Source organism: Marinobacter sp. H13 (genome assembly GCF_059072335.1).
The window spans coordinates 1,817,995-1,875,665 of sequence record NZ_JCACRU010000001.1 but is presented as its reverse complement, the minus strand read 5'-3'; the positions used below and the strand labels follow the sequence as shown (position 1 = coordinate 1,875,665).

At 58.0% G+C, this 57,671-nt stretch carries 51 protein-coding genes (2 of these 51 only partly in view); 41 read left to right on the top strand and 10 right to left on the bottom strand.

The genetic code is table 11. From position 1 onward, the window contains the following. A protein-coding gene (gene mutM / locus AC5JQH_RS08755) for a bifunctional DNA-formamidopyrimidine glycosylase/DNA-(apurinic or apyrimidinic site) lyase (protein WP_482930931.1) crosses the window boundary here: on the bottom strand, positions 1 to 213 show its start. The gene continues 600 nt to the left of window position 1, outside the view; only the first 213 of its 813 coding nucleotides appear in the window; its start codon is at positions 211 to 213; its stop codon lies off the left edge, out of view. Positions 214 to 353: 140 nt separating this feature from the next. Here mutM and AC5JQH_RS08750 point away from each other — a divergent pair, with 140 nt between their 5' ends. Then, positions 354 to 1,532 (top strand): DesA family fatty acid desaturase, encoded by a 1,179-nt coding sequence (locus tag AC5JQH_RS08750; protein ID WP_104270916.1) that lies wholly within the window; start codon positions 354 to 356, stop codon positions 1,530 to 1,532. Between the two features lie 77 nt (positions 1,533 to 1,609). Here the strand turns inward: AC5JQH_RS08750 and rsmD are convergent, their stop codons facing one another. Further along, positions 1,610 to 2,260: a 16S rRNA (guanine(966)-N(2))-methyltransferase RsmD gene (gene rsmD, locus AC5JQH_RS08745; protein WP_008175679.1), complete on the bottom strand. Its 651-nt coding sequence runs from the start codon at positions 2,258 to 2,260 to the stop codon at positions 1,610 to 1,612. Between the two features lie 161 nt (positions 2,261 to 2,421). Here rsmD and ftsY point away from each other — a divergent pair, with 161 nt between their 5' ends. The 8 genes from ftsY (at position 2,422) to AC5JQH_RS08705 (ending at position 10,579) form a co-directional block, all read left to right on the top strand. Then, positions 2,422 to 3,612, top strand: coding sequence for a signal recognition particle-docking protein FtsY (gene ftsY, locus AC5JQH_RS08740; protein ID WP_008175681.1), 1,191 nt, complete (start codon positions 2,422 to 2,424; stop codon positions 3,610 to 3,612). Positions 3,613 to 3,641: 29 nt separating this feature from the next. Beyond that, positions 3,642 to 4,334 (top strand): cell division ATP-binding protein FtsE, encoded by a 693-nt coding sequence (ftsE, locus tag AC5JQH_RS08735; protein ID WP_008175683.1) that lies wholly within the window; start codon positions 3,642 to 3,644, stop codon positions 4,332 to 4,334. Next, positions 4,324 to 5,331, top strand: a complete 1,008-nt coding sequence (ftsX, locus tag AC5JQH_RS08730) for a permease-like cell division protein FtsX (RefSeq protein ID WP_008175686.1) — start codon at positions 4,324 to 4,326, stop codon at positions 5,329 to 5,331. Before ftsE ends, ftsX begins: the two co-directional genes overlap by 11 nt. 191 nt (positions 5,332 to 5,522) lie before the next feature. Beyond that, positions 5,523 to 6,383, top strand: coding sequence for an RNA polymerase sigma factor RpoH (gene rpoH / locus AC5JQH_RS08725; protein ID WP_008175688.1), 861 nt, complete (start codon positions 5,523 to 5,525; stop codon positions 6,381 to 6,383). A 236-nt stretch (positions 6,384 to 6,619) separates the two neighbouring features. After that, positions 6,620 to 7,531: an NAD(P)-dependent oxidoreductase gene (locus AC5JQH_RS08720; protein WP_493805496.1), complete on the top strand. Its 912-nt coding sequence runs from the start codon at positions 6,620 to 6,622 to the stop codon at positions 7,529 to 7,531. Positions 7,532 to 7,538: 7 nt separating this feature from the next. Further along, complete coding sequence (gene hyi, locus AC5JQH_RS08715) at positions 7,539 to 8,318, top strand: hydroxypyruvate isomerase (protein ID WP_008175692.1); 780 nt, start codon at positions 7,539 to 7,541, stop codon at positions 8,316 to 8,318. A 103-nt stretch (positions 8,319 to 8,421) separates the two neighbouring features. Then, entirely contained in the window at positions 8,422 to 9,102 is a 681-nt protein-coding gene (locus AC5JQH_RS08710) for a winged helix-turn-helix domain-containing protein (RefSeq protein WP_008175694.1), read from the top strand. Continuing rightward, positions 9,089 to 10,579: a HAMP domain-containing sensor histidine kinase gene (locus AC5JQH_RS08705; protein ID WP_053113260.1), complete on the top strand. Its 1,491-nt coding sequence runs from the start codon at positions 9,089 to 9,091 to the stop codon at positions 10,577 to 10,579. The genes AC5JQH_RS08710 and AC5JQH_RS08705 overlap by 14 nt, the downstream gene beginning before the upstream one ends. Here AC5JQH_RS08705 and AC5JQH_RS08700 read toward each other — a convergent pair. Continuing rightward, entirely contained in the window at positions 10,573 to 10,854 is a 282-nt protein-coding gene (locus AC5JQH_RS08700; RefSeq protein ID WP_008175698.1) for a hypothetical protein, read from the bottom strand. The genes AC5JQH_RS08705 and AC5JQH_RS08700 overlap by 7 nt on opposite strands. Before the next feature lie 303 nt (positions 10,855 to 11,157). Between AC5JQH_RS08700 and greB the strand changes: the two genes are divergently transcribed. Together greB and AC5JQH_RS08690 are read left to right on the top strand one after the other, a co-directional pair. After that, positions 11,158 to 11,673: a transcription elongation factor GreB gene (gene greB / locus AC5JQH_RS08695; RefSeq protein WP_482902125.1), complete on the top strand. Its 516-nt coding sequence runs from the start codon at positions 11,158 to 11,160 to the stop codon at positions 11,671 to 11,673. A gap of 111 nt (positions 11,674 to 11,784) precedes the next feature. Then, positions 11,785 to 12,234, top strand: a complete 450-nt coding sequence (locus AC5JQH_RS08690) for a hypothetical protein (RefSeq protein ID WP_493805495.1) — start codon at positions 11,785 to 11,787, stop codon at positions 12,232 to 12,234. A 9-nt stretch (positions 12,235 to 12,243) separates the two neighbouring features. Here AC5JQH_RS08690 and AC5JQH_RS08685 read toward each other — a convergent pair whose 3' ends face one another. Together AC5JQH_RS08685 and AC5JQH_RS08680 are read right to left on the bottom strand one after the other, a co-directional pair. Continuing rightward, entirely contained in the window at positions 12,244 to 12,561 is a 318-nt protein-coding gene (locus tag AC5JQH_RS08685) for a site-specific integrase (RefSeq protein WP_008175705.1), read from the bottom strand. 133 nt (positions 12,562 to 12,694) lie between these two features. Beyond that, on the bottom strand, positions 12,695 to 12,955 hold the full coding sequence (locus AC5JQH_RS08680; RefSeq protein WP_008175707.1) for an acyl-CoA-binding protein: 261 nt from the start codon (positions 12,953 to 12,955) through the stop codon (positions 12,695 to 12,697). A 278-nt stretch (positions 12,956 to 13,233) separates the two neighbouring features. Here AC5JQH_RS08680 and tssB point away from each other — a divergent pair, with 278 nt between their 5' ends. The 29 genes from tssB to AC5JQH_RS08535 all read left to right on the top strand — a co-directional run bounded on the left by tssB (position 13,234) and on the right by AC5JQH_RS08535 (position 50,389). Further along, positions 13,234 to 13,731 (top strand): type VI secretion system contractile sheath small subunit, encoded by a 498-nt coding sequence (gene tssB / locus AC5JQH_RS08675; RefSeq protein ID WP_008175709.1) that lies wholly within the window; start codon positions 13,234 to 13,236, stop codon positions 13,729 to 13,731. 56 nt (positions 13,732 to 13,787) lie between these two features. Continuing rightward, on the top strand, positions 13,788 to 15,269 hold the full coding sequence (tssC, locus tag AC5JQH_RS08670; protein WP_008175710.1) for a type VI secretion system contractile sheath large subunit: 1,482 nt from the start codon (positions 13,788 to 13,790) through the stop codon (positions 15,267 to 15,269). 3 nt (positions 15,270 to 15,272) lie between these two features. Further along, positions 15,273 to 15,713 (top strand): type VI secretion system baseplate subunit TssE, encoded by a 441-nt coding sequence (tssE, locus tag AC5JQH_RS08665; RefSeq protein WP_482902126.1) that lies wholly within the window; start codon positions 15,273 to 15,275, stop codon positions 15,711 to 15,713. 146 nt (positions 15,714 to 15,859) lie between these two features. Beyond that, positions 15,860 to 17,632, top strand: a complete 1,773-nt coding sequence (tssF, locus tag AC5JQH_RS08660; RefSeq protein WP_493791897.1) for a type VI secretion system baseplate subunit TssF — start codon at positions 15,860 to 15,862, stop codon at positions 17,630 to 17,632. Next, positions 17,596 to 18,612 carry a type VI secretion system baseplate subunit TssG gene (tssG, locus tag AC5JQH_RS08655; protein WP_008175716.1) on the top strand — a complete coding sequence of 339 codons (1,017 nt, stop codon included), beginning with the start codon at positions 17,596 to 17,598 and terminating at the stop codon, positions 18,610 to 18,612. The genes tssF and tssG overlap by 37 nt, the downstream gene beginning before the upstream one ends. 20 nt (positions 18,613 to 18,632) lie before the next feature. Continuing rightward, positions 18,633 to 19,949, top strand: coding sequence for a type VI secretion system-associated FHA domain protein TagH (gene tagH / locus AC5JQH_RS08650; RefSeq protein ID WP_008175718.1), 1,317 nt, complete (start codon positions 18,633 to 18,635; stop codon positions 19,947 to 19,949). After that, positions 19,946 to 20,479 (top strand): type VI secretion system lipoprotein TssJ, encoded by a 534-nt coding sequence (gene tssJ / locus AC5JQH_RS08645; protein WP_008175720.1) that lies wholly within the window; start codon positions 19,946 to 19,948, stop codon positions 20,477 to 20,479. Before tagH ends, tssJ begins: the two co-directional genes overlap by 4 nt. Then, positions 20,479 to 21,813 (top strand): type VI secretion system baseplate subunit TssK, encoded by a 1,335-nt coding sequence (gene tssK / locus AC5JQH_RS08640; RefSeq protein WP_053113255.1) that lies wholly within the window; start codon positions 20,479 to 20,481, stop codon positions 21,811 to 21,813. Before tssJ ends, tssK begins: the two co-directional genes overlap by 1 nt. Before the next feature lie 3 nt (positions 21,814 to 21,816). Continuing rightward, positions 21,817 to 22,644 carry a type IVB secretion system protein IcmH/DotU gene (gene icmH, locus AC5JQH_RS08635; RefSeq protein ID WP_008175723.1) on the top strand — a complete coding sequence of 276 codons (828 nt, stop codon included), beginning with the start codon at positions 21,817 to 21,819 and terminating at the stop codon, positions 22,642 to 22,644. Positions 22,645 to 22,654: 10 nt separating this feature from the next. Beyond that, the gene (tssH, locus tag AC5JQH_RS08630; protein WP_008175725.1) at positions 22,655 to 25,288 is read left to right on the top strand and encodes a type VI secretion system ATPase TssH; all 2,634 of its coding nucleotides are present in this window, start codon (positions 22,655 to 22,657) and stop codon (positions 25,286 to 25,288) included. A gap of 178 nt (positions 25,289 to 25,466) precedes the next feature. After that, the gene (locus tag AC5JQH_RS08625; protein ID WP_008175727.1) at positions 25,467 to 27,038 is read left to right on the top strand and encodes a sigma-54-dependent Fis family transcriptional regulator; all 1,572 of its coding nucleotides are present in this window, start codon (positions 25,467 to 25,469) and stop codon (positions 27,036 to 27,038) included. Beyond that, a complete protein-coding gene (gene vasI, locus AC5JQH_RS08620) occupies positions 27,035 to 27,682 on the top strand; it encodes a type VI secretion system-associated protein VasI (protein WP_008175730.1) in 648 nt (215 codons plus the stop codon). The genes AC5JQH_RS08625 and vasI overlap by 4 nt, the downstream gene beginning before the upstream one ends. A gap of 34 nt (positions 27,683 to 27,716) precedes the next feature. Beyond that, positions 27,717 to 29,153, top strand: a complete 1,437-nt coding sequence (tssA, locus tag AC5JQH_RS08615; RefSeq protein ID WP_288367158.1) for a type VI secretion system protein TssA — start codon at positions 27,717 to 27,719, stop codon at positions 29,151 to 29,153. A gap of 32 nt (positions 29,154 to 29,185) precedes the next feature. Then, complete coding sequence (gene tssM, locus AC5JQH_RS08610; RefSeq protein ID WP_493805494.1) at positions 29,186 to 32,779, top strand: type VI secretion system membrane subunit TssM; 3,594 nt, start codon at positions 29,186 to 29,188, stop codon at positions 32,777 to 32,779. A gap of 117 nt (positions 32,780 to 32,896) precedes the next feature. After that, positions 32,897 to 34,975, top strand: a complete 2,079-nt coding sequence (locus tag AC5JQH_RS08605; protein WP_493805493.1) for a type VI secretion system Vgr family protein — start codon at positions 32,897 to 32,899, stop codon at positions 34,973 to 34,975. After that, on the top strand, positions 34,975 to 35,841 hold the full coding sequence (locus AC5JQH_RS08600) for a DUF4123 domain-containing protein (protein WP_493805492.1): 867 nt from the start codon (positions 34,975 to 34,977) through the stop codon (positions 35,839 to 35,841). Before AC5JQH_RS08605 ends, AC5JQH_RS08600 begins: the two co-directional genes overlap by 1 nt. Beyond that, positions 35,834 to 38,701 carry a toxin VasX gene (locus AC5JQH_RS08595; RefSeq protein WP_493805491.1) on the top strand — a complete coding sequence of 956 codons (2,868 nt, stop codon included), beginning with the start codon at positions 35,834 to 35,836 and terminating at the stop codon, positions 38,699 to 38,701. The genes AC5JQH_RS08600 and AC5JQH_RS08595 overlap by 8 nt, the downstream gene beginning before the upstream one ends. Beyond that, complete coding sequence (locus tag AC5JQH_RS08590) at positions 38,676 to 39,551, top strand: hypothetical protein (protein WP_008175742.1); 876 nt, start codon at positions 38,676 to 38,678, stop codon at positions 39,549 to 39,551. Before AC5JQH_RS08595 ends, AC5JQH_RS08590 begins: the two co-directional genes overlap by 26 nt. A 20-nt stretch (positions 39,552 to 39,571) precedes the next feature. Continuing rightward, positions 39,572 to 40,021, top strand: coding sequence for a DUF4124 domain-containing protein (locus AC5JQH_RS08585; RefSeq protein ID WP_227497864.1), 450 nt, complete (start codon positions 39,572 to 39,574; stop codon positions 40,019 to 40,021). Between the two features lie 77 nt (positions 40,022 to 40,098). Further along, positions 40,099 to 40,953 (top strand): DNA ligase, encoded by an 855-nt coding sequence (locus AC5JQH_RS08580; RefSeq protein ID WP_053113248.1) that lies wholly within the window; start codon positions 40,099 to 40,101, stop codon positions 40,951 to 40,953. 115 nt (positions 40,954 to 41,068) lie between these two features. Beyond that, on the top strand, positions 41,069 to 41,326 hold the full coding sequence (locus AC5JQH_RS08575; RefSeq protein ID WP_008175748.1) for an HP1242/YdcH family protein: 258 nt from the start codon (positions 41,069 to 41,071) through the stop codon (positions 41,324 to 41,326). Positions 41,327 to 41,426: 100 nt separating this feature from the next. Then, positions 41,427 to 42,692 carry a glycerophosphodiester phosphodiesterase family protein gene (locus AC5JQH_RS08570; protein ID WP_008175750.1) on the top strand — a complete coding sequence of 422 codons (1,266 nt, stop codon included), beginning with the start codon at positions 41,427 to 41,429 and terminating at the stop codon, positions 42,690 to 42,692. Between the two features lie 164 nt (positions 42,693 to 42,856). Further along, a complete protein-coding gene (locus tag AC5JQH_RS08565) occupies positions 42,857 to 43,912 on the top strand; it encodes a type IV toxin-antitoxin system AbiEi family antitoxin (RefSeq protein ID WP_039882122.1) in 1,056 nt (351 codons plus the stop codon). Then, positions 43,878 to 44,765 (top strand): nucleotidyl transferase AbiEii/AbiGii toxin family protein, encoded by an 888-nt coding sequence (locus AC5JQH_RS08560; protein WP_493805490.1) that lies wholly within the window; start codon positions 43,878 to 43,880, stop codon positions 44,763 to 44,765. The genes AC5JQH_RS08565 and AC5JQH_RS08560 overlap by 35 nt, the downstream gene beginning before the upstream one ends. 341 nt (positions 44,766 to 45,106) lie before the next feature. Then, complete coding sequence (locus AC5JQH_RS08555; RefSeq protein WP_008175757.1) at positions 45,107 to 45,460, top strand: hypothetical protein; 354 nt, start codon at positions 45,107 to 45,109, stop codon at positions 45,458 to 45,460. Between the two features lie 179 nt (positions 45,461 to 45,639). After that, positions 45,640 to 46,941, top strand: coding sequence for an IS1380 family transposase (locus AC5JQH_RS08550; protein ID WP_493805489.1), 1,302 nt, complete (start codon positions 45,640 to 45,642; stop codon positions 46,939 to 46,941). 411 nt (positions 46,942 to 47,352) lie between these two features. Further along, positions 47,353 to 48,894, top strand: a complete 1,542-nt coding sequence (gene istA, locus AC5JQH_RS08545; RefSeq protein ID WP_092033748.1) for an IS21 family transposase — start codon at positions 47,353 to 47,355, stop codon at positions 48,892 to 48,894. Between the two features lie 9 nt (positions 48,895 to 48,903). After that, positions 48,904 to 49,644, top strand: coding sequence for an IS21-like element helper ATPase IstB (istB, locus tag AC5JQH_RS08540; RefSeq protein ID WP_053113077.1), 741 nt, complete (start codon positions 48,904 to 48,906; stop codon positions 49,642 to 49,644). Positions 49,645 to 49,810: 166 nt separating this feature from the next. Further along, positions 49,811 to 50,389 (top strand): porin family protein, encoded by a 579-nt coding sequence (locus AC5JQH_RS08535; protein WP_008175760.1) that lies wholly within the window; start codon positions 49,811 to 49,813, stop codon positions 50,387 to 50,389. A 38-nt stretch (positions 50,390 to 50,427) separates the two neighbouring features. Here AC5JQH_RS08535 and cysK read toward each other — a convergent pair whose 3' ends face one another. From cysK to AC5JQH_RS08520, 3 genes are all read right to left on the bottom strand, one after another. Then, positions 50,428 to 51,399 (bottom strand): cysteine synthase A, encoded by a 972-nt coding sequence (gene cysK / locus AC5JQH_RS08530; protein WP_008175762.1) that lies wholly within the window; start codon positions 51,397 to 51,399, stop codon positions 50,428 to 50,430. 43 nt (positions 51,400 to 51,442) lie between these two features. Then, positions 51,443 to 54,358 carry a transporter substrate-binding domain-containing diguanylate cyclase gene (locus AC5JQH_RS08525; protein ID WP_493805488.1) on the bottom strand — a complete coding sequence of 972 codons (2,916 nt, stop codon included), beginning with the start codon at positions 54,356 to 54,358 and terminating at the stop codon, positions 51,443 to 51,445. A 67-nt stretch (positions 54,359 to 54,425) separates the two neighbouring features. Then, positions 54,426 to 54,869, bottom strand: a complete 444-nt coding sequence (locus AC5JQH_RS08520; RefSeq protein ID WP_491712999.1) for a methylglyoxal synthase — start codon at positions 54,867 to 54,869, stop codon at positions 54,426 to 54,428. Between the two features lie 83 nt (positions 54,870 to 54,952). Here AC5JQH_RS08520 and AC5JQH_RS08515 point away from each other — a divergent pair, with 83 nt between their 5' ends. Beyond that, positions 54,953 to 55,744: an ATP-binding protein gene (locus tag AC5JQH_RS08515; protein ID WP_008175767.1), complete on the top strand. Its 792-nt coding sequence runs from the start codon at positions 54,953 to 54,955 to the stop codon at positions 55,742 to 55,744. On the opposite strand, the gene AC5JQH_RS08510 is transcribed toward AC5JQH_RS08515, so the two are convergent. Next, positions 55,745 to 57,052, bottom strand: coding sequence for a DUF3422 family protein (locus tag AC5JQH_RS08510; RefSeq protein ID WP_288367531.1), 1,308 nt, complete (start codon positions 57,050 to 57,052; stop codon positions 55,745 to 55,747). 18 nt (positions 57,053 to 57,070) lie between these two features. Continuing rightward, positions 57,071 to 57,671: the 3' end of an ATP-binding protein gene (locus tag AC5JQH_RS08505; protein WP_008175771.1), read on the bottom strand. 1,430 nt of this gene lie beyond the right edge of the window; the window shows 601 of its 2,031 coding nt (coding positions 1,431-2,031); its start codon lies beyond the right edge, outside the window; the stop codon is at positions 57,071 to 57,073.

Genomic DNA, 57,671 nt, shown 5'->3' with positions numbered 1-57,671 from the left:
AACAATCACCGTGCCCCGGTCCATATTCAGGAACAAATACTTGGCCCGGCGGTCTACACTTTTAATCACCTGACCTTCCAGTTTCTCGCCCAGATCGGCCGGAACAGGCCAGCGCAGACTGCCGTTGCGGACTGTCACTCGGGTTATTGTCTCGCCTTCGCAGTGGGGTGCTATACCCCGTCGGGTCGTTTCTACTTCGGGCAGTTCAGGCACGGGCGGGAATCTCCGGTGGAAAACGACTAAGTGTAATCAGTAACAATTTTGCATCCAAATGCTGTTGTTGTGGCTTACAGCTGTACGCTAAAGTGTGAAGGTTGGCCTCGCGCCAAAGATATTGATTTTGAGGATTTGCTATGTGGTTTAATGGTCTTCTTGACCTGTCGGTGATGCAGGTCATTCTGGTCACCCTCGGAATGACACACGTCACGATTGTCAGTGTAACGCTCTACCTGCATCGCCATTCGGCGCATAACTCGCTGGACCTGCATCCGGCCTTGAAACACTTCTTCCGGTTCTGGCTCTGGTTAACCACTGCGCAGAACACCAAGGAATGGACCGCCATCCATCGTAAACACCACGCCAAGTGCGAAACCGAGGAAGATCCCCACAGCCCGGTCGTCTTGGGTATTCGCAAGGTACTGTTCCAGGGCGCCGAACTCTATGCGGAATCGGCGACGCCCGAAACGCTCGAGCGCTATGGCCAGCGGACACCGGAAGACTGGGTGGAGCGCAATGTTTACAGCCGCTACAAGATGCTCGGCATCGCGTTGATGGCGGTAATCAACCTGGCCCTGTTTGGCGTTCACGGTATCTGGATCTGGGCGGTGCAGATGATGTGGATTCCAGTCTGGGCTGCCGGAGTGGTCAACGGTATCGGCCACTGGATGGGTTACCGGAACTACGAATGTGCCGATAACGCCCGCAATATCAGCCCACTGGGTTTTCTGATTGGCGGTGAAGAGTTGCACAACAACCACCATACCTATCCCAACTCCTCCAAGCTGTCTCGCCGCTGGTTCGAGGTGGATATCGGCTGGGGCTACATCCGCCTGTTCCAGTTGTTCGGACTGGCCAAGCCCAAGGGTTATCGACCCATTGCCCACCATGTGCCGGGTAAACTGGAGGTGGATGTGGAAACGGTTCAGGCCATAGCCAATAACCGGTTCGATATCATGCGCCAGTACCGTAAACGTGTCATGGAGCCGGTCCTGCGCCAGCAGAAGTCGCTGATGGACGATGAGATCCGTCCCCGTTACCGGAAGCTCAAGCAACTGCTCTCCCGTGAGATCACACTGATTCAGCCGAAGGAGAAGGAAACCCTCGAGTCTGTGCTGGAGCGCAATGCGGTGCTGCGCCAGATCTATGAGAAGAGCCACGAGCTGCAGGCGCTCTGGCGTCAGCGTGGGCTCAAACCCCAGGACAAGCTGAACGCGCTGATGGAGTGGTGCCGTGAGGCGGAAGCCAGCGGTATCCGCTATCTGGAAGAGTTCGCCGAGCACCTCCGGGCCTACTCGCTGCGCCCTTCGGCCTGATGCCGGGTTGAGAATCGACGTAAACCTGCTTCGGCGGGGAATCCGGGGCCAGATGAAAGCGTTCATCTGGCCCTTTTTTATTCTGGCCCGGAAACAACCCGGAACAGGGAGTAGGTGACCTGTCCCGCACTCTTTTGCCTGTGCAGCTGCCAGGAAACGGGCACAGAAGGCGTTGGCAGCTCGCTCTCGTGTTCCATGTAAACCCAGCCGCCGGGTTTGATCCACGCCTGTTGTTCCAGCAACGGAAACAGCTTTTCGAGCCAGCCCTGGCGAAACGGCGGATCCATGAACACGATATCGAATGGCGGCCGGTTTCTCTGGGCCAGATAGCTTTCGACGTCCGAACACACCACTTCGCCGTTGTCGGATTTCAACAACCGGAGGTTGTCCCGCAGTGCTTTGGCCAGAGCTGGCGTGTGGTCCACGAGGGTGGCCTGCCCGGCACCCCGGGAAAGAGCCTCTAGCCCAAGCGCGCCGGAGCCGGCGAACAAATCGAGGCAGTCACTGCCGGCAAGGTGGAAGGCAAGCCAGTTGAACAGGGTTTCCCGGGTGCGCGCGGGGGTGGGTCGAACGCCACCGGCGTCCGGAAAGCGCAGTTTCCGGCTGCGCCAGTCGCCGCCAATGATTCGCAGCTCACCTGTGCCGCTGCCTTTGCCAGCCGGAGCCGCCTCGCGACCGGCTGGGGATCTCGTCTGGTGAGACCTGCTTGCGGATTGTCTGCGCGCCATAGCCGCCGCTCCACGGAAATATTCGGTTCAGGATATGTGCCTGCATCTTACCGGAAACGTTTACGGTCGCGATAATCGGAGCGACCCTCACTTCACCGGGACAGTCTGCTAGAATACCGGCTTTCTTTGTCCCGCCCATTCAGACTGATGGATTGATTTTTATGACGGCAGAGTGGATTTCAATCGGCCTCCTGGCCCTTCTTGTGCTCGTATTTGTCCTGGATATCGTCGGCAACCGTAGCCGGGCACCACGCCCCAAGCCGGTGCCGCAGCGCAAGCCCGAGGTTTCCAAAGGGCCGGCACCAGAGCCGGAAGAGGGCGAGATTGAAGCGCCTGCCGCAGAGCCACAACCAGAGCCGGTGGCTGAGCCGGAACCGACCCCAGAGCCCGAGCCCGCGGAAGAACCGCAGAAAGCACCGGAACCGGAGCCTCAGGTCAGCGTTTTCGAGCGCATCAAAAAGGGGTTGGGCAAAACCCGGGCAAGCCTGACCGGTGGCTTGTCCGACATGTTCTCGCTTGGCAAGAAAATCGATGAGGAACTGCTGGAGGAAATCGAGACTACGCTGCTGATGGCAGACGTCGGCGTAACCGCCACTTCTGAAATCATCGACTCACTCACCGACAAACTTGAGCGCAATCAGCTCAAAGACGGCGAGGCCCTGCGTAAGGCTCTGAGGGATGAACTGCATGGTCTGCTGAAGGATGTCACCAAGCCACTGCAGATCGACTCCGGCAAGACGCCTTACGTGATTCTCATGGTGGGCGTAAATGGGGTGGGCAAGACCACCACCATCGGCAAGCTCACCAAGAAATTCCAGAACGAAGGAAAATCGGTCATGCTGGCAGCCGGCGATACCTTCCGTGCCGCTGCGGTTGAGCAGCTGCAGGTCTGGGGCGAGCGCAACAAGGTTCCGGTGGTGGCGCAACACACCGGCGCTGACAGTGCCTCGGTGATTTTCGATGCCATCCAGTCGGCCAAGTCCCGTGGTGTTGATGTGGTGATTGCCGATACTGCCGGCCGCCTGCAGAACAAGGACAACCTGATGCAGGAGCTGGAAAAGGTGGTCCGGGTTATGAAAAAGCTGGACGAATCCGCACCCCACGAGGTCATGCTGGTGCTGGATGCAGGCACCGGCCAGAACGCCCTGAGCCAGGCGCAGGTGTTCCAGCAGGCCGTCGGCGTCAGTGGCATTACGTTAACGAAACTGGACGGCACGGCCAAAGGCGGTATCGTGTTTGCCATCGCCCGTCAGTTGCAGTTGCCCATCCGGTTTATTGGTGTCGGCGAGCAGGTGGACGACCTGCGCAGTTTTGATGCCGAAACCTTTGTGGACGCCCTGTTTGACGAATAGCCCGGAATCCAGCCGCGCGGAAGCCGCCCATGATTGAGTTTCGCCAGGTCACCAAGCGTTACGACAGTGATCACACCGCTCTGCGACAGGTCAATTTTGGCCTGGAACGCGGCGAGCTGGCGTTCCTGACCGGCCATTCCGGCGCCGGCAAGAGTACCCTTCTGAAGCTGATCATGGTGATGGAGCGCCCCAGTGCCGGTGAAGTGGTGGTTGGGGGGCAGGTTCTGAACCGTTTGCCCCGACGCCAGATTCCCTACATTCGTCGTCACATTGGCGTGGTCTTCCAGAACCACCAACTGTTGTTTGATCGCACGGTGTTCGACAACGTCGCCATGCCACTGGAAGTCATGGGCGCCTCCCCCAGAGATACGGGTCGCCGCGTGCGCGCGGCCCTGGACAAGGTGGGTTTGCTGCAGAAGGAAAAAATGAACCCGATGCAGCTCTCTGGCGGGGAGCAGCAGCGCGTGGGTATTGCCCGGGCGGTGGTGAACAAACCCCCGGTGCTGCTGGCGGATGAGCCCACGGGTAACCTGGACCCGGCTCTGTCTGCGGACATCATGAATCTGTTCGGGCAGTTCAGCCAGGTGGGTGTGACCGTGTTGATCGCAACCCACGACATCGCCCTGATCAACGAGATGGGGCGTCGAACGCTGAAGCTGGATCATGGCCGTCTGGTGGCCGGCGGCACGCCAGTTCTCGGGGGAGGTGTCCATGGCCGCTGATCCCCGCAAGAAAGCACAGCCTACCCGCGGCGCCAACCAGGCTCGCGCGCCCTGGCGTGAGCAGGCAGAAAGTTATTTCATCCATCACCGCAAGGTCGCCAGGGACAGTGCCAACCGCCTTTTGCATACACCGGTGGCGAGTCTGATGACGTGGACGGTCATGGGGGTTGCCCTGGCGCTGCCAGTGGCATTGCTGTTGCTGCTGACCAGTCTTCAGGGAGTCAGCGCAGGCTGGGAGAGCAGCGCCCGGGTGACCGCCTATATCGAGTTGGATGTGCCTCTCGAACGAGCCCGAGTGCTGGGTAACGAGATTTCCGGAGACGGCCGGGTGGCAGGTGTTGAGCTGGTGGATCGCGACCAGGCGCTTGCGGAGTTCCGCGCTTCATCGGGCCTGGAAGATGCTCTGGACTATCTCGAGGATAATCCGCTGCCACATACCCTGCTGATTACCCCGGAAGAGGGCGCCCGGTCCACTGAGGGTGTTGAGGGGTTGGTGCGGTTTATCGAGGGCATGGAAGGCATAGAGCGGGTTCAGGTAGACCTGGGCTGGTTGCAGCGGCTGAACGCCATGACGGATCTTCTTGCCCGTGCTGTCTGGGCGTTGGCGATCCTGCTTGCGGCGGCGGTTGTGCTGGTGATCGGCAATACCGTACGGCTTTCAATCGAGAGCCGTCGGGACGAGATTCTGGTTGCGAAGCTGGTGGGCGGAACAGACAGCTTCGTTCGCAGGCCCTTTCTGTACACCGGCGCCTGGTTCGGGCTCGGTGGTGGGATTGTTGCCCTGATATTACTGCAATTGTCACTTTGGTGGCTCAGCGGGCCCATAGAGCGGCTGGCAGGCCTGTACAGGAGCGACTTTTCCCTGGATGGGCTGCACATTGATGGCGCCCTGGCGTTGATAATTGTTTCGATGCTGCTAGGCTGGCTAGGCGCTTGGGTGGCCGTGAAGCGTCATCTGGATGACATGGAGCCGGGTGATATTGCCGGAGGAGCATGATCCGAATAACGGGAAAACCGTATTGAAGAGACAGCTTCTATTGGCGTAAGTTGTTAGATAGTAAAGCCACGGTGAATTTCCCAGATAGTTGTTTTATAACGTTTTACTGGGAATTTCGGGAACTTTCAGGGTTCTTGGCGGTCTAAAGGGTAATTGATATATTTAGGGCCGTTGGGTTCGGAGGTTAGAGCATGGGTACGAGTTTACAACTGGTTGACAGACTGGTTCCGGGTCAGAATCTCGAGTCTTATATTCAGGCTGCGAGCCGCATCCCGGTGCTCACAGTTGACGAAGAGCGGGAGCTGGCTGAACGGCTCCATTACGAGGGCGATGTGGAAGCCGCCCGTCAGCTGGTTATGTCCCACCTGCGCTTCGTGATTCACATTGCCCGGAGCTATTCCGGCTATGGCCTCGCTCAGGCGGATTTGATCCAGGAAGGCAACGTTGGCCTGATGAAGGCGGTCAAGCGCTTCAATCCTGAGTACGGTGTGCGGCTGGTGTCTTTTGCGGTGCACTGGATCAAGGCAGAGATTCACGAGTTTATCCTGCGTAACTGGCGGATTGTTAAAGTGGCCACCACCAAGGCCCAGCGTAAGCTGTTCTTTAACCTTCGCAGCCAGAAGAAGAAGCTTGCGTGGCTCAGCCATGATGAGCTGAACGCTGTTGCCGAGGATCTGGGTGTCGAGCCCAGGGTTGTCCGCGAAATGGAAGGCCGGCTGGCGTCTCAGGATACCGCCTTTGACGGTCCTCAGGACGACGATGACGACAACGCCTATCAGGCGCCTGCGTACTATCTGGAAGACGCTCGCAGCAACCCGGCGACCCAGCTTGAGAACGCGGATTGGTCGGACGATTCCAATGGCCGGCTGATGCAGGCTCTGGGGCAATTGGATGAGCGCAGCCAGGATATTCTCCGGGAGCGCTGGTTGTCTGAAAGCAAGTCGACCCTGCACGAGCTGGCCGACAGGTACGGCGTCTCGGCCGAGCGTATCCGGCAGCTGGAGAAAAATGCGATGAAGAAGATTCGCATGCAGATGTCAGAGGTGGCCTGAGTTATTGGCTAGCCACTGAATACTTGAGTCGTAAAAACGCCACCACCGGTTCCGGTTGGTGGCGTTTTTGTTTGTATAATCGGAAACTTGACCTGGGTGCAGAAGCGATTGGGTGGGCCTTTCCAAAACACGCTGTGAATACATCCATGTACGCTCGGCTCCGCTATCCATGGCTCCGCACGGTTCTGGAAAGGCCCACCCAATCCCTTCTCCAACCTTCGTACAAGGCCTGAAAAATGACTCATAAACACCTTCATATCGCATTCCTTGGCATCGGCCTGATGGGCGCGCCCATGACCCGTAACCTCCTGAACGCGGGTTTTCCAATGACTCTGTGGAACCGCACGTCCAGCAAGTGCGAGCCGTTTGCCTCTGAGGCGGTGATCGCCGAATCCCCGGCGGAAGCGGTTGCCAATGCCGATGTGGTGATCACCATGCTGGAGAACAGCGATGTGGTGGAGCAGGTGCTGGTCGCCCAGGGCGCGATTGATGCCCTGAAGCCGGGCGCGCTGGTGATTGATATGAGTTCAATTCAATCTTCCGTGGCCCGGCGGCATGGCGAGTTGGTTGCAGAGCAGGGCGCTGGGTATGTGGATGCGCCGGTGTCCGGGGGGACTGTGGGCGCGGCTGAAGCCCGCCTGAGTATCATGGCGGGTGGCTCGGAAGCGGATGTGGATCGCGCCCGGCCGGTGTTCGAGGCGCTCGGCAAGTGCACGCGGATTGGTCCTGTTGGCGCGGGGCAACTGGCGAAGCTGGCCAATCAGGCTATTGTTGGTATCACCATTGGTGCTGTGTCCGAGGCGCTTTTGCTGGCGGCGAAAGGCGGTGCCGATCCTGCCGCTGTGCGGGAAGCGTTGCTGGGCGGGTTTGCCGGTAGCCGGATTCTGGAGCTCCATGGCCAGCGGATGATCGACCGGGAATTTGCACCCGGCGCGCCGGCTCGGATCCAGCTAAAGGACATGCGGATGATTTTGGATGAGGCCCGTGCGGAAGGGTTGACCCTGCCCCTGGCTCAACAGACGCACAATGAATACCTGTCGCTGGTGGCCAATGGCCACAGTGATGTCGACCACAGTGGCCTGTTGCTGGAGCTGGAGCATCTGAACGGTGCCCTGCTTGGCTCCCTTGGCCGCGGACCGAAGGAGTAAACACGCCATGCCCCGTTTTGCTGCCAATCTGTCCATGCTGTTCACGGAAGTGGACTTTCCCGAGCGCTTTGCCATGGCCCGGGCCGCGGGTTTTGAGGGCGTGGAATACCTGTTCCCCTATGCCTACCCCAAAGAGCGACTCGGCCAGATGCTGAGCGATAATCAGCTGACTCAGGTGCTGTTCAATCTGCCGCCCGGTAACTGGGACGCCGGTGAACGGGGCATCGCCTGCCTGCCGGACCGGGTTGAGGAGTTCCAGGCCGGCGTGGATCAGGCGATCGACTATGCCAAAGCCCTTGGCTGCCGGCAGCTGAACTGCCTTGCGGGGCTGAAGCCGGCGAACGTTTCCGATGACATTGCCTGGCAGACGTTGGTGAGTAATGTCGCCTGGGCAGCGGGCAGGCTGGCTGACGAGGGTATCACCCTGTGCCTGGAAGCCATTAACTCGCGCGTGGATATGCCAGGCTTCGTACTGGATACCTCCGGCAAGGTGCTCGCACTGATCGAGGAAATCGACGCGGACAACGTGCGCCTGCAGTACGACCTTTACCATATGCAAATCATGGAAGGGGATCTGGTGCGCTCCATGGAGTGTCTTTTGCCCTGGATCGGCCACATTCAGTTTGCGGACAACCCGGGGCGACATGAACCCGGCACGGGGGAGATTAACTTTTCGAATGTTTTTGCGGCCATCGATGCCATGGGATATGACGGCTGGGTAAGCGCGGAATACCGGCCTACCGGGGCAACCGGTGACAGTCTAGGCTGGTTTCCGGGGAAAGCCTGACCGTCGCCATTGGCGACACCCTCTTACAAGATCGTAACTGGCCGGGTTGCCAACTTCTTCGTACCCTTGTCGTTACTGTAATCCGCTATCGGGAGGAGAGCCGGTGAAAGCGCTGGTAATCGAAGACGATCAGGACGTTGCAAATTATCTTGTCAAAGGGCTGAAGGAATCCGACTTCGTGGTCGACCATGCAGCCGATGGCAAGGAAGGCATGATGATGGCGGCCAGCGAGGATTACGACATCATGATTGTAGATCGCATGCTGCCGGGAATGGACGGTCTGTCCATTATCAAAACCGTGCGTGCGACCGGAAACCAGGTGCCGGTTCTGATTCTCAGCGCCCTGGGTGATGTGGACGACCGCGTGGAAGGTTTGCGTGGCGGCGGCGATGACTACCTCACCAAGCCGTTTTCATTCACCGAATTGTTGGCCCGTATCGAATCCCTGGTGCGCAGAAATCGGCAGTCGGCGGAAACCGAGACCGTACTGCGGGTCGCCGATCTCGAAATGGATCTGCTTGCACGCACGGTAAAGCGGGCCGGCCAGAATATTGATGTCCAGCCGCGGGAGTTCCGTCTGCTGGAGTACCTGATGCGTAATGCCGGCCAGGTGGTCACCCGGACCATGTTGCTGGAGAAAGTCTGGGATTACCATTTCGATCCCCAGACCAACGTTATCGACGTACACATCAGCCGGCTGCGAGCCAAGATCGATAAGGAATTCGATACACCCTTACTGCAGACCATCCGGGGTGCAGGGTACATGTTACGTGAAACTGCTTAGCCAGCTCAGGACCTCGTCCTTCCAGCTAGCCCTGCTGTACATGGTGGTGTTCGCCACCTCGGTATTTCTGTTACTGGCCTTTATCTACTGGCGTACGGCGGGCTTCATGACCGCCCAGACCGACGAAACCATTGAAGCGGAAATCGCCGGTCTGGCGGAGCAGTATCGTGGCCGTGGCGTAAATGGCCTCATCACCATCATCCGTGAACGTGTTGCCCGCGACCCCAACGCCAAATCCATCTATCTGCTGACCACCGACGACTTTCTGAAGCTGGCCGGCAACATAGAGACCTGGCCGGAAGGCAGCCGTTCAGAGAGCGGCTGGATCAACTTCACCCTGAACGAATCCGTCGGCTGGACCGGGCCCGAACGCCTCGCCCGTGCCCGGATCTTTGAGGTTCAGGGTGGCTTGCGCCTGCTGGTCGGGCGGGATGTCGACGAACTCACTAACCTCAAGCGGGTAATTGAAACCGCCATCAACTGGGGTATGGGGATCACCCTTGCCCTTGCGCTGCTTGGTGGCTTCCTGATGAGCCGCAGTACGACCCGGCGTATCGAGGTTATCAACAACACATCACGTCGGATCATGAACGGCCACCTTTCCCTGCGGATACCAACCCGTGGCACCGACGATGATTTCGACCAGCTGGCGGAAAACCTCAATCAGATGCTGGACCGGATTGTGTATCTGATGGAGGGCATCCGGCACGTTTCCGACAGTATTGCCCACGATTTGCGCACGCCCCTGACCCGACTCCGCAACCAGCTTGAAAACACGCTGATGTCGGTGGATAACGACGAGGCGAGGGAGCAGGCCGGCCGCGCCGTGGCGGAGGCCGATCAGCTGCTGGCCACCTTCAACGCATTGTTGCGCATCGCCCGCCTGGAAACCCGTGGTAATACCGCCGACATGAAACCTGTGCCGCTGGATGAGTTGGTCACCGATGCCTGTGAGCTCTATGAGGCCTTGGCTGAGGATAAGGACCAGTCGTTCGAGCAGGGCCTGGAAAGCGGAGTGATGATCGAGGGCGACCGCGACCTTCTGTTCCAGATGGTCAGCAACCTGATTGATAACGCTATCAAATATACGCCGGAGCATGGCGTTATAGGCGTATCTGTTCGGCGCGAGGGTGCCGATGCGGTGTTTGAAGTCCGGGACAGTGGAATCGGTATTCCCGATGCCGAGAAAGACCAGGTCTTCCAGCGGTTTTACCGGGTAGGCAAGAGCCGTTCTTTACCGGGTAATGGTCTGGGCCTGAGCCTTGTGAGCGCTGTTGCGGAAATACATCAGGGCCGGATTGTCCTGAGCGATACGCATCCCGGAGAGGCGTCGCCGGGGCTGACCGTGGCTGTGAAGATTCCCGCCTTTACCGAAGCCCGCAAACGCATTCGCGCGGCCCAGGCGGAACAGCCGGCAGATTCAGCGGCCGGGGAAACCCGGGCCGCCTCTCAATCAACCGGCGTAAATACTCACTGACTGGCGCGAAACCGGTTGATCCTCGACAGCACCGGGGCAACCAATGCATCTCTGCGCGACTCGATTTCGTGAGTAATCCTTTCAACCTGGGAGCGGCGACGGTTCACGCGTACCTGAATGCTGTCCCATTCACCTTCCAGGTGCTTCTGCTCTACCGCCAGAAAAGCCGCAATGTTGTGGCGGTTGATCTTGCCGGTAATCCCGTACTGGTCCAGCCGGTAGCCTATGGCATCCACGCCATTAAGCGCCAAGTTCAGCAGGGTCTGAGTGTTCATATTGGTATCTCCGTGAATGGAAGCGGTAAAAATCTGTATGACGCTAACGCTATGCTCAGGACCTAGAGTGTGCAACCTAATTCCGACTTCGCGGGTCTTCATATTCCCTGACCAAAAGGTAATTCCTCGGCCACTCCGGTGTAATCCAGGCTGTGCATAATGGAAACTGTAGCTTTGGAAGCCTGCACGATTTGTTGCTTGCTTCTCCCTCCAGCACAGCGCTAGCCTTACCCCGTTTTTACGGGGTTTTTTTATGCCCTTCCCATTTCTGATTCCCATCTGGCAGAGGACGTTGCAAAACCAATGACCCAGGTTCCCGGTAATGGCGGCCCCCGCCCGCGATACATCACGCCGGAAGGCGAGCGGGCCTTGCGTGATGAATTGCAGTATCTCTGGAAGGTAAAGCGCCCGAAAGTCACCCAGGCCGTGCGTGAAGCCGCCGCCCTTGGCGATCGGTCCGAGAATGCCGAGTACATCTACGGCAAGAAGCAGTTACGGGAAATCGACCGGCGGGTGCGTTTCCTCAGCAAACGCCTGGAAGAGCTTACCGTGGTTGACCATTTGCCGGATGACCGGGACAAGGTGTTTTTTGGCGCCTGGGTGACGGTGGAAGACGAGGACGGTGATGAGCAGACCTATCGGCTGGTCGGCGCGGACGAGTTTGATCTGAACAAAGGCTACCTCAGCATCAACTCACCGCTCGCCCGGGCCCTGATCGGCAAACGCCTTGACGACGAAGTGAGCGTTCGCACGCCGGAAGGTTGGAAGTCGGTCTTTGTCGTAGGAATTCGCTACGAGGCGCCATCCGACGACAAGTGAATGATGTCACAAAATTGGCGAGTGCCCGGGCAGGTTGTGTGATTTGTCGATAAACTGATCAAAATTTGTCACAACTGGTCGCAGACAGGATCGTCTGCCGGGGTAAATGCCATGGGTATGCGTGGAGAAGCGGGGAACGTTCAGAGCAGGGTAATCACGGTGCTTGTCTTGGCTGCGGCATTTTCTGCCGGTGCGGCCTTTGCGCAGAGCGATGCGCAGGACAGTGCTTTCCAGTACGAAGAACGCTCAACCATCCACACCATCCAGCTGAATTCCATGGAGGAAGAGACGCTGGCCAATACCGTTATCGAGGGTGGCCTTGCGGCACCGGCTGCGGGTGTACCGCTCAAACCCCGGGTTGAAGACGACTTCTACCTGGAGCCCCTCGGGCTTCGACCCGGAGATAACCGCACGGACCTCGGCCGATCACAGATTCCGGTGGAGTTCCGGTTCAGCAATCCGAAATCCATTCCCGGGCAGACCCACAGCAACAACTACGTGATCCGCCCACCCGAGAACCGCACTTACGATGCGCTTAACATCAATATGAATGAGCGTTGAGACAGGCTATCAGGCTGCGGCGCAGCCGTTGTCTCCGGCGGGCGTTTTACCAAGTACATCTTCATAGAAAAATGCCAGGGCCTGACTGGCCTGATTGAAACGCGCCCGGGATACCCGCATGCGATCGTTCAGGTATTCCAGAAACAGCCGGCGGTCTTCATTGGCCAGCGCATCCGGATCTTTCATGTCGCTAAACAGCACGAACCGTGTGATCCAGTGCAGGTAGGTTTGCTCAGAGCGTTGATTGAGCTTTTGTTCGTGGATGGCGTCCTTGACCCGTGCCACCAAGCCTGGCTGGGACTGTTCCAGCGCTTCCGTGATGTCCATAAATTACTCTTCCTGGTGAATTGGTATTGTTATTTTGCGCGCATCTTATGACAGCTCATTTACGAGCGCAAAGCTTTATTCAGGAAGATTGACTCTGGTCATTTTTCGACCAGAGTCTGGGCTGGAACACCAGTTATTTCAGGGCTTCAAGCTTGTCTATGTACTTCTGCATGGCCTCATCGCTGGACATGCCCTTAGCCTTTTCCCAGGCATCAAACTTGGCGCGGCCGACAAAATCCATCATGCCCGGGCGCTTGCCGGACACATCTCCCTCGGTGGCCTGCTTATAGAGCGCATAGAACTCCAGTTTCATCTCGTTGGACGGTTTGAAGTCGCCCTCGGCAGTCTGGATGTAATTCACGGCTTCGTCGAAGCGGGTTTTCAGGTCACTCATGTTGATCTCCTTATGGTTTCGTGTTGATCCTGCTCGTTGGGCGAGTATAGCCACAGCCAACAATGCCGTCATTGACTGAATTTTCGTATGAGTGATGACAGATTGGAGATCCCGCGTATTCTGGCAAAAGCTTGCCCGGCCGCACATTCGCGAACAAAGTTGGCCAGTTTTTGCTTGAGCCTGGCAAGTGATCTGTGTAGAGTTTTGATCGTTGCGCGCCAGGAGGGTGCGTACAAGGGATTGAACAATTGCAAATGATTTGCACAGGGAGCAAGCGCATGTCTTCAAAAGACGGTTCCGTCGCGCCTAAAGAGCGCATCAATATCAAGTACGTCCCCGCCACCGGAGATCAGCAGGCAGAAACCGAGTTGCCGCTGAAGATGTTCGTGGTTGGTGATTTCAAGGGACACGCCGAAGAAACCCCCATCGAAGATCGCAAGGCCATTTCCGTCGACAAGAACAACTTCCGTTCGGTCATGAAGGAAGCCGGCCTGACCCTTTCCACCACCGTGACCAACAAGCTGGATGAGGAAGCCGACGAACTGCCGGTAAACCTGGAATTCCAGACCCTTGATGACTTCTCTCCCGACAGCGTTGCCCGTCAGGTTCCGGAGCTGAACAAGCTGATTGAACTGCGGGAAGCCCTGGTGGCCCTGAAAGGCCCATTGGGTAACGTACCGTCGTTCCGTTCCAAGCTTCAGGAACTGCTGGACAACGACGACGCCCGGGACAAGCTGCTGGCCGAACTGGAACTGGCCACAGACAGCAACGAGTAAGGGAACACCCGCTCATAATTTCCGACTGAATTCAAAACGTACTAAAAGGATGTGGTATGTCTGATACTGCTGTGCAGCAATCTGCTGCCTCCGAATCCGTCACTGAAGGCTCTCTCCTCGACCAGGTCATGGCCAACAGCCGCATGGCGCCGGCGGATGAGGGTTACGATGTTGCTCGCAAGGGCGTGGCAACGTTTATTGCCAACCTGCTGAAAAGCGACGAAAAAGGCCAGCCGGTCAACAAGGCCCTGGTGGACCAGATGGTGGTGGAGCTGGATCGAAAGATCAGCGCCCAGATGGATGAAATCCTGCACGCGCCCAAGCTGCAGGAGCTGGAATCTTCATGGCGCGGCCTGAAACTCATGGTGGACCGCACCGATTTCCGTGAGAACATCAAGGTGGATATCCTCCACGCCACCAAGACCGAGCTGCTGGAAGACTTCGAGTTCGCGCCGGACGTTACCCAGACCGGGTTCTACAAGCACATCTATTCCACGGAATATGGCCAGTTCGGTGGTGAACCGGTCGGCGCGGTTGTTGGCAACTACGCCTTTACCCCGTCCACACCCGACATGAAGTTGCTGCAGTACGTATCGTCGGTCGGAGCGATGGCCCATGCTCCGTTTCTGTCCTCAGTGGCACCGTCGTTCTTTGGCGTCGACAGCTACCAGGAACTACCCGCCATCAAGGAACTGAAGGCCGTTTTCGAAGGCCCGAAATACGCTAAATGGCGCTCCCTGCGTGAATCCGAAGACGCCCGCTATCTGGGCCTGACCTCACCGCGCTTCCTGCTGCGGGTACCTTACGATCCCACCGAAAACCCGGTGCGCAGCTTCAACTACAAGGAAGACGTATCGGCGGACCACGAGCATTACCTGTGGGGCAACACAGCCTACCTGCTGGCCACCCGCCTTACCGAAAGCTTCGCCAAGTACCGCTGGTGCCCGAACATCATCGGTCCCCAAAGCGGTGGCGCAGTCGAGGACCTGCCGGTGCACCTGTTCGAATCCTTCGGTCAACTGGAAGCCAAGATCCCGACCGAAGTGCTGATTACCGATCGTCGCGAATACGAAATGGCCGACGAAGGCTTCATTGCCCTGACCATGCGCAAGGGCAGCGATAACGCGGCCTTCTTCTCCGCCAACTCGGTGCAGAAACCCAAGCAGTTCCCCAACACCAAGGAAGGCAAGGAAGCGGAAACCAACTACAAGCTGGGTACCCAGCTGCCTTACATGATGATCGTTAACCGCCTGGCCCACTACATCAAGGTCCTGCAGCGGGAACAGATCGGCTCATGGAAAGAGCGCCAGGACCTGGAGCGGGAGCTGAACACCTGGATTCGCCAGTACGTGGCCGACCAGGAAAACCCCCCCGCCGAAGTCCGCAGCCGTCGCCCCCTGCGCGCGGCACAGGTCACCGTTTCTGACGTGGAAGGCGATCCGGGCTGGTACCAGGTGTCCCTGGCGGTTCGGCCCCACTTCAAGTACATGGGCGCCAACTTCGAACTGTCACTGGTTGGCCGACTGGACAAGGACTAATCCGTGTTCCATCACCCGGCCAGCGACGGATCGCAGGCCAGCAGCGGCAGCCTGTTCGAACGACTGGAACAGGCCGCCGCGCCGCCCGGTCAGAGCATGGGGGAGGTCACCCATGTTGTTGAATCCATCAAACGCCACCTGGTCCGCCTGCTGAACGCCCATCCGGGCAACAGCGCCAGCGTACCAGATCTGGGGTTGCTGGATTTCAACGACGCCACGCTCGGCACCCACGATCTGAGCGTCCAGATCCGTGGCGCGATCCGGCAGTGCATCGAGAAGTTCGAACCCAGGGTGAAGCGGGTGGATGTGGTTAATCTGCCCCAGGGACCCGATCCGCTGCAGTTGCGGTTTCAGGTGACCGTGTACCTGAATGTCGGCGCAAATGACGACAAAACGACCATAGATTTAGTGTTGGATGACAAACGTTACTACCAGGTGGTGTAACGAAACGGATAAGCAAACACCAAGGATGGCGAGAGACGGTGGGGATGCTTTTCTGCAGGGAAAAAAATGTCTGAGCGCAGCGAGTTGTTTTTTCCCGGAAGAAAAGTGTACCGACCGTCTCATACTCCCAAGGATGCGGTAGTTGTATGAAGTTGAATCGCTTTTACCGGGACGAATTAAGCTTTCTCAGGCTCCAGGGCCGGGAATTCGCGGATGCCCATCCGCAGTTGACCCGCTTTCTGTCGGAGCAGAGCACAGACCCGGATGTGGAACGCCTACTGGAAGGCTTCGCCTTTTTGACCGGAAAGCTCCGGGAAAAGGTCGAGGACGAGTTCCCGGAGATTACCCACTCGCTGCTGAACATGCTGTGGCCGAATTATCTGCGGCCGGTGCCCAGTTGCACCATCATGCGGTTTGATCCGCAGTTGCATGCAATCAGTGAGCGCCAGAGGGTAGACCGCCACACCGAGATCAAGAGCCGGCCCCTGGGCGATGCCAATCGCCAGACCCAGTGTCGGTTCCGCACTTGCCGGGCGGTGGATGTGTTCCCGGTGAGCGTGGCGGCGGCCCATGCCGAGCACTCACGGGAAGTGTCCTCAGTGACCGTGGACCTGGCGCTACACACCGATCAGCCCCTGTCGTCACTGGGTATGGACAGCCTGCGCTTTTATCTGGGCGGCGAGAGTCATATCGCCGAAACCCTGTTTCTCTGGCTGAACCACTATTTGGAACGCATCGATCTTGTGGTGGGCGAGGCTGTTTACCGCCTGCCGGCCTCGCTGTTGCAGCCGGTGGGATTTGGCAACGATGAGGCTCTGCTGCCGTACCCAAAGAACGCCTACCCCGGCTATCGCATTTTGCAGGAATACCTCAGCTTCCCTGAGGCCTTCCGTTTCGTGGACATCCACGGCCTGGCCCGCCGGCTACCGGCGCTGCAGGCGGATGAAATCAGCCTGCGGTTTCATTTCAGCCGGATATTGCCGCCGGATGCGAAAGTGCGGGAGGACAATTTCCAACTCTACTGCACCCCGGCGGTGAATCTGTTTACCCACGAAGGCGAGCCGGTGGATCTGAACGGCCGCCAGACCGAATACCGGATTTCACCGTCCAGCCGCTCCCCGGACCACTACGAGGTGTTCAGCATCGAGCAGGTGGAAGGCTGGCTGGAGGGTCGGTCCGGGCGCGGTGAGCCCCGCATCTACACGGCCTTCGAGAGTTTCCAGCATGAGGTGGAACGGGACCGGGGACGTACCGCCCTGTACTACCGGGTCCGGGCCCGGGACAGCGTGCGCGGGGACGGCTTTGATCATTACATGTCGTTTGTCCGGGGCGACGAGTCCGAGTGCCTGAGCCGGCAGGAAGCGGTTTCCCTGACCCTCACCTGCACCAATCACCAGTTGCCCAGCCAGCTGGCGGTAGGCGAAATCTGCATGGCGACCGAGAGCACGCCGGCGTTTGCCACCTTCAGCAACATTACCCGGCCCACCGCGACCCTGCGGCCAACCCTGGATGGCAGCCTGTTGTGGACGCTGATCTCGAATCTGTCACTCAATTACCTGTCCATGCTGGACGTGGATGCCCTGCGCACGGTGCTGCGGGTCTATGATTTCCGGGCCCTGGTGGACCGTCAGGCGGAGCGGGTGTCCCAGAAGCGTCTGGCCGGTATTACCGGTATCGAGACATCCCCGGTTGACCGGATGGTCAAGGGCCTGCCGGTGCGCGGGATCCGCTCGGTACTGAAACTGGACCAGCAGGCCTTTGCATCGGAAGGTGATCTTTACCTGTTCGGCACGGTTCTCAGCCAGTTCTTTGCTCTTTACGCCAGTATCAACGCATTTCACCAACTGGAAGTGGTGAACACCGATAATCAGGAACGGTACACATGGACGTTACAGCAAGGTCAGCAGCCGCTGATGTAGCCGAGCTGCAACCCGTTCTGGGCAATGCGCGGCGATACAGTTTTTTCCAGCTGGTGGACCTGATTCACCGGCATCACGGGGATGATCTGGAGCGAAACAGCGACGACCAACCCCGCCAGGAACGGATCCGGTTTTCTGCTTCCGCAGGGTTGGGGTTTCCCGGCAGCGATGTGGTTTCGGCGCTGTCGCCGGAGCACGAGCATGCCCCGTATCAGATGGAAGTCAGCTTTCTGGGGTTGCACGGCTCCCAGTCGCCATTGCCGGGCTATTACCTTGAAGACCTGGCCTGGGAAGCGGGGCAGAATCTGGGCATCCGGCGGCATTTTCTTGATTTTTTCAATCATCGCCTGGTCACGCTGTTCCACCGGGCATGGCGCAAGTATCGCTACTACGTTCGGTTTCAACCCGGTGCCTCGGACGGCTTTTCAGAGCTGATCTTTGCCCTGATAGGTCTGGGCGACAGCCGGTTGCGGGAGGCGACACCGGTGAACTGGTCCAAGATGCTGGCCTATTCCGGCCTGATGGCCGGTCGTAGCCGGTCGCCTGAGGTGGTGAGCGGCATCGTTGCCCATTGCTTCGATCTGGATGATGTCAGTATTGAACAGTGGGTCCTGCGCAAGGTGGCCATCGCCGATGATCAGCAGACCCGACTAGGCCAGGCTAACGCCTGTCTGGGCAGCGACACACTGGTGGGATCGGCCATTCGGGATCGCAGTGGTAAATTCGTGCTCCGGTTGCGAAATCTCAGCCGACAGCGCTTTGCGGATTTCCTGCCTAATGGCCAGGACCACCAACGCCTGGTCAAGCTCGTTGAGTTCACCACACGGGAGCAGCTGGCGTACGACCTGGAGCTTCAAATGCGTCCGAAAGACATCCGTCCCATGGAGCTGGGAGAAGATGTGCGGCTGGGCTGGAATTCCTTCGTGACCCCGGAAAAGGCCAGGCGCCGACCGGCGGTCCGGATCCAGATTCGCCGGTGAATCCGGCAGGGAAGATATTCATGGATGAACAACAGGCTGTGGGACTCAAACTGACAGTCACCAATCCGACTGTTGCTGGCGGCGGGGCAACCATCGACCACTGCTTCAGTGTTCGTGGCGGCTCTATCGGTACAGCAGCCAGTGATACCTGGCGGTTATCGTCCCACCGAACGGGTGCGGTTCCCGGCCACGCGGAGATCCGTTTTCTGGACGGCGGCTTCTGCCTGATTGATCGCAGTGGCCGGACCTACATCAATAGCGCAAGTCAGCCGGTGGGTCGGGGCCGTCGGGCACGACTGAATCATGGCGATACCATCAGTATTGGTCGCTATCAACTTCGTGCGGAGTTGGCCGAGGTTGTAAGTGAACCGCTGCTTGAGAGAGGTGAGGCAGATCAGGCCCGGCAACTGATTGATGTCGATGAAGGGCCGCTGATGCGGGCCGAGTACTTAACCAGCCAGACTGAGAACCCGGAGCCGCTGCAGAATTTTGGCGCGATAGCCGGGGAGGCAGTCAGTGATGACCCATTGGCACCCTGGAACCTACAGCCGGACCAACAGAAGTCGGATGCTGACGCGCTGATGGTCAGCGAGACCTCCTGGCGCGCCGCCGAAAGGCAGGTTTCGGATGAGTACCGTGAAAACCGCGACGTAGCGATGGGCCTGCCAGTTCGCAAAGGAGAGAAAGACAGGATGTCTGAGATTTCAGAGAGCACTGATCGCAGGGAGGCTTCCGATCAGAGCAGCAAGCACATCAGTGGTGCCCCCCTGTTGCGGGGTATGGAAGTCGGGCTGGACTTTGCCGACAGCGACGAGATGCGTCTGTTCCTGGAGGAAGTAGGGCAAACACTGAAGTCGACCGTGGAAGGCCTGTTGGCCCTGCATCAGGGAGAAGACAGCAGGCATCAGGCGCTGCGAACCCGCCTGCAACCCATCGAGGATAATCCACTGCGGTTGGGTGAGGGTTATGAGGATACGGTGCAGACCCTGTTCGCCAGCCATCGTAGCCCGGTTCACCTGTCGGCGCCGGCGGCGGTGCGGGAGAGTCTGCAGAGCCTGAATCATCACCAGCAGGCAACCCGTGAGGCCATCAGCGAGGCATTGGAGGCCATCCTGCATGCCTTTTCGCCCGAGGCCTTGCTGCGTCGTTTCCATGGTTACCGCCGGGGACTGCGCCAGAACGAGGACGAGGGACGCTGGGCATGGGATATGTACCAGCATTATTACCGAGAGTTGAAATCCAGTCGTCAGCAGGGATTCGAGCGTCTGTTCCAGGAAGTGTTCGAACAGGCTTACGACCAGAACCTGCGCCAACTACAGAGGGAGAACCCGTTGTGAAGACCTGCAAATGGAGTTTGCTGGCCATCGTATTCGTGCTTGCCGGATGCAGCACACCCTATAACGCGGTCACCAAAACCGCAAAAGTGCTTTGGGACCCGGATATCCCGGTGGGATACCCGGAGGATCTGCCCAGCCGGGTCGGTCTGACCATGGTGGCCGAACCGGATGTAAACCCGAATGAATCCCTGGCACCCACGCCCGTTGCGTTTCAGATCATCGAGATGCGCGACAGCTCACTACTGATGGCCGGGGATTTCGACCAGCTACTGAGTGACCTCGAGTCGTCACTGGGCCAGAACTATGTGGACCACAGCGATTACTCCCTGGTGCCGGGCCAGTTCAAGTTCATCGAACCCTTTGAGATTGGCGAGGACACCCGATTTATCGGCGTGATCGCCTTTTACGCCTATCCCAACCTGTCCCAGTGGAAGAAAGTGGTGAAGGTGGATCCAATCGGTGGCCGCTACAACCTGCTGGTGAACCTGCGGGAGCGGGAAGTTCAACTCAAGCATTCGGATGACACCTGATGGCGGTAACCAATCGAGTCGTCTGGAGTGATGGCCTGTTCATCAAGCCCCAACACTTCCAGCAACAGCAGCGATATCTGGAACACCAGATCAATGAACGGGCGCTCGCGATCTCCGATTATCTGTATGGCTTCAGCGACCTGGAACTGAACGCAGAGTACCTGAGTTTCGGCCGGGTTGGCCTGGTTCGGGCATCCGGCCTGTTCCCGGATGGCACCCGCTTCAGTCTGCCCCAGGACGATGTGATGCCGGAGCCGATGGAAATCACCGATGCCTCCGTGGCCAATCAGATCGTGTACCTGGCCCTGCCACTGGGCAGTGACAGCCTCGCCGAAGTGGAATGGCCGGACGCCCCGGTGGCGGGCCGGTTCCGTGCCGACTCCCTGGAAATCCGGGATCTGCATTCGGTCGACGGTGATGCCCACACCATCAATGTGGGCCGGGTTGCACCCCGCCTGATGCTGGAGCGAGACGATCGCAGTGCCTATGCGGCCCTGGCCATCGGCCGGATTCTTGAGAAGCGCCCGGACGGCAGCCTGGTGATGGACCCGAACTTCATCCCGACCATGCTGAGTGTGCGAGCGGCACCGAGGCTGCAGCGATTTGTCGGGGAAATGGCGGGCCTGATGCGGGAGCGGGCACGCACTATCGCCGAGCGTGTCGGTGCGCCCGGGCAGGGGGGCGTTGCGGATGTGGCGGATTTCATGTTGCTGCAGATGCTGAACCGGGCCCATCCCAGGTTCATGCACCTGGCCCGCCTGCGCCAGTTGCATCCTGAACGGCTGTTCGAAGCCCTGCTGGAACTGTGTGGCGAGCTGGTGACCTTCACCGATGAAGGGCGCCTGCCGAGGGAGTACCCGGCCTATGACCACGATCTGCCGGAGGATTGTTTTACCCCGCTCATGCAGGTTCTGCGGCAGTCCCTGAGCACGGTGCTGGAACCAAGAGCCCTGGCTATCCAGCTTCAGCAGCGCCAGTACGGCCTGACCGTGGCCCCGGTTCAGGATGCCCAGTTGGTCCGGGATGCGGAATTCATTCTTGCGGTCAAAGCCGACATGCCGCTGGACGATCTGCGCAAGCAGTTCACCCAGCAGTGCAAGGTGGCCTCGGTGGAGAAAATACGGGATCTCATCAGCCTGCAGCTGCCGGGAATTCCGCTCGCTGCGTTACCGGTTGCACCCCGGCAGTTGCCGTACCACGCCGGCTTCGTGTACTTCCGCCTGGACGACCAGAGCCAGGCCTGGCAAATGCTCGACAACGCCAGCGGCTTCGCATTCCACGTGGCCGGCAGTTTCCCGGGCATGGAAATGCAGTTCTGGGCAATCAGGAGCTAAATCATGGCAGATGCACAGGTAATGGACTTACCCAACGGCAGCAGGAATTCCGGCAGCAGTGCGTTCAGTGATCTGATCTTTGCCGACAGCCGGGGAGCCGCTGAGGGCAACAGGGAAGGCCAGGTCGACGAGCAGTTCCAGCTCAGAGGGTTGGAACATAACCGCCTGATTGACGCCGCCACACCATTGCTTGGCCTGGTGATCAGGATACGCAGGCTGGCGGATTATCGCGCGGTGGAACCCCTCTACCAGCAGGTGGTGGATGAGATTGCTGCCATCGACCGGGAACTGGTGGAGCAGGGTTACGACCGGCCGGTTGTTGTCGCCTATCGGTACGTCCTCTGCGCCTTCATCGATGAGGCCGTGCTGGGGACCGACTGGGGCGCCCATAGCGTCTGGTCTCAGCACTCCCTGCTGTCCCGCTTCCACAACGAGACCTGGGGTGGGGAAAAGGTTTTTGCCATTCTTGCCCGGATGGAGCAGGAACCGGCCCGTTATCGCGACATGCTGTCGTTTATCTACCTGTGCCTCTCCCTGGGTTTCGAAGGGCGGTACAAGGTGATGGAAAACGGCCGGGATGAATACGACCGGATTGTTCGTGGCCTGCACGAGCAACTGAAAGCGTTGCAGGAGGAACAGGACCCGGCGCCTCTTGCGGATGCCCGGGCGAACGTAACGCCAACCCGGAACCGGTTGCGCAGCGGCATGCCCGTCTGGGGCATTGCAGGTCTGTTTGTGGCGGCCATGGCCGGCATCTACTCCCTGTATAACATGGCACTGAACGAGCGCATCACGGACGTATTGCGCGTACTCGACCAACTACCGAAATAAGGACATCAACGTGATTCGGGTAGAACTGCCGGCGCTGATCGGGCGCCTCAACGACATGTCACGCCAGGCGCTGGAAGCCTCCGCCGCCCTGTGCATCAGCCGCCAGGGCGCGGAAATCACTCCGGCCCATTTGCTGTTCAAGCTGCTGGAAACACCGTTTTCCGACGTGCGCCAGATTCTGGAGCACACCGGCATTGATCATCAGCAACTGCAACCGCTGGTGGGCGACAGCCTGAACGGAGAGGTGCAAAGCGCTGAGCCCTATCCATCGTTCTCGCCGCTGTTGGTGGAACTGATGCAGGATGCCTGGCTGCTGGCTTCCACCGAACTGGGGCACACCGAACTGCGCTCGGGCGCGGTTTTCCTGGCCCTGCTGATGAATGCCGACCGATACCTTATGCCCCGGGTGGCACAGGCACTGGCGGACATCAACCGTGAGCAGCTGCGCAAGCAATTTGACCGGTTCACCGAGGGCTCCGCGGAGCGGCTGGAACCGAGCGAGCAGGAACCCGGGCAACCGGTGGCAAGCGCGGATCTGGACCCGCTCAAACGCTACGCTACCGACTTCACCGGACTGGCCCGGGAAGAAAAACTGGATCCGGTGGTGTGCCGTGACGCCGAGATCGACCAGATGATCGACATCCTCTGCCGCCGCCGCAAGAACAACCCTATTGTGGTGGGCGATGCCGGTGTGGGCAAAAGCGCCGTGGTGGAGGGCCTGGCTCTGCGCATCGTCAACGGCGATGTGCCTGACCGCTTGAGAAACGTTGAGCTCTGGACCCTGGACATGGGCGCCCTGCAGGCCGGCGCCTCGGTGAAGGGCGAGTTCGAGAAACGCCTCAAAGGCGTGATTGAAGCGGTCAAAGGCTCCGCTACCCCCATCATCCTGTTCATTGACGAAGCCCATACCCTGATTGGCGCCGGCAACAGCGAAGGCGGCTCCGATGCGGCCAACCTGCTCAAACCGGCCCTGGCCCGGGGCGAGCTGCGCACCATCGCCGCGACCACCTGGCGCGAGTACAAGAAATACTTCGAAAAAGACCCGGCCCTGAGCCGCCGTTTCCAGCCCGTGGCATTGGATGAACCCACACCCGGAGAAGCCGTCCACATCCTCCGTGGCCTGCGCACCGTCTATGAAAAAGCCCATCAGGTCCTGATCGCCGACAGCGCCCTGAAAGCCGCTGCCGAGATGTCTGCCCGTTACCTTGCCGGCCGTCAGCTACCGGACAAAGCCATCGACGTACTGGACACCGCCTGCGCACGGGTCAGCCTGAATCTGAGCATGCCGCCCAGACGCCTGAGCCACGTCCGCAGCGAGCTGCATCAGCTGGCCATGGAACAGAACCTGCTGAGCCGGGAACACACCCTGGGCCAGACCGTGGATGCCGACCGGGAAAGGGAACTTGAACAGCGCATTGCCGGGATCACTGCTGAATCCGCAGCCCTGGAACAACGCTGGAACGACCAGCGCGAGCTGGTGGCACGACTGGTGGAGATTCGTGAACAGTTGCTCACCGGCGAATCCCAGGCCGAAGCGGATACCTCTGAATTGACCGATGGGGATACAGAAGAACGCCCGGACCTGAAAAGCGAAGCCGCCGCCATCGAGCAGGAACTGACTGAACTCCATGCCGACGAGCCGCTGGTACACGCCCGCGTTGATGCCAGGCAGGTGGCCGAAGTCATCGCCGACTGGACCGGCATTCCGGTCAATCGCATGACCACCGACGAACTGGAAAAAATCACCCACTTGCCGGCGTATCTGCAGGAGCACATCAAAGGCCAGGACACCGCCATCGACTGCCTGCACCAACACCTGCTCACCGCCCGCGCCGACCTGCGCCGGCCTGGCCGCCCCATGGGCGCCTTCCTGCTGGTGGGGCCCAGCGGCGTCGGCAAAACCGAAACCGTGGTACAGCTCGCCGAACTGCTCTACGGCGGCCGCCAGTTCCTCACCACCATCAACATGTCCGAATACCAGGAAAAACACACCGTCTCGCGCCTGATCGGTTCACCTCCGGGGTACGTTGGCTTCGGCGAAGGCGGCATCCTCACCGAAGCCATCCGTCAGAAACCTTACTCCGTGGTTTTGCTCGACGAAGTCGAAAAAGCCCATCCGGAAGTCCTCAACCTGTTCTACCAGGCGTTCGACAAAGGCGAACTGGCTGACGGCGAAGGCCGACTCATCGACTGCAAAAATGTCGTCTTCTTCCTCACCTCCAACCTCGGCTACCAGACCATCGTCAACCACGCCGAGTCCCCGGCCAGCCTGGACGAAGCCCTCTACCCGGAACTGGCCAGCTTCTTCAAACCGGCCTTGCTGGCAAGAATGGAAGTGGTGCCCTACCTGCCTCTGGGCGAGGAAACCCTCAACCGCATCGTTGGCGACAAACTCCAGCGCCTGGCGGACCAGATCAAGGCCCGTTATCACACCGAAGTGGAACTTCAGGACGGCCTGATCGATGCCATCCGTAGCCGTGCGACAAGAAGCGAAAACGGCGCAAGGATGCTTGAGTCGATCATAGAGGGTGAGCTTTTGCCGCCGGTTTCATTGGCGTTGCTGGAGAAACTGGCGGCGAGGGAGTCGGTTACGAAGGTCATGTTGGGTGTTGAAGATGCCAGATTTACGGGAATGGTGGTTTAGGGACACTCCAAAGTAGCGCGGCGTGGGGATTTGCTTTCCAAAACCCTGCGGAGCCATGGATGGCGGAGCGGAGCCTACAGGGACGTATTCACGGCGTGTTTTGGAAAGCAAATCCGCACGGTGTGCGGTTGGCGAACACAAAAGCATAAAAATCTTAGGGAAGAGAACCATGGGACGGATGCAGATGGAACTGCACACCGGAATCGACCTGGCGGTGGCCCTGATCCAGCAAGACAACCTGCCGGATCTGCTGAAAACCGCCACAAGACAGCTGGAAAACGCCTTCGGCCTGACCCGCTGCTGGGCACTCGAACTCGACCTCAGTGGCCGGACCCTGCACTGCAGCGACCTCGCCGAACACGGCGAATTCGACTGCGGTGACTTCAGCCACCCCTTTGCCCACGTGCTGCAAACCGGCAAAGCCCGGGAACTTACCCGTGCCGCCAGCTACCGCCTGGACCACGTCGGCTTCCAGGCCCTGTTTGAGGCCAGCGACCGGCCGCGTTCCCTGTGGCTTGAGCCCCTCACCGGTAATGACGGCCGAACCCTGGGGGTGCTCGTACTGTGTCGGGACGAACCCGACTGGGACGGCATTACCGGCCAGCCTCTGTATTGTGGCCTACGGCAACTGCTGGTTCATCAATGGATTACCCAGCTTCAGAGCCGTGATCAGGTCTGGCAGCGTCGCCTGCTCAAGCGCTCACTGGATCATCTGCACGACGCCGAAACCGTTCGCACCCGGTGCGAACAACTGGCCCGAACCCTGGTCGGCAACTCCCAGGTCATGACCAGCCTCCGGGCCCAGATCGTCCGGGCCGCCGGCAGCCAACTGTCCGTTTTGGTGCAGGGTGAAACCGGCTGTGGCAAGGATGTGGTCGCCCGCGGTATCCATGAACTGTCCGACCGGGCCGACGGCCCGATGGTGGTGGTCAACTGCGCCGCGATTCCCGATACCCTCCTGGAAAGCGAACTTTTCGGGCATACCAGGGGAGCGTTCTCAGGCGCCGACCGGGACAAGCAGGGGCTTCTGGCACAGGCCAACGGCGGCACCCTGTTCCTGGATGAAATCGGCGACATGCCCTTGGCCCTGCAGTCGAAGCTGCTCCGGGTGTTGGAGAGCCGTCAGTTCCGCCCACTGGGCGCCCGTGAGGAACAGCACTCCGATTTTCGCCTGGTAGCGGCCACCCACCAGCCGCTGCAGGCAGGTATCGAAGACGGCAGCTTCCGGCGGGACCTGTTTTATCGCCTGAGCCAGTTTCCGCTGCGGGTGACGCCCTTGCGGGAGCGCCCCGAGGACCTCGAAGCCCTGAGCCGTCACTTTATCCGCCTGTATACCGAGCGTGAGGGTAGCGGGCCCATGGGCATTTCCAGCCACGCTCTGCACCTGCTGGCTGGATACGACTTCCCGGGCAATGTCCGTGAGCTGCGCAACATCATTGAACTGGCCTGCCTGCAGACCCCGGGCGGGGATGATATCCAGCCGGAAGTTCTGAGGATTAATGACCTGTTTGAAGAGCCCGATGGCTGGACCCGCGCACCCTCGGATGCCAGAGACAGAAATCCCGTTGATCTACCTGCTGTGGAAGAGGTCCGGGATCTTAAAGTCGCGGCACAGGCCTTTGAAGCGGCAATTATTCGCGAGCGTCTGCGCCAGTATGGTGGCAACCGGGCCCAGGCGGCAGAAAGCCTCGGCCTGCCAAAGCGGACCCTGGCCCACAAGTGTCTCAAGTACCGGGTGACAGAGTCATGATTCCCCGAAGAGTGCGATTAACCGGTGGTATTGCAGCGGCATTGGCGCTGCTTTCGCTGGTCTCCAATGCCAGCGCTGACCAGCTTGAAGATGCCCGACTCTGTACCAGTGAGCCCCAGCGACTTGAACGGCTGGCCTGCTTTGACGAGGTTTTTGGTACTCCCCTGGCGGCATCCGGCGAGGAACTTGCGGCCCCGGATACCCGGCGATCCGAGCGATGGCGACAGGCCTACGCCAGCCTTGATGCAGAAAATGCCGGTGCCGGTGTGCTTTACCGGAATACCGGGCGAGCAGCTGGCCACCTGGTGACGGTTCCGGCTCTGGGCGTTCAACCTCCCAGACCTCTGCTGGCCCTTCAGTGCTACAACAACATCACGGAACTCACGCTGATGCTGCCCGAGGCAATGGACGAGCAGCGGATTCGGCTGGGGTTTGGCCGGGGACAGACCGTCTGGCGGGTGCGGGACAACGGTTTCGTGCTCAGCGGCGGCCGGGGACTGCCAGCCATTCGTACCGTGAAAGCCATGATCGACGGCACAGAGGCGCGCATTGACTCGCCCAACGGTCGCATTGATGGCCTGCTGTTTGATCTCTCGGGATACCGCCGGGCCATCGAACCGCTACGCGAGACCTGTGGCTGGTAAATGCCGGCTGAACACAGCGATTCAGGACAGCAACATGCAGATCATTGAGCAACATCCCTACGTTGAACAGGTTGTCTCACCATTGCCCGGCGATTCCGGTGTCGGCGAGGCACTCGGAGACGATGCAACGCTCGAGTCTCTGGAAAACGAGATTATGAAGGTGGGCTCTCTGGCCCATACCGACATCGACTGGAGCAAGGTTGAAAGCGATGCCCTGACGATTCTCTCGGACCGCAGCAAGGATCTGAAAGTGCTCGGTTTTCTTCTGGTCGCCCTGCAACGCGGTGGTGATGGTGAACGGTTCGCCCTATCCCTGTACCTGCTGCACCGGGTGCTGGACGAATGGTGGGAGCAGGCCTGGCCCTACCCTGGAGAGACGGGCAAGCGGGCACGCAAGATGATGTTCACCCAGATGCTCCAGCGCGCCGGCAAGGGCGTCGACGCCCTGGCGTTTGATGGCAGTGTTGGCGACGGTCGGGCGTTCTGCCTTGAACTTCTGGCGAGATTGATGGACCAGGCCGCTGGCCGGGAATTGCCCGAGGAGTCGCTGCAGGATCTTAAACGGGCGGTTGAAAAGCTGCCCAGGGTTAACGACGCCGCGGCAGCCCCCGAAACCCGTCCGCAGGCAGGGCAGGTCAGCCAGGATTCGCGAACTGAAACGCCAGAGCAGAAACCTGCACCGTCGAAGCCTTCCCTGGGGGCACTCACCCTGGACCCGGGCGACGAACGAGCAACCCGGCAGAGTCTTCTGAAAGTCGCGGACATGCTCACCGAAACCGGGCCGGACCAGCCTCTGGGGTACCAGGTTCGCCGTTACGCTATCTGGCAGAACATCACCACGGTACCGCCGACACGGGACGGAAAGCGCACCGATCTTGCCGCCGTCAGTGCCGATCGGGTGGCTGACTATCGCGAAGCCCTGGAAAAATCCGCCGACCTGGCGTTGTGGCAGAAAATCGAGCAGAGCCTGTCGGTCAGTCCGTTCTGGCTGGACGGCCATTGGTTAAGTGCCCGGGTAGCGGCGGCCCTGGGCCACCACGCCTGCGCTGAGGCCATCCGTGTGTCCGCAAAGGAGTTTGTTGAGCGCCTTGCCCAGTTGCCGGAGCTCACCTTCAACGATGGCACCCCGTTCCTCTCCCGGGAGGCGGAAGAGTGGCTCTGGTCCGCGCCGGCGACCGGTGGTTCCGCCGGCAGCGCCAACGCCTGGGAGCAGGCTTATGACAAAGCCCGGGAGCTGGCCGGGCAAAAGGGGCTGGCTGCCGGGATGCAACTTCTGGAGGACGGGCTGGCGGAAGCGAGAGAACCAAGAGACCGCTTTTACTGGCGCCTTGCCAGCGCCCGATTAATGAAGGACTCCGGCCTGAAATCACTGGCCACGCAGCAGATTCAGGATCTGCAAATGCAGGTGCGCGGGCTGGCTCTCGAGAACTGGGAGCCAGCCCTGATCAGGCAGCTTGAAAAGCTGGGCTGATACCCGGAACACACCAAGGAATCACAGCAGGAATGGACACCATGTGGAGAAAAGCTTTACTCATCGGTCGCTGGCTTCTGCCATACCTCAAAAACGCAGCCCCGGTCACCCTGGTACTGGGCATTATTGCCTTGGTGGTGGCCACCTGGTGGCTGGGGCCACGCTGGGAGCTCAATGGTGAGTTTCCATTGGCGGCCTGGCAGATGCGGGCCGTGGTAACCCTGGGCGTTGTGCTGGTCGTGGCCATGGTGTGGGGCATGATGCTGGCGCGCCGCCTGCGCAAGGTGAACGTCAGGCAGGCGGAAGCGCAGAAGGAACAGGAAGATCCGATTCTGCCCATGGAGCGCAAGCAACAGCGCCTGCTGGATCGCCAGCTGGCGGCCCTGAAAAGCAACCTCCCCGGCCGCAAAGGCATTTACCGGCTGCCCTGGTATCTGGCGATGGGCCTTGAGGATGCTGGCAAGACCAGCCTGATTCAACGCTCCGGGCAGACCTACACGCTCACCAACGTAACCCGCAACAATCGAATGGATCGCAATGCCTTCGGTTTTGACTGGTGGATCGGCGATAAAGGCGTGCTGATCGATCCGGATGGTGAACTGCTGAGCCAGAGTCAGGGGGAGGGCGCCGGCGCGGAGATCCAGCAGCGTCTTTGGCATCATTTCATCGCCTGGCTGGAGCGAAATCGTCCTCAACGCCCTCTGAACGGGGTGGTGCTGGCCATAGATCTGGCCAGTCTCAGCGTGGCAGACTCCGGCCAGAGGCGGGACCGGGCCATCCTGTTGCGCACGCGCCTGCGGGAACTGATGGAGCAGATCGGCTCCCGCCTGCCCGTTTATGTCACCTTCACCAAGATGGACCTGCTTTACGGATTTGGCCCGCTGGTGCGGACCCTGAGCAAGCAGGACAAGGAGCAGGCCCTGGGCTTTACCTTCAGCCTCGAAGGCCAGATGGATAACGACGATTGGCTGAACCAGTTCGCTGACCGATACACCGCCATGGTTGAGCGGCTTACCGATCGCTTGCCGGATGTTCTGGCCAATACCCGGAATGCCGAGGAGCGGGCAGCGGCCTACTCCTTTACCCGCCAGCTTGCCGGCCTTAAGCCCGTTCTGGAGCAATTCCTGACCGACCTGCTGTCTGCGGATGTGTTCTCGACACCGGCGATGGTCCGCGGCACCTACTTCACCTCGGTGTTGCAGGAGGGTGTCCCGGAGGATGCCTTTGTCTCAGCGGCTGCTGCCAACTACCAGATTGCAGGGCCCATTCAGCCTGCTCAACGGGCAGGGCAGTCCGCCAACCTGTTTACCCGGGCACTGTTCCCCGAGATCATCTATCCGGAGGCTGGCCTGGCCGGTGACAACCGACGGGTGATTCAGTCCCGGCAACGCCGGCTGGCCGTGGCCGCCGTGGTGGCTGTTTGTGCCGGAGCGGGTATGACAGCCGGCTGGCAGCATTTCTTTATCAAGAATGCAGAGGCCGCGACCGCCGTGGAAACCCGTGTGCGGGGATTCATCGATAACTGGCAGCCGGTGGGTTTTGAGCCGGACAATACCGGCCGAAACCTGCTCGGCCCGCTGGATGAACTTCGTGAGGCGACCCTGGCCTTTGGCGACCACCGCCGGAACTGGCCGTTGCTCAGTGATATGGGCCTATACCGTGGCCATGAGGTGGGCCCTGAAGTGGAGAAATCCTACCTGGATATGCTGGCATACCAATATTTGCCAGCCCTGATGTTCGGTGTGATGGCCGAGATGGGTCAGGCGCCGGACAATAGCACTGAGCGCCTGGAGCATCTGCGGGTGTTGCGCATGCTGTATGACGCCAGTGGTCGTCGGGACGATATTGTTACCCGCTACATGCAGAACCACTGGCAGGAGGCGTTCCCCGGCCAGAGTGAACTGCAGCAGCGGCTACTGGGTCATCTGGACTATGCCATGGCGCATACCGATCTGGCACAGCTCACTCGCCAGGGCGATGCGGTTGCCGATATGACCCTGGCGCCGTTTCGTAGCAGTGTCGAGTGGGCACAACATGAGCTTGGTCGGATTGCCACGCCAGACCGGGTCTATCGGGATCTGGAAATTGAAGCAGAACAGGAATTCCGGGCACCGTTGGAACTGGCCCGGGCATCCGGGCCGGCATTCAGCACGGTGTTCACCCGGCTGGATGGCTATGGCGAGCCGTCGGACTCGGGAGCAGCGGTGGAAGAAGACCCATTGACCATCCCCGCGTTGCTGACCCGGGAGGGACTGGAAAAATGGTTCCTGCGCAAGTCCGGCTCGGTAACGGAGCTGGCTCTGGTGGACGCCTGGGTGCTGGGCCGCCGGGACAACGTCGATTTTAGCAAGGCGGATGAAGCCAGGCTGCTGGCCAGTTTGCAGACCCTCTATGCCGAGCACTACGCCGAGGCCTGGCGTACTGCCTTGAGCCGCATTGATATTCAGCGATTTGAGGACCTGAACCACGGCGTACGTATTCTGGAGAGCCTGACCAGCGGCCACGAGCCCCTGGCAAGCCTGCTCGGGCAGGTTCGCCATAACACGCGTCTTGTACCTTCGGCAGAAGGGGAGAGTGCTGCGGCCCGGGAGCTTCTGGAGCAGTCGCCCCATTTCCGCATGCTGCAGGATATTGAACGGCAGTTTGCGGAGCTCAACCAGTTGACCCGAAAAAATGGCGATCAGCCAACCGGGCTTGAACAGATCATGCTGGTGGTCGCGGAACTTCACGAGTACATGCGCAACATCCAGGAAGCGCCAGACAAGGGCAAGGCTGCGCTGGCCGCTGCCCGGGCCCGCATGGGCCTGCAGGGAGCCGACCCGATCTTCACCCTGCAGCGCATGGCCGACAACCAGCCGGAGCCCCTGAACCGGCTGCTGACCCGGTTGGCCACGGAAAGCTGGCGGGTGGTTCTGGACCAGGCGGTGGCGCAGCTCGAGCATGAGTGGTACCGCGAGGTGTATCAGCCCTTCCAGCAGAATCTGGCCCGCCACTATCCCTTTAATCCGGACTCCGGGCGGGATGTTGCACTGCAGGACTTTGAACGGTTCTTTGCCCCGGGCGGCGTATTGGACGCCTTCTATCAGGACAACCTGAAACTGTTCCTCGAGGATCACCCGGAACAGGTGGGCGATGCCCGACGTGCCGGCCTGGTGCGCGGTGCGGTACTGACGTCATTGGAAAATGCCGATCGAATCCGCAGGGCCTACTTTACCCGGGGTGGTTCGCTGGATGTGGAGTTCGCGCTGGAACCGCTCAATCTCTCAGCCAACAAGCGCCGCAGCGTGGTCAATGTCGACGGCCAACTGGTGGAGTTCAGCCATGGCCCGCGCCAGAGCATTCCGCTGGTCTGGCCTAATACCCTGCGGGACTCTGTTGAGAGCCGTATTACCCTGGTGCCGGTTCAGGTGAACCGTTCACCCCGCAGCCTCTCGGAAAGCGGCCCATGGGCTCTGTTCCGACTGGTCGATAAAGCCGACATTACCGGCGTGAGCAGCAGCGCGGTCGATGTCCGGTTCCGGGTTGACGACGGGGAGATGCGTTATCGCCTCCACGCGGCCAGCAATACCAACCCGTTCACAGAGCAACTACTTGCGGGGTACCGCATACCCCGCAGCTTGTATTAAACTCTTTCAGCATACAAGGGCCGCCCTGATGAGAGCAGGACGCTTTCATCAGGGTTGAGCCTTCGCACAGGATGGTGCGAAAGCCCGGATTTTCTTTTTTCTTCAGGGACCGAAGACATGCCCCAGGCAAGCGGACTGCAATTCACCGCCACCATTGGCGAATACTCCTCTGACCACTTTTCCGTTGTTGGCTTTGCGCTGACAGAACGGCTGTCCGAGCTGTTCCAGGGACGCCTTGACCTGGCCAGTACCGATCCGTCTGTTGTCGCCTCGAAGGTGCTGGAGCAACCAGTGGATCTCGTGATCTGGCAGGACCGGGCACCGCTGCGTCGCTTTACCGGCGTGGTCAGCGAATTCGCTCGAGGCGATTCCGGCCATCGGCGTACCCGCTACGAACTGGTTTTCCGTCCGCCGCTCTGGCGCCTGGCGCTGATGCACAACAGCCGCATTTTCCAGAACCGGGGCACGGATGAGATTGTGCGTACCCTGCTGGAGGAGCGGGGGGTTGTCGATACCGTCTTCGACCTTGAACGCCGCCCAGAGGAGCGGGAATACTGCGTACAGCATCGTGAAAGTGATCTGGCCTTTGTTGAACGTCTGGCTGCCGAAGAAGGCTGGCACTACCGCTACCAGCACGGCAGCCCCGATGGTCAGGAGCCACCGGCCCTGGTTTTTGCCGATCATCATCGCGATTCGCCACGGCTCGAAGCCGTCCCCTACAACGGCAAAGCAGGGGGCAGCACCCGAACGCCCTGTGTGTTCCGGTTCGCGTACCGAGAGCGGGTGCGCCCTGCTTCGGTCGCCATGAAGGATTACACCTTCAAAAACCCGGCCTACGCCCTGATGCATGAGCAGTCTGGCGATCAGCTCGTCCACCGGGAGGATTACCAGCACTACGACTACCCCGGCCGATTCAAACAGGATGCCAGTGGTCGGCCGTTCACTGAAGCCAGGCTTGCTGCCCTACGCAGCGATGCCAGCACCACCTTTGGTGAAAGCAATCGTCCGGACTTTGCACCTGGTGCCAGGGTGCCGCTGACCGACCACGACAACGAGGCTGTGAACCGCGACTGGCTTCTCACAGCGATCACCCATACTGGCTCACAACCCCAGGCCCTGGAAGAAGAGGGTGGCAGCGAACCGACACGCTACGGCAACCACTTTACCGCCATCCCCGCAGACCGCAGCTGGCGGCCCGTGTGTGAGCACAAACCATTGATGGACGGACCCCAGATGGCCATGGTGACCGGCCCGGAAGGCGAAGAAATTCATTGCGACCAATACGGCCGGGTGAAAGTGCGCTTTCCCTGGGATCGCTATGCGTTAAATGATCAACACAGCAGTGCCTGGCTCCGGGTCAGCCAGGGTTGGGCCGGCGGCCAGTATGGTTTCACCGCACTGCCGAGGATCGGCCATGAAGTGATCGTTTCCTTCCTGGACGGCGATCCGGACCAGCCGATCATCACCGGCCGGACTTGGCACGCCACCAACACACCGCCGTATTCGCTGCCGGAACACAAAACCCGCACCACCCTGAAAACCAAAACCCACAAGGGCGAGGGCAGTAACGAGCTTCGGTTTGAAGACGAAGCCGGCGAAGAACAGATCTACGTTCACGCCCAGAAAGAACTGGCCCTGATCACGGAGAACAACCGCACTGAAGTCATCAGGAACGATCGCCACCTGACCGTGGGCAACGACCGCAAGGCCCACATCAAAGGCAGTGACCACGCCACGGTGAACGGTGAAAAACGGGAGAAAACCGGCAAAGACCGTAGTTTCAACGTCACTGGTACGTTGCACCTGAAAGCCGGCACGGCTTGGCTAACCGACTGTGGCACCGAACTGCACATCAAGGCCGGCCAGAAAACCGTTATTGAAGCCGGTGCGGAAATCACCCTCAAGGCCGGTGGCAGTTTCGTGAAGATCGACCCCAGCGGTGTGGCTATGGGTGGCGCTGCCATCAAGCTGAATGCCGGAGGTTCGCCGGGTAAGGGGAGTGGGCAGAAGGTTCAGGTGCCGGAGATGCCGGGGTTGGTGGAGAAGAATGGGGGGGCTGTTGCGCCGGTGGCCCTGCCGGAGACACAGCAAAGACCGATGGCCAAGTCCGACCAGATGCGCGCCATCAAGAATGCCGCGAATCAGGGTAAGGGAATTTGCCAGGTCTGCTCACCAGAATCACAAGGTGCGATCTGATGGGGCATCTGGCTGGACTTCCCGGTGAGGGGAAGACGTTCATTCTTATTGATGGCGCCAAAGTAAATAATCTGCCCCAAGTTATTTATCGTGAGATCGAAACACCTCATTGTGATGCGCTCTACAGGCAAACGGAGCTTGCCGACCTATTGGAAGTTTCACCGTGGCTGGTTGAAACGGGAATAGATAGCTCGCTGACACTTAAATGCTTCAATGATTGGAAACATCAGGGTGTTGCCATCGTATTGCGGGCTGACTGCCACTTCGAAGAGGTCATGCAACACTTGCGTGAATTGCTTATGGCGAGGTTGGTCACGGGAGATGAGGTTGTTTTCCGGTTTTATGATCCTGAAATCGCGCGGCACCTGTTGAAGCTGGATTCGTCAGGTGAAAATGTGAGGCGATTGATGGGGCCTTGTAGTCTGTTTGCCATTCAGGATCGCCGCACTGGTGAGTGGGAGTATTTTCATAATGATCAGCCCAGTAGTGAGCGGCAGGCTGAGAGGTTAAGCATTCGTGAGGAACACCAGGTTGCCATGGAAAGAGCGGCGGAACGGACGGCCCTCAGGAAACTCGAACTTCACGTTGCAAACTACTTTCCCCATTTGCTTCACAAAACGGATACAGATGGGAAGGATTGGGGGATGGTCTCTGCTTTAGTCGATGCGGCGAAAGCGCGGGGACTCTGTAGTACCCGAGATATTGCGCTGTTTATCAATACGATTGGCTGGCTTGGACACCAGGCATTCGACGACAGTGAAGTACAGCTTCTGTGGAAAGAGAATTCCGCAGCGCCAGGCAAAGCCATAGCGCGAATTGCAGAATTCGCCGAGAAAAAGTCAACGGAGGGACTGGTTCATGGGTAGCGCTAACAGCTCAGCGTTTATACAGGGTGCTGATGACATAGACTCAGCGGCACAGATGTGCCCGCTCCAGTTCAAAACCGTTGCGTTGTATCCGGTACGTTGGGCGATCAGTCAGGAAGAAGTAGCGCTGCCCCCTCACTTCCGACCGCCCACCGTTGCGCTTGAAACCACGCATTACTGTGTACGAAAACTAACGCCCGGTTGGGTGTATATGTTCTCCGAAGTATTCGGAACGCTGCATGAGTATCGTGTTGACGAACAAGGCGAGTTGACAGAAGTGCAGCCGGGGTTCAACTCGGTTCTTTTTTCCGCTGTGGACGCAGAAAGCGCTTTGCCCGCCTTACATCACCCTGCGGAAGGAAAAGTTTTTCTTAAGTTTGTGCAGCATCGATGGACTTCCCGTTTGCAGGAACTTGTACGCACGGATGCGGAAATTCGCGAAGAGCACATGCAGCCGTTCGACTTGCGAAGCCTACCTGGAAGAGGTGAGGCCGTTAATATCAGTGAAACTGAAGCGATAAGCGAGGTGGTTGAAGATTTTCGATCAGAACCGTTGGATTTTGAATGGAGTCTGACCACCTTAATGCATGGAATCGGTGAATCGGATTTGCAGGGCCAATGCAAAAAAGAAACTGAATTTTCTTACTGCGTTGCTCTTGAAGACGAAATCGGTATCACATCTGATTTGAGTCAATTGCATGCTCTTTATGTGAATCTGATTACGAACTATGCCGAGGAGAACGCATACGCCTATACAACCGCCCAGATGGTAGATGCGCTCATTGCCCGTGAGGCTGGCAAAAAGGAATCGCCTGAGGACCAGCAGGAAACTGCTGAGGAACTTAAAGAACGAGTTCGTTCAGAGGAAAAAGACGCATTCGTCGAAAGCTACCACAAGCAGCTTGAAAAGTATGACCACGCTCGAACATTGGTATTCGATGATTGGAAGCGATGGATTGATTCTGACCAACTGGCCAGGAAGCTGGAGCTCAACGACTGTTACTGCGCCGAAGGGTTCAAGGCGGTTGAGCAGGAACTGGCAGATATATTGGATGGCTACGTCAGTTCGGAGAAAGGTAAGGAAGACTCTGAAAATTGGTTAGCTGCTGATGAGGGCGACGCGGGTACGGTTGGGAACATGTTAAAAACCGTCCTGTTCCTCGCATCTGCTACCAACGGCATGACCGAAAAACTGAAAGGCCTGCCCGGCTTTGACTATGGCAGCCTAAAGATCGTGGATAGTATCTTCGATATGCCTGCCTATGTGCAGGTGAGCACCGCCACCGATACTCTGATGCTGGAATTTGCCGCTCCCGCTGCCAAGATGGGCACCTGGGCGAAAGACCCTCAAACGTGGCCGCAGTGGAGAAAGTGGACCAGGGCCGTCCAGCGACGTTATGGCATTGATGTCCACCGACACGGAATAACATTGAATACCGCGGCCGACTTGCTCCACGAGGTCCACCGTAAATCATTGGAAGGGGCCGGCCATAATCTCTCAGAACTTGCAATGACACCCCTGGCCGCCGGAATGGCGGATGCACGTATCAGGGCCTACCTGAACAGGGCACTGATCGACGTATTCCACCTGACCCCGGACTTCAAGGACAACCCCTTTGGCTGGCTTCATACCCGTCTGGACCCGGTAGTTGAAAGCATCAAGCAGAATAGGGGCAAGTTCATCGGCGCCGTGACTTTCTTCCACGCGATTAATCTGGCAAACCTGTTTTCTGGGTTGGATAAGACTCGGAAGGACGTGATGATTGGCGATAGGACAGCTATTGACCGGTGGGGGGCTGTTTTGTCCGGCCTATGGAGCGTCGGCGAGGGCGTTGTTAATCTCAGTGGAGTATTAGTCAAGGAGGAATATGCCAGAGCCTTGGGGGCAAGTCTCTCTGCGGCTGGTGCCAGGGTTTCGGTGGCTTTTGATGGGCTAAGGTTTGTTAGCAAGGTCGCAGATATTACGGTGAGTCTTGCGAGAATCAGCCTAAAGCCCCTTCCTTACGTCGGTGTCATACTGTCAATAGGTCTGGAAGGCTGGACGAGCCACAAGGCTCTGAACACAGGCCATTACGCAATGGCGTCGCTATCCGGGGTCCAGATTGGGCTGAGTATCGGCATCACTTACCTGGCGTCTTTGGCAGTAGCGGGCGCCGTTACCGGGGCGGGTTTACCCGTTGTGCTTGTGGTGGGTTCAGTACTGGTCGCGATCTCTTTCGTCATCAGTATGGTACAGCTATATATAGCCCGATCTAGGATCGAGGATTTCATTTCACTGTCATTCTGGGGTAACGCGCCTACATTGCGGTACTGGGATGAGCAATCCAGGCCATCAAGCGCAGAGCTTCTGGAAGATAGCCGAACCATTGTTTCTCAGGGTGAGGGTGTCGATGTCAGGCGATATTTCGAAGCGGAACTGGATGGATTCTACTATTTGCTGTTCTCCCCCCTGGTAAAGATAACTGAGTACATGCCCAAGCATTGGGCGGTAACCCAACAGGGTGAGCAGCGAGTTCTATCAGAATTCACCAGTCTCATCGTGCATTTTCCAGGTTACATTGAAGGTAACTGCGCTGTCTCCATCAAGCTTTTCGTGGCTAATAGAAACTGGTTAGTGGAGAACGAGTCGAGGGAAATCACAGATCTGTTTAATAGAACAGCGAGGATAGACTCCACTTCGCAGGGCTTAATGTATCGGTTCACGCACTACAATCACGATAATTGGGAACAGCTCGAAATGCTGATCGAGTATGAGAAAGACGGCAGGAGCGTAACGGGTGAAAACGGGCTTAGAGTCATTCTGGATAACAACGATGTAGAGGAACTGGGTATCGATGAAAGACTTGCCTTTGAAGTGTGATTTTCCGGACACGAACCTGGAACAACAACTGGAAAAGAAGCTGTACCGAACCCACGGAGCGCGGCTTGCTAGTCCGCCGGCACGAAAAGTGAGGGGGGTGTCCGATTCGTCGGAAAAGATGGAGCACAGTTTTGCCTGCATCGGTGAACGTTTCGTGGACATTCGCACTGCCTTAATGTCTCTTCGCTCAGGCTTGCCAGCAATCATCAATATTTTCATGATTATTGTTATGGTATTGGGTTGGGTTATTAGCTTTTTTTATTCAAAAGCACTGTTTGCGATGTTGATTGCTTTTGGGCCAGTCTGGGTGGCCGTCTATGTGTTCGAAATTTTTCTTCCCCTCACGTTGCCCGTCCGGATCGACCGAAAGGAAGGATTTGTCTACGTAGGGCATAGAGGGACGTTCTACCGGATTCCTTGGGACGAATTGGAAGTGACCTTTTCTTACAACTGGCAATATTTAGGCTCCGGGGTTGTATGGGAACGACAGTACTACGCCCACCTTTTTATGCGGGAAAAGCATTACTTTTGTGGAAAGCCCCCAAAGATGCCCCTGCAGCGGAAAAAAATATCTTCCGGTTTTAAAGAAGAACGTATTTACCAGAAATGGAATTTTATTGTCAGGTATTATGATGAAGGAACCACTAGAGAGGACTTCGATAATCTTGCCTGGGTTAATTACGATTTCTATAAAGAGGATCTGAAAAAGAAATCAATTGGGATCAAAATTGTTGAGTGTTTGGGGGTCATTTTATTTGTTCCGAGTATTATTTGGTGGAATTTTACCCCCTTTAAATACAAATGGCCGAAGGAAATTGAAGCCATTTTCGGTAAAGCCAATTACTACTAGCCATTGAAAAGGAATTCGCGGTGTCTGTAAAAATCGCTCTAATGCTCCTCTGCCTTATTCCCCTCTCCACAAACGCCGGCGTCTACAAATGGGTCGATGCCAACGGTCAGACCCATTTCGGGGACCGTCCACCAGCTCAGGCAGCATCAAGTGAAGTTACGGTAAAGGCCGCCCCGGCCAGCGTGGATGCGGGAGCCCGGGAGCGGCATCAGAAGATGACCGAGTTTCTGGAGCAGCAGCAGGAAGAGCGTGAGACGCGGCAGGCTGCCAATGCCAAAGCCGAGGAGAAGGCGGAGAAGCAAGCCGAGCTGTGCAGAAAGCTTCGGGCGCGCCTCAAGTTTCTTGCCAGCGTTTCGACCTTCTACAACATCAACGATCAGGGCGAGCGGATTTATGTCAATGAGGCCGAGAATACCCGTATTCGTGAGGATTTCCGGGAAAAGGTGAGGAGCACCTGCGGAAACGACTAATACGCGGATGCTGACCAGGGGCGGAAAGGAAAGTCTGACCTCTGTAGGAAAAAGCAACTGAGAGCAAAGGAATTGCCATGCCGTTTCGATTGTTCAGCGCCGCGCTGCCGGTGCTGATTTCCCTTCTGTTTTCCCCCGTGGCGGTAGCGAAACAGCCCGAGCTGACACTCGCCAACGTGTATCAAAAGGGCATGCCGCTGGACGGCTACTGGGTCAGTGAAAAGCTCGACGGGGTGCGAGCATACTGGACTGGCGAGCGATTTCTTTCCCGTGGCGGTCATGAGTATCGGGCACCCGGTTGGTTCACCAGAGGGTTTCCGGCACGTCCCCTGGACGGTGAGCTCTGGATGGGGCGGGGCCGTTTTGCGGAATTGTCAGGGGCGGTGCGTCAGGTGGTGCCCGATGACAACGATTGGCGGCGGATTCGGTTCATGGTGTTTGATCTTCCGGATAAGGAGGCAACCTTCGACCAACGTTTGGCCCGGCTGCGTGTATTAATCCAAGAGGTTGAATCACCCTACATGGCGCTTGTCGATCAGCAACGGGCGAGCACCCATGAGAAACTGATGCAGCGTTTGGATAAGATCGTCGACGGCGGCGCAGAGGGTTTGATGTTGAAGCTGGGGTCCAGTCATTACCGAAGTGGGCGCTCCGATGATCTACTGAAAGTAAAACAGTATCAGGATGCCGAAGCGGTGGTTGTTCATCATCTGCCGGGAAAGGGCAAATACGAGGGGCTGATGGGGTCACTGCTGGTGGAGTTGGACGATGGCAGGCGATTCCGGATTGGTACGGGGTTCAGCGATTCCGAGCGAGCGTCTCCTCCGAGACCCGGAACCACGATCACATTCAAGCACTATGGCCTCACAGCCACGGGGCTGCCTCGCTTTGCCAGCTTTCTCCGTATCCGGAATGATGAACCTGCGCGGTAATTGAGCGCACAGGCTCACTGGCGCTTGACGGGGGTCAAGACTGGCAAGCGCAGCTAGCCATACACTGGAATGAGTCAAATACATCTCATCCCCCACAGTCATGGAGACTGCGCGAATGTCCCTCGAAAAACACGATCTGATTCACGAACTGCCGGAATCCAAAGAAGCCATTCATCTTTTGAAAACCAACAGCACTCACTTCGCCAAGCTGTTTGACGAATATCATGAAGTGGACCATGCCGTTCATCGCGTTGAAACGGGCGCTGAAAACACCTCCGATGAGTATCTGGAAAACCTCAAAAAGAAGCGGCTGAATCTGAAGGACCAGTTGTTTGCCATGATTCGCGAGTATGAGGCTTCGGCGGCTAGCTGAGGGCAACCTGCCAGATAATCCAGCATCGGCTGTCAATTGGCCGTAATCCTCCTTGGGGAGACTGTTGATAGGGTATCATCGGTCTCACAAGGAGGAGGTTATGATGTTACGGATCCTTTCGGGGCTGGTGCTGTGCTCGGTACTTTCCCTGGTACAAGCGGCGACCGTTGAAGAGCTCTCCCCGCAATCAATTGCGCTGGCGCCTGAACAGTCGGAGCCCTCGGTCCATCTGGGACCACGGCCTTTCTGGCTGGTTGGTGCAATGGACGACAGTCCGCTCAAAGAGCGCCTGCAAGCCTGCAATACCGACACTGTCGAGAAAACGGATTTCTCCATCGGCCATCGTGGCGCGCCCCTGCAGTTTCCCGAACATACCCGTGAATCCTACATTGCGGCAGCGCGCATGGGTGCGGGTATTCTGGAATGTGATGTCGCCTTCACCAGGGATCGGGAACTGGTTTGCCGACATGCCCAGGACGACCTTCATACCACCACCAATATCGTTGCCGTCCCTGCATTGAACGCCAAGTGTACCCAGCCTTTTGTGCCCGCCGATCCTGCCACGGGCACGCCGGCACAGGCCGAGTGTCGCACCAGCGATATCACTCTGGCCGAGTTCAAGTCACTGGAGGGCAAGATGGATGCCCACAACCCAATGGCAACCACGCCGGAGGAATACCTGGCTGGCACCGCAGACTGGCGCACTGATCTCTACTCCAGCCGGGGCACCTTGATGACTCATCAGGAGAGCATCGAGTTGTTCAGGGCTCTGGGCGCGAAGTTCACTCCGGAATTGAAATCACCGGTGGTTGCTATGCCCTTTGAGGGGGATTACAGCCAGCAAGACTATGCCCGCCAAATGATCCAGGATTACATCGATGCCGGTGTGCAGCCGGAAGACGTCTGGCCCCAGTCCTTCAATTTGAAGGACGTTCTTTTCTGGGTAGACGAGATGCCGGAATTTGGTCGGCAAGCAGTCTTCCTCGACCAATCTGAGTCTACCCTTGTGAACGCGTCCGCAACCTATATGGCTTACCTTAAAAGTAGGGGTGTGAACATTCTGGCGCCGGCGCTCTGGAAGCTGCTGACTCTGGACAGCCAGAGGCAAATCGTTCCGTCCCGGTACGCGGAGAATGCGCGCGAAGCCGGCCTGGACCTGATTGCCTGGACCGTTGAGCGCAGCGGTCCGCTGGAAAAGGGCGGCGGCTGGTATTACCAGACGGTGACCGATGCCATTAACAACGACGGCGACGTGCTCACCGTGATCGATGTTCTGGCCCGTGAGGTAGGTGTGATTGGGGTTTTCTCGGATTGGCCGGCGACAACGACCTTCTATGCCAATTGTATGGGGTTGTCTAAGCATTGAGGTAGGGACGGCGCAGCGCCAAGTTGGCCCCCCGGAGAGAATGTGAATCTATGGCCTGTTTCTCCGGAGGACAGACAATAGCGCTCCTGAGCTCTTGTTCACTTAAAAGTCTTGTTCATTATTAATGAACAGTGCTATTTTGTGAACATAATGTTGGAGAGGCTATGAAACCATCAATCAACGAGCGCGCATTTCTAAGCCAGGCAATCCGCGCGTTCCATCAAGAGACAGGTTTAGACTTACACCCTACTGTCGAGAGTGAAGTGATGCCCTGCTCTGATGGCCTCATTCTTGAACTGGGCGATACGGGCATCCAGTACAGCGTTGAGCTGAAGCGCTGGGCGCAGCAGGCGAATATAGGCACTATTGTCGCTCAGCTACGGCGAATGCCGCCGCCCGCATTGCTGGTCGCTGATTACGTAAACCCGAATATGGCAGACCGCCTTCGAGAAGCCGGCGCACAGTTCATTGACGCCGCCGGCAATGCTTATCTGAACGAAAAGACATTCTTCATCTTCGTAAAAGGTAATCGCAAAAGGCCGGTTCATGCATCAGCAAGGAAAACCTCCCGAGCCTTTAATTCATCTGGTTTAAAGCTGATTTTCAGTTTTCTAATGGACCCTCATCTGGTCGGTGAAACTTATCGAAAAATGGCAGAAGTCAGCGGTGTTTCCCTCGGAGCCATCGGCTGGGTTCTGAATGACCTGAAAGACAAGGGCTATGTTCGAGAACATGGAAAGAAGGGCGCAAGGTCACTTGAGAACCCTATGGGGCTGCTTGATCGCTGGGCCGAGTCCTACCCGGAAAAACTGCTACCCGAGTTGGACATGGGGCTATTTCAGGCAACCTCTGCGATGCCGTGGAAGAAAATCCGGCCGGAGCTTCTGGGTGGGTGTTGGGGCGGGGAAGTTGCCGTCTCTCGGCTGGGCAACTATCTGTCGCCTGCCCAGGGGACTATTTATCTGCCCCGAGAAAAGCTGAAAAGCTTGGTGATGGAATATAGGCTTCGTAAAAGCCCGGGCAATTCACCCAATACGTCCGAGACATTGCAGATCAACGAGAAATTCTGGCTCGCTGATTCACTCAACGTAAACCAAACTCCTGGGATTGCCCCAGATATTCTTGTCTATGCTGACCTCCTGATGACCGGCGACTCGCGTAACCTGGAAGCAGCGGAGCGGCTTTATGCCCAGATTAAAGATCGATTCCAAGAATATTGATCCGACTCAATTGAAGACCTACGGAGCCATCAAGTGTGTCGCCGTGGATCAGGATGTGCCATTCATCATTGTCGGCGCCTCCGCCCGTGATCTGGTAATGCATCACGCCTATGGAGCACCCATTCAACGGGCAACAATGGATATCGATCTTGCCGTTCAGGTCCCGGATTGGGCTGATTTTGAACGCATCCGCGATAGTTTGATTGGCAAAGGTTATACCAAAACCGATCTCCCTCATCGTTTGCACGGCCCGAACGGCGCACCCATCGACATTCTTCCTTTTGGAGCTGTTGAAAGTGACGATTCAGTTATTCAATGGCCGCCTTCTGGCGAAGTGCAAATGAGCGTGGTCGGTTTTCAGGATGCCCTGAATAACGCCGACTGGTTGATGATAGCAGCAGAGTCAGAGTCAGAGTCAGAGTCAGAGTCAGAGTCAGAGTCAGAGCTGGAGTTGCCTGTTGCCAGTCCTCAGGGATTGGCCCTTCTGAAACTGGTGGCCTGGTCCGAAAGAGATGCGCAAACAAGACGCAAAGACGCGGCCGATATCGCTTATCTGGCATCCAACTATGAAAATATTCCTGGCCAGATGGACCGGCTTTTCGAACAGCATGAAAGCATCCTCGAAGCCTACGGCTGGGATACGAGACTTGCGGGCGCTCAGTTGCTCGGCAAGGAAACGGCACAGATTGCCAACAAATCAACGATGAAAGTCCTGCGACGCCTGCTCAGTAAGGATCTGATTGCCAACCTGACTAGGGATTCGGGCAACACGTGCGGCGATTTCACCGAAGAAGTTGTGTCAGCGTTTATTGGCGGACTTTTTGGCTCAGAAGTAACAAATGTACAAAATTGACTCAGAAGCCAACCGCATAACACCAATGGCGGTAACTTCTCAGAATGCAAGATTTTAGAGCGAAATCACTGTCAGGAATGGCTCGAAAACGCTCCCGAAGCCTTCGGCGAAGAGCTTCCGATTATCCAGAAAGAGTTCGACGGTTTTGAAGATACCCGTGGACGCCGAGATTCACTTGTTCTCGACAAAGACGGCAACCTGGTCATTATCGAAAAGAAGCTGGATGACATCCGATCGTTATGTGGTCTGGCAGGCGCTGAAGTACGGCGGCTACTCCGCGAATCTGAGCAGTTCCTAGCGCCTGATATTCGTGGCGGCTAAATTCCGCAAAGAAGTCACCAATGTGGTGTTATGGCTCAGCCAGTTCTGATTGCATTCTCTTCCTTGCGCTTGTCTTCTACCGCCTGACACGGCCGGTTTCCTCCAGAAAACGGCAAAAAGGGGTAGAGGCGCAATCAGGTTTAGGTATCGATGCCATTCGCAATCTGATCAAAGCCAATCCCCTGGAGGCCGCGTTGATGGCGTTCGCAGTGGGTATCGCAGAGCAGAAGGATCCCAGGCTCAAATCATTGCTGATGGAAGGTGGCATGGTGCTGATGAAACGGGCCGAGTCGTCTGACCCCGACCGGGTCGTTGCATATAAGACTCCCGAGAACGAGAGTGAAACCAAGCCAGATTCTAATACCCCTCAATAAGTCAAAGTTGTTGTTTTTTCGAGGTTAATTGCGGATTATGGGATCTTAGTCCGGGTTTAACCCGGTAGGGCAGGAATTCCTAGCCCGGATTTCTCATGAAGGGATAAAAAGAAGCGGCTAAAAGTGCTATAGTTTCAAGAACCTAACCAATCCACCAAGCACCAGTAGCCGCATCCAAAATGGTACCTCAAAAACTGACCTTCTCGCCACTCTCCCGCCGCCAGATTGAAGCCGATTTCTCCGGAGGCCATATCACCTCGGATGCCGGTGTGTTGTTACTGCGCGAAGTCGACAAACAACACCGGTTAACCCAACGGCTGGCCGAGACTCTGACCGACCAGCGGGATCCCCGGATGATTCGTCATGGGCTCAACACCATGATCCGGCAGCGCGTCTACGGCGTGGCCAGCGGCTACGAAGATCTGAATGATCATGAAGCGCTTCGCTTTGATCAGGCACTACAAACCGCCACGGGTAACGCCTCCGCTCTGGCTGGCAAATCCACGCTGTGCCGAATGGAACAGGCAATGGACCGGCAAACCATTGTGAAGGCCCATGAGCTGCTCTGGCACCACTTTATTGAACAACACGAAGAGCCGCCGAAGGAAATCGTGCTGGATTTTGACGGCACCGATATCCCGGTGCATGGGGATCAGCCGGGTAAATTCTTTAACCGGTATTACGACCATCACTGCTACTTCCCGCTTTACGTCTTCTGCGGCCGGCACTTGCTGGTGAGCTATCTGCGCACCAGCAACCGGGGTGATGCCCGGCACAGTTGGGCCATTCTGGCGCTGCTGGTGCGATTTATTCGCCAGTATTGGCCACAGACCCGGATCGTATTCCGGGGCGACTCCCACTTCAGCAAGCCCCGACTGCTGGCCTGGTGCGATCGCAACCAGGTGGATTACATCGTAGGCATGGCCCGCAACCAGCGGCTGGAGGCGCTTGCCGCCCCAGCCATGGACAAAGTCCGGACCTACTACGAGGCTCATGGCCATAAGCTCGCCAGCACCTTCCGCTTCCGCTACAAAGCCCGAAGCTGGCATAAGCCACGCTGGGTGGTTGCGCGCCTGGAATATGGCCCTCAAGGCCCGAACCCCCGGTTCGTTATCAGCTCCCGCTACGATGACGGATTCAAGCTCTACTACGAACAGTATTGCGCACGGGGTGATATGGAGAACCGGATCAAGGATCAACAACTGGATCTGTTTGCCGGTCGCACCTCCAGCACACACTGGTGGACCAACCAGTGGCGGCTGATCTTATCCGGCTTCGCCTACACCCTGTTCGAGCGTTTGCGGGTGCATCTGAAAAACACGCCCTTCGAACGTATGAGTGCCGGCACCTTGCGCTTGAAGCTGATCAAGGTTGGCGCAGTCATCATCCGCAACACCCGCCGAATACGGGTGTTGATGAGTGATAGCTATCCACACAAGAACGATCTCTCAGCACTGGTTCAGCGCTTGGTGCCCCAGTAGATAATCGGGCTCCCCCGGCCCGATACCAATGGGGGAAAGGGGGAGTTGTGCCTGAATGCCGGAAACTGGCTAAATAATCGCCAACTTCGACCATGACCACTCGGATCTGGCACTACCAGGCTTGGTCTGCGAAGGTTGTTGGAGCACTATGAGAAATCCGGGCTAGTAGGGTGAGTTCAGGTAATTGATGCATATTCCGGCCCATCATGAACACCCATTCCGGACGAACGTGAACACCTATTCTGGTTCAACGTGAACAGTCATTCTGGTCGAAGATGAACACTTTTCGGAAATTTCCGGAATCGGTGTTCACCATGCCGGAATCGGTGTTCACGTTCAACCAGAATCCTTCTTAACGCATTGTTTATTCAACCGCTTGCTACTCTGGTTCTTTTTTTGGGAATCAGGGTCATGGCAGCAAAGAGAATTCCAATGCGCAAAATAAGAGAAGTGCTTCGCCTGAGGCTGGAAGCCGGGCTTTCGATCCGGCAAATCAGCGCCAGCACCAAGACCAGTGTCGGGGCTATCCAGAAGCTCCTGACCCGAGCCCAGGCTTTAGAGATCACCTGGCCCTTACCCGAGGATCTGGACGATGGCCGCCTGGCGGCCATGCTCTATCCCGGTGCTGACCCCACCAGCTCCAGCCGCTATCAGGTACCGGACTGGTTGACCGTCCATCAGAGCCTCAAACACAAGGGCGTTACCAAGCAACTGCTATGGGAGGAATACACCGCCCAATACCCCAATCGCTGTTACAGCTATTCTCAATACTGTGACCGCTTCCGGCACTGGCAAAAGCAGCAAAGGCGCTCTATGCGCCAGATCCACAAGGCCGGTGAAAAGTGCTTCATTGACTACTGTGGCCCCACCGTTCCGATCATTAACCCGCAAACCGGCGAAATCCGCACGGCCCAGGTGTTTGTCGCCGTGCTGGGGGCTTCGAATTACACCTATGCGGAGGCCACCTGGAGCCAGGGCTTGCAGGACTGGTTGATGAGTCACGTGCGCACCTTTGAGTTTTTTGCGGGTGTTCCGGAGATGATTATCCCCGATAATCTGCGTAGCGGTGTCAACAAAGCCTGTCGGTACGATCCGGACCTGAATCCCAGCTACCAGCAACTGGCGGCGCACTACCAGGTCGCGGTGCTGCCTGCGCGGCCCTACAAGCCCAAGGATAAATCCAAGGCGGAGGTGGGTGTACAGGTTGTTGAACGCTGGATACTGGCGCGGTTGCGCCACCACACCTTCTTCACCCTGGCCGACCTGAATCAGTGCATCCGGTCCCTGCTGGACGACCTGAACAGCCGACCATTCCGAGCGCTGCCAGGCAACCGGAAGGAGGCCTTCAAGACGCTCGACCAGCCAGCCCTGAAGGCGCTACCCAAACACCCCTATGAGTACGTCGAGATCCGGCGTTGCCGGGTCAACATCGATTACCACATCGAGTTCAGCCAGCACCACTACTCGGTGCCGCACCAGTATGTGGGCGAGCAGGTGGACCTCCACGCCAGTGAGCGACTGGTACAGATCTACTTCCGGCAACGACAGATCGCCAGCCACCCACGCAGTCATCAGTACGGCATCACGACCGAGTCAGGGCACATGCCCACCCGCCATCAAAAACAACAACAGTGGTCCCCCGGCCGGCTTAAGAACTGGGCCCGGGACATCGGGCCGGACACCCTGATCTGGGTCAGTGACCGACTGGATGAGCGGGAGCATCCGGAGCAGGCCTACCGGGTCTGTCTTGGGCTACTCAATCTGAGCAAGGAATATCCCAGCGAGCGCCTTAACGCCGGTTGCCGCATTGCCAACCGCGAAGGCCTGGACCGGCTGAAACACATCAAGGCCATTCTCCGGAGCAACCGGGACAAGTTGCCCGAACAACTGCCCTTGCACACAGAACTGCCCCAGCACCACGAGAACATCCGTGGCCCGAAGAGCTTCCACTAGGATACCCGCATGAACACCTTGCAAACCCTGACACGATTGAGAGATCTGAAGCTCGGCGGCATGGCTGCCGCCCTGGAACATCAACAAAACCAGCCGGGAACTTATGACGAGCTGTCGTTCACCGAACGCCTGGAGCTGTTGCTCGACCGGGAGTTCCAGACCCGGGATCACCGCAAGCAGGATCGCCTGGTGCGTCAGGCCCGCTTCAAACTCCGGGCCTCGGTTCAGGACATCGACTACCAGCACCCACGCAATCTGAAGAAAACACAGGTAGCCCAACTGGCCCAGACAGACTGGCTCGAACGGGGTCAGAACCTGTTGATTACCGGCCCTTGCGGCAGCGGCAAAACCTATCTGGGTTGCGCCGTGGGGCATCAGGCCTGCCTCAACGGCCTCAGCACCCGGTATTACCGGATCTCCCGATTACTGCTGGAACTGACCCAGGCCAAGGCCGATGGCACCTACCAGAAAACCCTCAGCCAACTAGCCAAAGTAAAGCTGCTGATCCTGGACGACTGGGGGCTGGAAGCTCTGAAACCTGCACACCGGAACGACCTGATGGAGATCATGGATGACCGTCACGGCACTCACTCGACCATGATCATCAGCCAGCTACCCACCGATCAGTGGTACGCCGCCATCGGCGATAACACTCTGGCGGACGCCATTCTGGATCGGTTGATGCACAACGCTCACCGCTGGGCTCTGAAAGGGGAATCGATGAGAAAGCGACTTCAGGAAATTGACTGAACGTGAACACCCAGGGTACAAACTCCGGTGGGTGATGCGTTAAGAAAAAAGGTGTTCACGTTCAGCCAGAACGGGCGTTCACGTTCGCCGGAATATGCAAATTGAAAGGCAACTTTCGATTTCCATGGAATGAAAGGATATTTGAACTCATTAGGAGGAACGCCCTATGAATTCCGCAATCCGTATTACCAGCGCCGCACTGTTCACAGCCTCGCTTGTTACTGCGCCCGTCGCTTTAGCTCAGAGCAACGCGGAGAGGGACCAGTCAGGCCCCTATGTCAGCGGCAGTTACGGTGGCTACAAATCACACGGCGGCGAGTTCGAGGATGAAAACGATCTGCTTGGCGCCGCTGTCGGCTACCAGTTCAATCCGTTTTTTGCCCTGGAGGCCGAATACATTGATTTCGGCAACTTTGGCGAGGACGAGGTTGAAGGCAAGCTGAAAGGCTTTGGCCTGAGCGCTGTTGGCCGTCTGCCTCTGACCGATAGCTTCGGCGTCTATGGTAAGGCCGGCGCGTTTGCGTCTGCGTTTGATGTTGATGCATTCAACGCAAGTGAAACCTACGATGAAGTATCGCCCTTTGTCGGCGCCGGTGTGGATTTCCGGGTAACGCCCGCGCTGACGGCATTCGCGGAATACAATCGCTACAACGTCGACATTGATAAAGAGGACTTCAACGGCCAGGTAACCAACAGCGGTCCGGAGTTTGATACCGGTCGGGTCGGCCTGAAACATCAGTTCTGATGAGTGCAGGGCGCAGCGCGGGGCTGCGCCTTTCTCTTTTACTGAACGTTTTCCTGCTCGCCAAACTGGCCGGCGAATAACGCTGTGGAAAGATAACGCTCGGCGGTATCCGGCAGCACCACCACGATGTTCTTGCCCTGGTACTCCGGCTGCTTGCTGATGCGTACCGCAGCCGCCACCGCTGCGCCGCAGGAAATGCCGCAGAGAATGCCCTCTTCCTGCATCAGCCGATGGGCCATGTCCATGGCGTCTTCGTTGGTAACCGTCTCCACCTGGTCAACCATTTCCAGATCCAGATTCTTGGGCACGAAGCCCGCACCGATGCCCTGGATCTTGTGGGGCGCCGGCTTGATGTCTTCGCCGTTCATCATCTGGGTGATCACCGGTGAGTCGGTAGGCTCGACGGCAATGGTGGCGATCTGTTTGCCCTTGGTGCCTTTGATGTAGCGGGAAACGCCGGTCAGCGTGCCACCGGTGCCCACGCCCGCCACGAAGATATCGATTTCACCATCAGTGTCTTCCCAGATTTCCGGGCCGGTGGTGTCCTCGTGGATTCGGGGGTTGGCCGGGTTCTGGAACTGCTGGGGCAGGAAATAGTTATCCGGGTCTGACGAGAAGATCTCTTCGGCCTTGGCGATGGCACCCGGCATGCCTTTGGCAGGTTCGGTCAGCACCAGTTCTGCTCCCAGTGCCTTCAAGACCTTGCGACGCTCAAGACTCATGGAAGCGGGCATGGTAAGGATCAGTTTGTAGCCCCGGGCGGCTGCCACGTAGGCCAGGGCGATCCCGGTATTGCCGCTGGTGGGTTCCACAATAGTCATGCCCGCCTTCAGGGTACCGCGCTTCTCGGCGTCCCAGATCATGGCAGAGCCGATCCGGCACTTAACGGAATAGGCCGGGTTTCGGCCCTCAATCTTGGCCCAGATCGTGGCGCCGTCGTTCACGCGGTTCAGTCTGACCAGTGGGGTATTGCCGATGGACAGGGAATTGTCCTCGTAGATACGAGCCATGGCGTTCTCCTTGTTACTTTGTTTTTATTCAGTCTAGCACCACTCAGGAACCCACTGAGCGCGCTTCCAGCCGGTTGCGACCGTTCTGCTTGGCCTGGTAGAGCGCCTGGTCTGCCTGTCTGAGAAACTCTGCTGGCGAGTCGTCGGGGCCCGGTACGCCAGTGGCAAGGCCAATGCTGATGGTGAGGTGAACGTTGTGTTCTCCGCATACCGAGCAGCTTTTTTCGACGTGTTTGCGGAAGGATTCCAGCCGGTTACGAATTTCGGTACTGTCATCATAGCTGGCGAAAATAACAAACTCTTCGCCACCGAAGCGCGAGAGCCGGTCGGTTTCCCGCCGGAAATGTTTGCGCATAAGCTCTGCCAGTGTTTGCAGGCAGATGTCGCCCGCTTCATGGCCGTAATTGTCGTTGATCCTTTTGAAGTGGTCGGCATCCACCATGGCCACTGCGAAGCCAGAATGGTGGCGCTGGCACCACTGAAAGCTCTTTCGGAATTCCTGATCAAAGTAGCTTCGGTTGCCCAGTCTGGTGAGGTCGTCTGTCACGCTGAGCCGCGCGAGTGTCTCGTTGGCGTCGGTCAGGTTTTTGTTGAGCCGGTTCAGCTTGCGGTTCCAGTAAACCAGAAGCAGAGCAATCAATATGGCTGCGATTGAAAGCTGCCAGATCAGCGTGTAATCAACGGACTGCTTGAGACGGATGTTGCGCCACTGCCTCTCGAGATCTTTGCGTTCCTGCGCGGTCAGGCTGGATACCAGTTTTTGCATGATTCCCAGGACGACAGGCTCGTCTTTCCGTGTGGCGACTGAAAGCGACCAGTCTGCCGGAATGCGGCCGATGACTTTCACATCCGCAAGGCCCAGCTCCTGCATGTAATAGCTGGCTGTTGCCAGAGTTGTAATATAGCCGTCCAGGTCATGGTTCTGTAGTTTACGTAGGCCCATCTGCTCGTTGGCAACCTCGATCAGATTGAGGGAGGGGTAGCGACTCTGAAGCAATTCTGCGAAGGCATAGTCTTTGACAACGCCGACTCTTTGTCCGCGCAAGTCCCCGACCCGCTCAATGAAGGGGGCTTCAATCCGGCCAAGCACAACTGTCGGTACCTCGAGATAGGGTTCGGTAAAGTTCAGGAATTCTGACCGCTCCGGAGTTTTCATGGCCATGGTGAAAATGTCGCATTTGCCCTGCCGGGCTGCTCCGATCGATTCGGTCCAGCTGTCGGTGCGCACCAGCTCGAACCGAACCGGTGCCCGTGAGGAGAATAACCGGGCCACTTCTGCGGATAAGCCTGCGTGGTTGCCCTCTTCGTCTATGCCTTCGAGCGGGAGCCAGTTCGGATCAATACACATGTTCAACTGGTTGTCGTGGACCTTGAGCCACGCCAGTTCAACCGCATTCAGGGAAACCTCACCCGTTTCCTGTAGCTCCAGGTCTACGCTCGCGCCCAGCCAGCGGCTTTCGATGGTGTGCATCTCTTCGGGGGAAATTGCAGCCAGCGCCTGATCGAGTATGTCTGCCAGGGGCGCGAGACCGGGCCTGACGCCAAACCGGAGGTCTTCCCCGGACTGTCCCTCGATAACCAGCTCTCCCGCGATTCTGACGCCTGGTATGCCCAGCTCCCGGATCCAGAAGTTGCCGTTGGGAAGAGCAGCGAGTACAACATCCACTTCGTCTCTGGCCAGAGCCTGGAACATGGCATCCTGGGTCGTAAAAATCCGGGCGTTGTTGCCGAGGGCCTGGGTAACAGGCTCTTCGTAGTAAATGCCGGAGCCGAGAGCAACGCGTTGGTCCTTCAGGTCTTCCAGGCTTTGAATTCTTAACGCGGGATCCCGGGTAAAGGCGACGTTGGGTATGGTGTGGTAGGGCTGGGTAAATCGGGTGAAGGCCTGACGATCAGGCCGGAAAGACATGTTAGCCAACACGTCAATCTCGCCATCGCGGAATAGTGGGAGTAGCTCTATCCACTGGCCCTCGACCGGTATTACCTGCAGCCCGGTCAGATCGGATATCCGGCTCAGCACGTCTACGCTCAAACCGTGAATTCGAGTTGCGCTCTCGAAACTGTAAGGTGCGTAATCCCGCATCAGACCAACGCGCACGGGGCCGGTTTCGGAGATGAATTCCTTTTGATCTGGTCCCAACGAAAAGCTGGTGCCCCGGGCTAAGCTATTGCCTCCCAGTTCCTGCCAACGCTGAAGCAGTTCGTTGATGCGTTTCGCCGGAACCTGCTCCAGGCCAGAGGAAATCCTCTGGTACAGCTCGCTCTTGGCTTTCAGAACACCAATTCGAAAATCTTCGGTCGCCAGATCACCGAGGGGGGCGGTGCCGGCAATCTCAAGAAAACCGAACCCGGCCTGGTTGGCATAATAATGCAGCGTCAGCCGCGGCCCGATAATGACATCCACCCAACCAAATGCCAGAGCGCGAATGAGGCTGTGGACCGAATCATAGCTCGTCAGGGATACACCCTGTGCATCGAGTGCTTCGCGATAGTAGACGTCGCGCACTATACCTACCCGAAGTCCCTTCAGATCCGAGAGGGTGCGGATGTCCCCCAGTGGCCTCTGGTTGTTGTGCATCAGATAGGTCTGGCGAAGGTGGTAGGGCTCTGTGAACAGGATGTTTTCTGCCCGCTCCGCACTGAACGAGATGCCGTCGATAACATCCAGCTCGCCCCGCAAAAATGCATCGTAGATTTCCGGCCAGCTGCCAGCGCGAAATCGGAAGTTCAGATCGGCATTTCGGGCGACCTCGCGAAGCACATCAACAGAAAAACCGGAGGCGCCGGGACCATCGTCGAACGAGAAGGGTTTGTTGTCGCCCACGATGCCGACAGTCACGGTGTCGTCGGCCTGTTCGGACATCGCCAGTGGGGATGCGAGTAAAAGGCAAAGGGCCCAGAGGACTGTCGCGGCCACGCTCCGGTATCGAGTTTCTTTGTGAGTATCGGAAGTCTTCATCGGCGAGCCGGCGATCCTTTACAGCTTCGACTTAAGTGTAGCCTTAACCGACTCGATTGAACATTACTCAGGTGCTCACTTGGCGGCCGGTGTAATCGGAGAAGTCCGGCTTTTTCGGATGATGCTGGTCGTCTGTCATGTACGCCGAGGTAAGAATGAATTCGGCAGTTGCGCGGTTGCAGGCCACGGGAATGTTCCAGAGCGCGGCAATGCGCAGCAGGGCCTTGATGTCCGGGTCATGGGGTTGCGGTTCCAGGGGGTCCCAGAAGAACACCAGCAGGTCGATTTCGCCCTCGGCGATCTTGGCGCCGATTTGCTGGTCGCCGCCCAGCGGACCGCTAAGCAGGCAATGGATATCGTCCCGCTCCAGGTTATCCCGAAGCAGCCGGCCGGTGGTGCCGGTGGCGTAGAGTTTTAGCGGGGCGAAGCGGGTGCGGTTTTCGGAAACCCAGTCCACCAGTTCCTTTTTCTTGTTGTCGTGTGCCACCAAAGCGACGGATTTTACGGCCATTTGGGGTAAAGTCTCCTGTTATCGAGGTTTATACGGTGTCAGTGTTTCACAGGCTGGCCCGGTTCGGAATAGGAAAGAGGTTTATGTCCGCTACAACATCGTTTGACTGGCAATCCACACCGGCGGCTGTCTGGCGTCGGCATCGGTCGGGGCTGCGCGCCATCCGACGGCTCGATCCGGTGCAATGGCAGGATCTGAAGGGCATCGACCGACAGCAGCAGGCTCTGGCCCGCAATACCGAACGGTTTCTGGCCGGTGAACCCTCCAACAACGCGTTGCTCTGGGGCTCACGCGGCACCGGCAAGTCGTCGCTGATCAAGGCGCTGTTGAACCGCTACCAGGAGCGTGGGCTGCGGATGATCGAGGTGGACAAGGATGATCTGGTCAACCTGCCGGAAATTGTCGATGAGATCTGCGAGCTGCCGTTCCGGTTTGTGATCTTCTGCGACGACCTGTCGTTTGACGTTGGTGAGTCCAGCTACAAGGCCCTGAAAAGTGTACTGGAAGGTTCCCTGGAACTGCCCCCGGAGAATGTAAGGGTGTATGCCACCTCCAACCGCCGTCATCTGATGCCGGAGTTCATGTCCGATAACCTCAAGAGCGAAATGCGCGACGGTGAGCTGCACCCGGCCGAAGCCATCGAAGAGCAGGTGTCCCTGGCGGACCGGTTCGGTCTTCAGCTTTCGTTCTATGCGTTTTCGCAGGCTGTGTACCTGCAGGCGGTGGACGCGCTGTTCCCCGACTTTGATGACCGGGAAGGCCTGCATCGGGAGGCGATCCGCTTCGCCACTGCCAAGGGCGTACGCAATGGTCGCACGGCCCAGCAGTTTTACCGGCAGTTTGCCGGCGAGCAGGATCTCGGCAGGCTGAAGTAGCTACTGCCGTTTTGCCATCTTGATGAAGTGATGGTGGACCACCCGAACCCCGAGAAACACCAGGGTCATTACCACCGGAATGGCGATGCCCAGAACCAGGGTCTTGTTGAAGACAACACCGGCTTCGTAAACCGAATCCAGCCCGAATTTGAGCAGGCCGATCAGGTAATAGGTGATGGCCACCACCGAGAAGCCTTCCACCGTATGCTGCATCATCAACTGGATCTTGGAGCGCCGGTCCATGGAACTGAGCAATTGCTGGTTCTGGCTCTGGATGGCCAGTTCCACCCGGGTGCGCATCATGTCCGAGGCCCGGTCGACCCGTCGGGAAAGGTCTTCCAGCCGTTCGCTCACCGCTTCGCAGGTTTTCACTGCCGGAGTCAGCCGGCGGGTCATGAATTCGGTCAGGGTCAGGTGGCCGGAGAGTTCGTCTTCCCGTAATTCCTCCAGGCGGGTCAGTACCAGCCGGTGATAGGCGCGGGTGGCAGAGAAACGGAACGTGGAGTGGGCCCGGAAGGCCTCGATACGGGCCGCAATGTTGGTCAGCTGGGCCAGCAGTTTTTCTTCGTCGACATCCTCGTTTTCCGCCAGTGACCGGGTGATCACGGCCAGTTTCTCGTCCATGTCGTTCAGGGACGGCGTGATTTTCCGGGCAACGGGGAGTGCCAGCAGTGACATCAGGCGGTAGGTTTCGATTTCCATCAGGCGCTGGGTCAGACGGCCCAGCTGGCTGTCCGACATGTGGTGGTTCATCACCATGAACCGGCCAAAGCCGTCACTGTGTAGCCGGAAGGTGCCCCATACCCTGGCGGCACCCTCCTGGGGACTGCTCCCGACCAGTCGCATGCCTTCGAAGTGCTTGCGTACATAGTCCAGGTCGCCTTCGGTTCCGTCAGCGGCGGGCCGGACTTCCAGGTGGAATGCCGCAATCACTGTACCGGTCAGCTGTTCCAGCCACTCCTCGGGCAACGGTGTAATGCCGGTCTCGCTGAAGGGTGTTTCCTCACCCGCAGCCAGGTTGATAAAGGTGTAGGACGCGAATTCCATGTGCATCTCGCGACGTACCCGCAGGGCACCGAAGGTATGTTCAAAGCAGCCCACCTCGTTCTCCGGTACCGGATGCCCCATCAGCCGATGGAGTTCCTGCAGGTGCCGGAATTGTTCCTGCCGTTGCTCAGGTGTTGTCAGAACCGCCATCTGGGTAACCCGCGCCGGTGTCGGTAGCACCTGGAACGGCCTTGAGTGCAGCTCGTTGTAGAGATCGTTCCGAAGCGGGTGAATGTCGAGGGATTCCAGGCGTGCGCTCACGGCAGGGTGGTCCTGTGGTCAAGAGTGGATAGCTGGGATCATAACCCGGAAGCACACACCGTCAATGCCACCTTGGGCGCGGTTCCGGGCTTCCACATGGGCACCATGGTAGTCGGCAATCAGGTTGACAATGAGTAGCCCCTGTCCAAGGTGGCCCTGTTCCTGGCCGTCCCGCATTGAAACGAAGGGGCTGAAGATGTCAGTTGTTGTGTCTTCGGGCAGCGTTGAACCCTCATTGAAGACCGACAGACACAGCCCTTCCGAAGTTGTTTCCAGGCCTACCTCAATCAGTCCATCCTGTGGTGTGAAATCCCGGGCGTTATCCACCAGCTTGTCGAGCAGTTGCACCATCAGTTCTGGCGAACCCGTGATCTTGCAGCCTGCCTGCGGCCCCGAGTAGCGGATCTGATGGCTGCTGTCGAGGGCCTGATACGCAGCGGTTGCTTCTGCGGCCACCTCCGCCAGATCGAACTGTTCTTTATCCGCATGGTCCAGGCTCTGCTCCAGACGCGCCGCTTCGCTCATGCCATGGAGTATCTGCCGGAGGCGTTCGGTGGCGGAAGCGGCCCTTTCGATGTATTGCCTGCGCTCTTCCTCCGAATCGCTGTGGTTGAGGTTT

Coding starts and splice junctions, on each gene's coding strand:
- istB (WP_053113077.1), top strand. CDS start 48,904: ATGAACACCTTGCAAACCCTGACACGATTGAGAGATCTGAAGCTCGGC.
- AC5JQH_RS08590 (WP_008175742.1), top strand. CDS start 38,676: ATGAAAGACTTGCCTTTGAAGTGTGATTTTCCGGACACGAACCTGGAA.
- tssK (WP_053113255.1), top strand. CDS start 20,479: ATGGCGGTAACCAATCGAGTCGTCTGGAGTGATGGCCTGTTCATCAAG.
- AC5JQH_RS08595 (WP_493805491.1), top strand. CDS start 35,834: ATGGGTAGCGCTAACAGCTCAGCGTTTATACAGGGTGCTGATGACATA.
- vasI (WP_008175730.1), top strand. CDS start 27,035: ATGATTCCCCGAAGAGTGCGATTAACCGGTGGTATTGCAGCGGCATTG.
- rsmD (WP_008175679.1), bottom strand. CDS start 2,260: ATGGCGCGCAGACAATCCGCAAGCAGGTCTCACCAGACGAGATCCCCA.
- AC5JQH_RS08560 (WP_493805490.1), top strand. CDS start 43,878: ATGCCCAGATTAAAGATCGATTCCAAGAATATTGATCCGACTCAATTG.
- cysK (WP_008175762.1), bottom strand. CDS start 51,399: ATGGCTCGTATCTACGAGGACAATTCCCTGTCCATCGGCAATACCCCA.
- tssC (WP_008175710.1), top strand. CDS start 13,788: ATGTCTGATACTGCTGTGCAGCAATCTGCTGCCTCCGAATCCGTCACT.
- AC5JQH_RS08680 (WP_008175707.1), bottom strand. CDS start 12,955: ATGAGTGACCTGAAAACCCGCTTCGACGAAGCCGTGAATTACATCCAG.
- tssA (WP_288367158.1), top strand. CDS start 27,717: ATGCAGATCATTGAGCAACATCCCTACGTTGAACAGGTTGTCTCACCA.
- AC5JQH_RS08750 (WP_104270916.1), top strand. CDS start 354: ATGTGGTTTAATGGTCTTCTTGACCTGTCGGTGATGCAGGTCATTCTG.
- tssG (WP_008175716.1), top strand. CDS start 17,596: ATGGACGTTACAGCAAGGTCAGCAGCCGCTGATGTAGCCGAGCTGCAA.
- AC5JQH_RS08565 (WP_039882122.1), top strand. CDS start 42,857: ATGAAACCATCAATCAACGAGCGCGCATTTCTAAGCCAGGCAATCCGC.
- AC5JQH_RS08605 (WP_493805493.1), top strand. CDS start 32,897: ATGCCCCAGGCAAGCGGACTGCAATTCACCGCCACCATTGGCGAATAC.
- tagH (WP_008175718.1), top strand. CDS start 18,633: ATGGATGAACAACAGGCTGTGGGACTCAAACTGACAGTCACCAATCCG.
- tssF (WP_493791897.1), top strand. CDS start 15,860: ATGAAGTTGAATCGCTTTTACCGGGACGAATTAAGCTTTCTCAGGCTC.
- AC5JQH_RS08720 (WP_493805496.1), top strand. CDS start 6,620: ATGACTCATAAACACCTTCATATCGCATTCCTTGGCATCGGCCTGATG.
- icmH (WP_008175723.1), top strand. CDS start 21,817: ATGGCAGATGCACAGGTAATGGACTTACCCAACGGCAGCAGGAATTCC.
- AC5JQH_RS08535 (WP_008175760.1), top strand. CDS start 49,811: ATGAATTCCGCAATCCGTATTACCAGCGCCGCACTGTTCACAGCCTCG.
- AC5JQH_RS08515 (WP_008175767.1), top strand. CDS start 54,953: ATGTCCGCTACAACATCGTTTGACTGGCAATCCACACCGGCGGCTGTC.
- AC5JQH_RS08700 (WP_008175698.1), bottom strand. CDS start 10,854: ATGAACACTCAGACCCTGCTGAACTTGGCGCTTAATGGCGTGGATGCC.
- ftsE (WP_008175683.1), top strand. CDS start 3,642: ATGATTGAGTTTCGCCAGGTCACCAAGCGTTACGACAGTGATCACACC.
- ftsY (WP_008175681.1), top strand. CDS start 2,422: ATGACGGCAGAGTGGATTTCAATCGGCCTCCTGGCCCTTCTTGTGCTC.
- hyi (WP_008175692.1), top strand. CDS start 7,539: ATGCCCCGTTTTGCTGCCAATCTGTCCATGCTGTTCACGGAAGTGGAC.
- tssM (WP_493805494.1), top strand. CDS start 29,186: ATGGACACCATGTGGAGAAAAGCTTTACTCATCGGTCGCTGGCTTCTG.
- AC5JQH_RS08685 (WP_008175705.1), bottom strand. CDS start 12,561: ATGGACATCACGGAAGCGCTGGAACAGTCCCAGCCAGGCTTGGTGGCA.
- ftsX (WP_008175686.1), top strand. CDS start 4,324: ATGGCCGCTGATCCCCGCAAGAAAGCACAGCCTACCCGCGGCGCCAAC.
- istA (WP_092033748.1), top strand. CDS start 47,353: ATGGCAGCAAAGAGAATTCCAATGCGCAAAATAAGAGAAGTGCTTCGC.
- AC5JQH_RS08600 (WP_493805492.1), top strand. CDS start 34,975: ATGGGGCATCTGGCTGGACTTCCCGGTGAGGGGAAGACGTTCATTCTT.
- AC5JQH_RS08690 (WP_493805495.1), top strand. CDS start 11,785: ATGGGTATGCGTGGAGAAGCGGGGAACGTTCAGAGCAGGGTAATCACG.
- AC5JQH_RS08580 (WP_053113248.1), top strand. CDS start 40,099: ATGCCGTTTCGATTGTTCAGCGCCGCGCTGCCGGTGCTGATTTCCCTT.
- AC5JQH_RS08575 (WP_008175748.1), top strand. CDS start 41,069: ATGTCCCTCGAAAAACACGATCTGATTCACGAACTGCCGGAATCCAAA.
- tssB (WP_008175709.1), top strand. CDS start 13,234: ATGTCTTCAAAAGACGGTTCCGTCGCGCCTAAAGAGCGCATCAATATC.
- AC5JQH_RS08570 (WP_008175750.1), top strand. CDS start 41,427: ATGATGTTACGGATCCTTTCGGGGCTGGTGCTGTGCTCGGTACTTTCC.
- AC5JQH_RS08520 (WP_491712999.1), bottom strand. CDS start 54,869: ATGGCCGTAAAATCCGTCGCTTTGGTGGCACACGACAACAAGAAAAAG.
- rpoH (WP_008175688.1), top strand. CDS start 5,523: ATGGGTACGAGTTTACAACTGGTTGACAGACTGGTTCCGGGTCAGAAT.
- AC5JQH_RS08555 (WP_008175757.1), top strand. CDS start 45,107: ATGTGGTGTTATGGCTCAGCCAGTTCTGATTGCATTCTCTTCCTTGCG.
- AC5JQH_RS08625 (WP_008175727.1), top strand. CDS start 25,467: ATGCAGATGGAACTGCACACCGGAATCGACCTGGCGGTGGCCCTGATC.
- greB (WP_482902125.1), top strand. CDS start 11,158: ATGACCCAGGTTCCCGGTAATGGCGGCCCCCGCCCGCGATACATCACG.
- AC5JQH_RS08550 (WP_493805489.1), top strand. CDS start 45,640: ATGGTACCTCAAAAACTGACCTTCTCGCCACTCTCCCGCCGCCAGATT.
- AC5JQH_RS08525 (WP_493805488.1), bottom strand. CDS start 54,358: ATGAAGACTTCCGATACTCACAAAGAAACTCGATACCGGAGCGTGGCC.